Raw genomic sequence first — 52496 nt, 5'->3', positions numbered from 1 at the left:
TGAAGCTCCGGCTTTTTTCTATTCAATAATGTGCTGCACCCGGCCGATTCGTCCGTCTTCAAGGCGGACCTTAATGCCGCGCGGGTGGAAGCTTGAGTTCGTCAAAATATCCTTCACGATTCCTCTTGTCAGCTTTCCTGAACGCTGATCGGCTTTCAGGACGATATCGACTTCAAGTCCTTTTCTGATGCTGCTTCGCTGCTGGCCGTTCATATGACACATCCGTTCTTCATTCTTTTCACTTCATATCTTATCATATCGTGTTTTCGTCTTTTTATGAAGGACAGACAAATCCATCTGAGTGGCAAATAAAAAAAGACCGCTCTGTAAGGAGCAGTCTTTTATGACATAAACGAAAGCAAAATCGGGGCCGCGCACAGCGTCATAATTGCGGCGAGAATCATGGACACGCTTGAGATCGTTCCTGATACGGAGCTGAGCTCAAATGCTTTGGATGTTCCCGCTCCGTGCGCGCTAGTTCCGAGCAGCACGCCCCGGGCAATTTCGTTATCAATGCGGAAATAGCGGATGACCATCGGTCCGATGATCGTTCCCAATAAAGCCGTTAAAATGACGAAAACCGCTGTAACGGCCGGCATCCCGCCGATCATTTCTGAAACGTTCATGGCAATCGGCGTCGTCACGGATCGCGGCACGAGACTGTCGACTAAGCTGCTGCCGAGATGGAACCATTTCGCGATAAAGGCCGTTGACAGAATGGCGATACATGAACCGACCGCTACGTTCAAAATAATTTCCACGGCGTATTTCTTTAAAATCGGGAAATATTTATAAAGCGGGATGGCGAACGCCACTGTTGCCGGCTGAAGCATATCGGTCAGCAGTCCGCCGCCGAGATTGTATGTCTGATACGGGACATTGACAAGAAGCAGCAGTACGACCAAAACAGCGGGCGTAATCAGAAGCGGCGACGTATACACCCGCGGAAAACGAGTGTAGAGTTTTTTCGCGCCCAAATATACTAAGACAGTTAAGAATAAACTTATGATTCCGATGAACACGTTTGTTTTTTCTCCTTTCTTTTTGCTATCAGCTGTGTAAGCGTACCTGTTGAAACCATCACGACAAATGTGCTGATGACGACGACAAGTAAAATGCTTACGCCGAATTTAGACATAATATCTCCGTATTCAATCACTCCGACGGCAGACGGGATGAAAAACAGCAGCAGCTCACCGAGGAGCCATGCTGCGCCAAGCTCAATCCATTCAAGTTTGATAATCTTGAAATGCAATAATGTGAAAAGAATCACAATCCCGATTATACTGCCGGGAATATTTATATGAAGAGCCGCCGTGACCCAATTGATCAGACGCGCAAATATAAACAGCAGAGCGATTTGAATAACGGTAAGCAGCAATTTTTTCATAATGATGCCTCCCTTATATTTATATTGTACAGAAGGTTTTGCTATAGGTAAAATACATATAAAGAATAATGTGTATTCCTTTTGTCTATAGAAAGGATGAAATGTAATGGATATCCGGCACTTAACGTATTTTTTGGAAGTGGCCCGTTTGAAAAGCTTTACGAAGGCTTCACAGTCGCTGTATGTTTCACAGCCGACAATCTCAAAAATGATTAAAAACCTGGAGACGGAGCTCGGCATTAAGCTGTTTTACCGCAATGGCCGGCAAGTTGAACTGACTGACGCCGGGCAGAGCATGTATGTGCAGGCGCAGGAAATCACAAAGTCATTCCAAAACCTGACGTCAGAGCTGAACGATATTATGGAAGTGAAGAAAGGGCACGTCCGCATCGGTCTTCCGCCGATGATCGGGTCCGGCTTTTTCCCGAGAGTGCTCGGTGACTTCCGCGTCACATATCCCGATGTGACGTTTCAGCTTGTTGAGGACGGCTCTATTAAAGTGCAGCAAGGGGTGGAGGACGGCTCGCTTGATATCGGGGTCGTCGTGCTTCCCGCAAATGAAGAGATTTTTCATACGTTCACAATCGTCAAGGAAACCCTTATGCTCGTCGTCCATCCGTCACATCGGCTCGCTGACGAGATAGAATGCAGTCTTCACGAATTAAAAGAAGAGCCGTTCATATTTTTCAGGGAGGATTTTGTCCTTCATAATCGAATTATGACGGAATGCGTGAAAGCCGGATTCAGGCCTCACGTCATTTATGAAACGTCACAGTGGGACTTTATCAGCGAAATGGTATCCGCCAATCTCGGTATCGGCCTCTTGCCGGAAAGAATCTGCCGCGGTCTTGATCCTGACAAAGTCAGAACCATTCCGCTCGTTCATCCGGTCATTCCGTGGCATTTAGCCATCATTTGGCGGAAAGACCGCTATATGTCCTTTGCCGCCAGAGCCTGGCTGGAGCATACGAAATCGTATTTATGGAATCCGAAAAAGAGAAAAAAGGATGATTAAGCATGGACGCACAAACCGCAGCTCAACACTTGAGTAAAGTGCGGGATCAAAACCCGCTCGTTCACAGTATCACCAATAATGTCGTCACGAACTTCACCGCTAACGGACTGCTCGCGCTCGGCGCATCGCCCGTTATGGCTTATGCAATTGAGGAGGCAGCCGACATGGCGAAAATCGCAGGAGCGCTCGTCCTGAATATAGGCACCCTCAGTTCGGCGTCGGTTGAAGCTATGATCGCAGCCGGAAAATCGGCCAATGAAAACGGCGTTCCGGTCATTTTTGATCCGGTAGGCGCCGGCGCCACGCCGTTTCGGACGGCATCAGCCCGCAAGATCATACAGGAGGTCCGCTTGTCCGTCATTCGCGGAAATGCCGCGGAAATCGCCAATATAGCCGGCGCCCCTGATTGGAAGATAAAAGGCGTGGATGCGGGGGAAGCCGGAGGAGATGTGGTTCAGCTCGCTAAGACGGCTGCAAGCGGGCTGAAGACGGTCATTGCGATTACCGGAAAAACCGACGTCATCTCCGACGGCACCGACACATACGCCGTACATAACGGTGATAAACTGCTGACGAAGGTGACGGGGGCGGGATGCCTGCTGACGTCTGTAATCGGAGCCTTCTGCGCAGCGGGGCAGGACGTTCTGCAAGCGGCCGTTTCAGCCGTTTCTGTATACGGAAGCGCTGCTCAGCTTGCCGCTCTGGACACCTCCCATAAGGGGCCGGGCAGCTTCCAGATTGAGCTTTTAAACAAGCTGGCAAGCATCTCAGAACAAGAAGCGGCCGAGCTTGCCGCAATTGAAAGGGTGACAGAAAAATGACGCGTATTTCTCGGGAAATGATGAAGGATATGTTATCGGTTTATTTTATTATGGGATCAAACAATACAAGCGCAGACCCCGTTTCTGTGGTGAAAAAAGCCATTGAGGGCGGCGCTACGCTTTTTCAATTTCGGGAAAAGGGGAGCGGTTCTTTAACAGGGGATGAACGTCTCCTGTTCGCGAAGCAGGTGCAGGATGTCTGCAGGCAGGCCGGGATTCCTTTCATCATTAATGATGATGTCGAATTGGCCTTGCGCCTTAAGGCGGACGGAGTGCATATCGGGCAGGATGACGCAGACGCCGAAAAAACGAGAGCGGCAATCGGCGATATGATACTCGGTGTGTCAGCACATAACGTCTCCGAGGTGAAGCGGGCGGAAGAAGCCGGAGCCGATTACGTCGGAATGGGCCCGGTCTATCCGACCGAAACAAAAAAAGATGCTGAAGCCGTGCAGGGCGTTACATTGATTGAAGAGGTGCGGCGTCAGGGCATCACCATTCCGATTGTAGGAATCGGCGGCATTACGGCTGACAACGCGGCGCCCGTCATTGAAGCGGGTGCAGACGGCGTCAGCATGATCAGCGCCATCAGCCAAGCCGAAGATCCAAAAGCGGCGGCGCGGAAGTTTTCAGAGGAAATTCGGCGCTCCAAAGCAGGGCTGTCCCGATAGGGCGGCCCTTTTTCTGTGTGCGCAAAAAGGCAGTGACGGACTTGGAGAATATAAGCCGTATGTCAAGAACAGGGCAATCAGCTTGCAATATCGACCGAAGTGTTTGACGGCTCTATCGCTTCGCTCAAAGTGATGCCTGAACCAATCACCGCCGGCGCCGAAGGCTTAAAAGCCCTCTACGAAACAGTGAAAAGCTCGCAGGGAGAGACCATTTCGAGATCACGGAAAAACTTGATGCGGAATTCAGCGAATTTGAAGTTTTGATGTCGAAATACAAAACGTGCGATCAATCGTATATGTCTTGTGATACATTAAGTACAGATCAAATCAGAGAGATAAGCACGAAGCTGACGGCTCTTTCTGAAACCATGTCGAAGATTGCCGATGTGCTTTAAAAGGAGTTAAGACGCAGCATGAGCGATGAACAAAACAAGGAAAAACAGATCCACAGACGGGATGTCCTGAAGTGGGGCGCCGTCGCGGGCGCCGCCGTCGCTGTCGGAGCGAGCGGCCTCGGAGGACTCGCGCCGCTCTTCAAACCGGCGGCCACCGCTTCAAAGAAGAATGATGAAAAACGTGATCGTGATCAAATCGTTCCTTTTTACGGAAAGCACCAAGCGGGAATCACAACGGCACATCAGACGTATGTGTATTTTGCGGCGCTTGATGTCATGTCAAGCGACAAAGCCGATGTCATCTCCCTTTTCAAACAATGGACAAGCCTGACGCAGCTGCTGACTTCAGGCGCCGTCCCGTCGGGCGAACAGAAAAATAAATATATGCCTCCGCAGGATACCGGGGAGTCGCAAGATCTGGCCCCGGCGAATTTGACCGTTACCTTCGGCTTCGGCCCCGGGTTTTTCGAGAAAGACGGGAAGGACCGATTCGGACTGAAAGATAAAAAACCGAAGCACCTCGCCGATATTCCGCCGATGCCTAACGACAAGCTCGATAAGAATCAAGGCGGCGGTGATATCGTCATACAAGTCTGCGCGGATAATGAACAAACGGCGTTTCACGCGGTGCGCAACCTGATGAAACAGGCAGCAGGCGTATGCGAAGTCCGTTTTCTCAATAAAGGTTTCTTAAGCGGCGGGAAAAACGGGGAAACGCCGCGCAACCTCTTCGGATTCAAAGACGGCACCGGCAACCAAAGCACAAAGGATGAAAACCTGATGAATTCGATCGTTTGGGTTCAATCAGGAGAGCCGGACTGGATGACGGGCGGCACGTACATGGCGTTTAGGAAAATTAAGATGTTTTTAGATATATGGGACCGTTCATCCTTGAAGGAACAAGAGCACACGTTCGGGCGGGTGAAAAGCTCGGGCGCGCCTTTCGGACAAAAAAAGGAAACCGATCCCGTGAAGCTGAATCAAATTCCCGCCGACTCGCATGTCAGCGTGGCAAAATCAACCGGCAGACAGATTATGCGCCGGGCATTTTCCTATACGGACGGAATTGATCCAAAGACGGGCTATGTTGACGCAGGCCTGCTGTTTATCTGCTTTCAAAAAGACCCGGACCGCCAATTTGTCCCGATGCTGAAGGCTTTGGCGGCAAAGGATGCGCTGAATGAATATACACAAACGATCGGCTCTTCCTTATTCGCCTGTCCCGGCGGCTGTAAAAAAGGAGAATATATCGCCCAAAGGCTGCTGGAATCGTGACACCTTCCATATGGAGGGTGTTTTTAAAAAAACACTTGTAACTATATATGTTACAACTTAAAATGAAAAGGAAAGGAGACTTACAATGACACTGCAGATTAAAGTATATTCTGATTATGTATGTCCGTTTTGCTTTGTCGGCAAAGCGGCGTTTGAAGAAGCAATCAAGGACAAGGACGTACAGGTGGAATGGAAGCCGTTTGAATTGCGTCCGAGCCCCTCGCCGAAACTTGATCCGGTGAATGATCCCGCCAAGCGGCAGATGTGGAAAAACTCCATTGAGCCGATGGCGCAGTCTTTAGGCGTTGAAATCACGTTCCCCCGCGTGTCACCGCATCCTTACACGGATTTGGCATTTGAAGGCTTTCATTTCGCAAAGGAACATGGGAAAGGAAGCGAATACCATACACGCGTTTTTCAGGCGTTCTTTCAGGAAGAGCAAAATATCGGTGACGTTGGCGTGCTGACAAAGCTTGCGGAAGAAGCCGGACTTGACGGCGCTGCCTTCAAAGAGGCGCTTGAGACAAGAGCGTACAGACACGTACAGCGGGAAGCGCTCCGCCATGCTTATGAGGAAGCCGGCATTACGGCAGTGCCGACGTTTATCATCGGCGATGAGAGAATCCCTGGCGCGGCGGGAAAGGAAACCTTTGAACAAATCATTGAGCGGGAACTGAATAAACGTTAACCCGAAAAAAGCCCTCTCGATCAGCGAGAGGGCTTTGCCATATAGTGTTTGACAAATGTTTGTCTGTCCGCTTCATATGCCGCGGCGTCAAATGAGTCGCCGCAAAAATGAAGGCACCAAGGGTCTTTCTGGCAGGCGACGCCGACTTGATAGCCGTGTTTTTGAAATTCAAGCGACTGTGATGTGTCGTAAAAATGAAAGCCGCGAAACAAATCCTCCCGCCACTCCACGTCATATTGAGCCGCCATTAACAAGCCGTCAATGGCGTCAGCGGGCGTAAACAGGCCGTCTTCATCGCCGTGCTCAAAGTCCAGCGGGTGATAAGCATTCCCCCGGTATTCAATCACTTTTCCCATCCGCTCTCCGCTTTCCCACCAAATGCCGTTCGGCGGCAGGGTTTTGCAGCCGGCGACACCGAGAAGGCCGAGCTCCTGATGAGATTGAAAGATATGAAGCATGTCATGAAGGAAATGCTGATGAATGATAAAGGTATCCTGATGCAGATAAATTTTATATTTGGAGGGGTGTCTCAGCGCTTTGTTGTAGGACGAGGCCATGCTTGCTGAATCGTATATCGGCATGATATCAACGGAGTATGCAGGGGGGACGGTAAGCTGCATGATATGGCTTTTGCACCGGGAGTACAGCGGCTCGTCATTCACACAGACGACAAACAGAAATGAATGTGAATCCATTACATGCTCCTCTCGGCCTCAATCACATATTGATACGCCGATGCTTCTGCCATAAAGTCATGCCTTATGCCAAGCTGTACGCATACTTCGTGCAATGATGCGATGGCTTTGTGATAAGAGGGGTGATCAACGCGGATCGCCTCAATGCGTTTCACCTCATAGCCGGCGGATTTAAATAATGAAAGCGTCTCTTCGCGGGTGAAAAAACGCAGGTGGGTCTGATCCATTAATCCGGCGTCACTGTAAGTCCATTTGCCGGCTAAAAGCTCCAGCACCACTGAGATGTGGCCGACATTCGGTATGCATGCAAGCACCGTGCCGTCTTTTTTTACATAAGGACGAAGCTTTTTCAGCACGGACCACGGATCGATAAGATGCTCAAGAACGTCTCCGAACAGCATGCAGTCGAATTGTTCTGATTCGTACGGAAGAATGGCGGATTCAATGTCGCCGCAAAGCACGTGGCTCAATTTGCTTTCCGCCTTTTTTGCGGCTTCGGGATACGCTTCAATGCCGTAAACCGTTATTCCGCGGTCTTCGATCGCCGCTCCTAAATTGCCTGTGCCGCAGCCGACATCAAGCACTGTCCGCCAGTTTTCGTCTATTTTGTTCAATAAATAAGGATTCAGGCCTTCGTAGTAGTTCTGTTGTTTTTCATCATAATAGGGATTCGTATCCATCTGTGTATCACCTCATAAATGGGCATATACACAAGATATGCAGCGGGGGGATCTCATATCACCATGTTTGGCTGTTCAATTGCGGAATGCGGACGGGAATGGTTGTCCGGTATACGGTTTGTTCTCTGATTCCCCTCTTATTGCGGCTGTTCCTTTGAAAACTCGGGTGCGGGCGGACTGTGGCAGGTCATATAGTAAAAGGATCCGCCTGTAATCTTACCGCTGGCGGATGGTGTTTTTCATTGGTGTTTTTTTCTTCACCGCTTTTTCAGTATTTAAGAAGCGCCTCACATCGTCAATGTGCAAACCCATGATTCTAGCCTCTTGAATTAACAATTGCCAATCTTGATCTATATCTTTCATTACATGAGTTTTCATAAGAACCTCCAATTGAAAAATTGATTTGCCCAGCTACAGCAGCCAATGTATAACAAATATCACACATAGTTGGCCGGTAATCCCAAATTGAAGATGAATTCACCTACCTATTCCCTAAGAAAATGACTGAAATAACCAAAATCCTTCAAGAATTCTTACGTATAATAATAAACAAATAAATACTGACTGGATAGTATGCAAATAAAAATAAATCATATGACCTATTAACATTTACCCTCAAAGCGTCGACTAGCATATTCTTTTTGTATAAAAAATACCGCAAAAGAATGATTCGGTGTAAGATAAAGTGAATGATCAAACAGCTGGGGTAAAAAATGAAAAAAAACAAATTTCAAATTAAGAGAGAAGAAACATTTGAAAGTTTTATTGACGCAGGCCTTCATCTCCTGATTGAAAGAGCTTACGATTCAGTCTCAATCGATGACATCAGTAAAGCGGCGGGTTTCAGCAAAGGCGCGTTTTACGTTCATTTTGAAAGCAAGGAAGATTTTCTGAAGCATTTATTAGACAGGCGTCAGATTAAAAAAAGGATCATCACCGGCTATCTCGATGAATTAGAAAAGCAAAAAGCGCGGCCGTTGACGCTTTGTGAAGCTGCGGCAAGCGCGGCCAGCCTGCTGATGCGGTTTGTAAACAGCAAGCCTGCCTGGAATGTTGTGTCTTTTGCCGTTCATATGCCTACTTACAAAGTCGTCAGTGAATATGAAGCTTATATCCGTCTTTATAAGTTATGGATAGAAGAAAGCACCATGTACATAAATTGGCTCAAATCGAGAAATTTAATAGAAGACCATATAGATACCGAGCATACCGCTAACATGATGTGCGCGCTCATCGACGGGATGATTAAGCAATCCAATGTGCTGGGAAGGCCGGTTACTTTCCGCAGCATGTTTGACGCGCTCTATGTTTTTGTCAGCGGCAGAAAATCAGGGTAACGTTCTTCTTGATTTGACAAAAGGTTTAGAAAAGTCTTTCAGAAAGCGAGGAACTGCCATGCGCTACAGAGAAATTATGATGTATATCATTATGGGGATATTCACGACCATCGTGAATATCGCCAGTTTTTACTTTCTGACGTCGGCATTTGAGATGGATTACAAGGCGGCGACTGTCGCTGCTTGGGTTCTGTCCGTTCTATTTGCATATGTCACGAATAAACTGTATGTATTTCAGCAAAAGACCGCGGGGATGCGGAGTCTGATGAAAGAATTGACGGCCTTTTTCAGCGTGCGGGTATTGTCTCTAGCCATCGATCTCGCCATGATGATTCTTCTGGTCAGTCAATTTCATATGAACGAAACGTTGGCGAAAATCGCCGATAACGTCATTATCGTAGTCGTCAACTATGCGGCCAGCAAGTGGATTGTCTTCAGAAAAGCGAAAGAAGAGGGCGTGTCATAACGGTTTCTTTCCGCGCCCCGGGGGAAAGTGTAATAGTGAAAGGGGATGCGTATGAAGCACAAAATAAAGAAAGCGTTTGCTGATGTATTCGGGGAATCGGAGGACCTGCGCATTTTCTTTGCGCCCGGCAGAGTGAATCTCATCGGAGAGCATACGGATTATAACGGGGGCCACGTCTTTCCTTGCGCACTGACGATCGGTACATATGCAGCCGTCCGGGAGAGAGGGGACAGGCTCGTCAGAATGTACTCTCATCATTTTAAAGATGCGGGCATAAAGGAATGCAGTCTCGATAATATCCGTTATCAAAAAGAGGACGGGTGGGCCAATTATCCGAAAGGGGTCATGGCAGAGTGTCTCGGCAGCGGTTTTTCCCTTCCGCACGGCTTCGATATTGTGTTCTGGGGAAATATCCCGAACGGAGCGGGGCTGTCATCTTCGGCTTCGATTGAACTTGTTACGGCGGTCATTCTCAAGGAATGCCATGAGCTTGAGGCGGATATGCTCGACTTGGTGAAGCTCGCTCAGACGGCGGAAAATTCCTTTATCGGCGTCAGCTGCGGAATAATGGATCAATTCGCCATCGGAATGGGAAAGAAACATCATGCGATTCTGCTGAATTGCGGGACGCTCAGCTTTGAATATACAAAACTCGGGCTGTCGGGGCTGTCGATCGTTATTGCAAATACCAATAAAAAACGAACGCTTGCAGACTCAGGCTATAATACGAGGCTCAAGGAGTGCGGGGAAGCGCTTTGTGATCTTCAGAAGCATCTTTCCGTTCAATCACTGGGAGAGCTGACCCCTTCCGCTTTTGACGCCCATGCGGAGCTGATTCAGAATGAAGTGAACAGACGCCGGGCGAAACACGCCGTCTATGAAAATCACCGCACAATAGAGGCCGCCGACATGTTCAGTAACAATCAGCTTCATCATATCGGTGAATTAATGAGGGATTCGCATCTCTCTTTACGCGATGACTACGAGGTGACGAGTCATGAGCTGGATACACTGGCTGAAGCGGCCTGGCGCCACGGCGGGGTGATCGGATCAAGGATGACGGGAGCCGGTTTCGGCGGCTGTACAGTCAGTATCGTCAAGGACGATGCGGTTTCGGATTTTATTGAAACGGCAGGGGCCCGCTATGAGGAGAAGACAGGGAGAAAAGCTGACTTTTACACGGCGGATGTCGGAGCCGGAGCGAGAGAACTAAAGGGGGATGACGATGGCAATTGAGCGGCACGTGGAACGTTTAATCCGGTACGGATTGCAAAAAAAGCTGATTTCATTTCTTGATATTGAATATACGAGAAACCGTTTGTATGAAGCTTTGCATATCACCCATCCGGAGGTTCCAGAACAGAAAGAAAATGTATCGGCGGCATCATTGCCGGACATATTGGCCCCGGTTTATGAATGGGCGGCAGAAACGGGCCGGATTGCAGCCGATACAGACACCTATCGCGACCTGCTGAGTGCGAAGATCATGGGCTGCTTTGCCCCGCAGCCGTCCGAGATTGTCCGTCGTTTTGAAGAAACAAAGGCGGTGCACGGGCCGGAGCAGGCGACAAAGGCGTTTTACCGATTTTCAGAGGATGTGTATTATATCCGTTCGGACAGAATAAAGCGGAATGCCGGGTGGACGGCTGAGACGGCTTACGGAAAGCTGGACATCACGATCAACCTTTCAAAACCGGAAAAAGATCCGAAAGCAATTGCCGCTGCCAAAGAGCAGCCTCAATCCGATTATCCGAGATGTGTTCTTTGTAAAGAAAATGTCGGGTACGAGGGGAGACCGGATCACCCGGCGCGTCAAAACCTTCGTGTCATTCCGGTAATTCTCGGCGATGAGCAGTGGTTTCTGCAATTTTCTCCGTATGTGTATTACCGGGAGCATTGCATCGTTTTGAAAGACCGGCACGAACCGATGAAGATCAGCAAAAAAACGTTTGACCGGCTGCTGTCGTTCGTCAGCCAGTATCCTCATTATTTTCTCGGTTCCAATGCTGATCTGCCGATTGTCGGCGGCAGTATTTTAAGCCACGACCATTTTCAGGGGGGCAATTATGAATTCCCGATGGCGCGGGCGGAGACAGAAAGCCGGTACAGGCTGCCTGACTATCCGAAAACGGTGTTGGGAATTGTGAAGTGGCCGATGTCGGTCATCCGCCTGCAAAGCGAGAGTGCGTCTGAGCTTTCCGGCGCGGCGGATGCCATCATGCGGGCGTGGCGCGGTTATTCCGATGAGGCGGCTGATCTCCTCGCCCATTCAGGAGAAACACCGCACAATACAATTACGCCGATTGCCCGGCGGAGAAACGGTTTATTCGAATTAGATCTCGTCCTCAGAAATAACCGCACCTCTGATGAGCATCCGCTGGGAATTTTTCATCCCCATCAGGAAGTTCATCACCTGAAAAAAGAAAATATCGGACTGATTGAGGTAATGGGGCTTGCGATTCTGCCGGGCCGCCTTGAACAAGAAATGAAATACACGGCTGAAGCGCTGTGCTCACCGGACCCGGAAGCGGTCTTAACGGCAGACCCTTCTGCGGCAGCGCATAAAGATTGGGCGCTCAGTGTGCTGCATAAGCGGAAGGTAACGAAAGAAAACGCGGAACAGATTCTGAAAGAGGAAATCGGCCATGCCTTTGCGCGGATACTGGAGCATGCCGGCGTCTTTAAACAAACAGAAGAAGGCAGAGCGGCTTTCCGGCGGTTTATCCGCCATTTGGGCGCTCTACCGGAAAAAAGCCCCATCCCATAAGGGACGAGGCTTTTTTTTTATCCTCTGCTTCTGGCGATCAGGCTGAATAAGAACACCACGATCGCAGCTCCGATGATTGCCGGAATAATGGCAAAGCCGGCAAGGTGAGGACCCCATGTGCCGAGCAGTCCGTGCCCGATCCATGCGCCGATCAGACCGGCGATCATTGACCCGATGATTCCCCCGGGCATACTGCCTTTTACAAATAAACTTCCGATCCAGCCGATAATAATAGCGACAATCAGAGATACGATAAAACCCATAAATATCACTTCCTATTTTTTATTATTTATGCCTATATGTTTCCTTCGTTTTGTCCATATTAAACATATGAATGTGTTTTTTATAATGAACATATCAAGGCGCGTTCCGGTCTTTTTTTTCACAATGCGTTGCGTTAAAATGGAAACCGTGTGAAAAGGTGTGAACAAAGGAAAAAATATTTCTTTTGTAGAATGTTTAACAAAATGAATCTTTTTGTTGACCAGCGTTTTTTATTATGGTAAACCTTTATTTGGTATTATTCGTTCTCACTATCTTTTTTCTCTATATATGCTAAATGATCTAAAACTTTTTATGTTTGGTTTGCGCAAGTGGAAAAAGTTCATGCATTTTTTGACGATTTTGTGACATTAGGTCGAAAAAAAGATGAACTTTAGAAAAAAATAAAGCTAATAAGGGCAGATTTTGATAGCATAACAAGGTAGATAGAGAAAAGATTTTGAGAAAGTACATTTCAGATTCACTACATCAATAGGAAGGATGGTGATCTTCTTGTTCAGAGCATTTAAACCGTTACTTTTATTAGCGATGTTGGCTGTTGTTTTCGTACTGGGCGGATGCAGCGACATTTCCGTTTTAGATCCGAAAGGACCTGTAGCAGACCAGCAGAAAGATCTGATTCTCTTGTCAATCGGATTTATGCTGTTCATTGTCGGCGTCGTTTTCGTACTATTTACAATCATTTTAGTGAAGTACCGCGACCGCAAAGGCAAAGACAGCGGAAATTACAAGCCCGAGATGCACGGCAACACGTTCTTAGAAGTAGTCTGGACAGTGATCCCAATTTTAATTGTTATTGCACTTTCTGTGCCTACCGTACAGACGATATATTCGTTAGAAAAAGCGCCTGAAGCGACAAAGGATAAAGAGCCTCTTGTTGTTTATGCTACTTCGGTAGACTGGAAATGGGTATTCAGCTACCCAGAGCAGGATATTGAGACGGTTAACTACCTGAACATTCCTGTAGACCGTCCGGTTTTATTTAAAATTTCTTCAGCCGATTCAATGGCATCGCTATGGATTCCTCAGCTTGGGGGGCAAAAATACGCGATGGCGGGAATGCTGATGGATCAATACTTACAGGCTGACAAAGTGGGAACATATGAAGGCCGCAACGCGAACTTCACCGGCGAACACTTTGCCGACCAGAAATTCAACGTAAAAGCTGTTACGCAAAAAGACTTTAACAGCTGGGTGAAAAAAGCCCAAAGCGATTCTCCAAAGCTGACGAAAGAGAAGTATGACGAACTGATGCTTCCGGAGAATGTCGGTAAATTAACGTTCTCTTCTACACACTTAAAATACGTTGACCACGGCCAAGATGCCGAATATGCGATGGAGGCGCGCAAACGCCTTGGCTACAAAGCCGTATCACCGCACTCTAAAACAGATCCGTGGGAAAATGTAAAGAAAAACGAATTTAAAGTATCCGACGATAAACAAGATTGAAATTGAACAAGAAAGGAGGAAGCCCGAATGAAATTGAGATGGGATGAATTTTTTGTAACAGGTGACCCATTAATTCTGGGCGCACAAGTTTCCATTGCGCTTTCCACTATCGCTATCATCGTTGTACTCACATACTTCAAAAAGTGGAAATGGCTCTGGTCTGAATGGCTGACGTCTGTAGACCATAAGAAACTTGGAATCATGTACATTATCTCTGCTGTTATCATGCTGTTCCGCGGCGGGGTCGACGGCTTGATGATGCGCGCCCAGTTAGCGCTTCCTAATAACAGTTTTTTAGACTCAAACCACTATAATGAGATCTTTACGACTCACGGTACGATCATGATTATCTTCATGGCGATGCCGTTTTTAATCGGTCTGATCAACGTTGTCGTACCTTTGCAGATCGGTGCGCGCGACGTAGCATTCCCTTACTTGAACAACCTGAGTTTCTGGACGTTCTTCGTAGGTGCGATGCTTTTCAATATTTCTTTCGTTATCGGAGGTTCTCCGAACGCAGGCTGGACGAGTTACATGCCGCTGGCAAGCAACGACATGAGTCCCGGGCCTGGTGAGAACTTCTACCTGCTCGGTCTTCAGATTGCCGGTATCGGTACGCTGATGACGGGTATCAACTTTATGGTGACGATCCTGAAAATGCGTACGAAAGGCATGACGCTGATGCGTATGCCGATGTTTACATGGACGACGCTGATTACAATGGTTATTATCGTATTCGCCTTCCCTGTTTTGACAGTGGCATTGGCGCTGTTATCATTTGACCGTTTGTTCGGCGCTCACTTTTTCACGCTGGAAGCCGGCGGTATGCCGATGCTTTGGGCTAACTTGTTCTGGATTTGGGGACACCCTGAAGTATATATCGTTATCTTACCGGCATTCGGTATTTTCTCTGAAATTATTTCAGCGTTTGCAAGAAAGCAGTTATTCGGTTACAAAGCGATGGTCGGCTCAATTATCGCCATTTCCGTCCTGAGTTTCCTTGTATGGACTCACCACTTCTTCACAATGGGGAACAGTGCGTCTGTTAACTCTTTCTTCTCGATTACAACGATGGCGATTTCGGTTCCGACCGGGGTTAAAATCTTTAACTGGCTCTTTACGATGTATAAAGGCCGGATCAGTTTTACAACACCGATGCTGTGGGCGCTCGCGTTCATCCCGAACTTCGTTGTCGGCGGGGTAACAGGGGTTATGCTTGCGATGGCTGCAGCGGATTATCAATACCATAATACGTACTTCCTCGTATCTCACTTCCACTATGTGCTGATCGCGGGTACGGTATTTGCATGTTTCGCAGGATTTATTTTCTGGTATCCGAAAATGTTCGGCCACAAGCTGAACGAAAGAATCGGAAAATGGTTCTTCTGGATCTTTATGATCGGATTTAATGTATGTTTCTTCCCTCAATACTTCTTGGGGCTGCAAGGTATGCCTCGCCGTATTTACACTTACGGACCGAATGACGGATGGACTGCATTGAACTTTATTTCAACTGTCGGAGCCTTCATGATGGGTGTCGGATTCTTAATCCTTTGCTACAACATCTACTACAGCTTCCGCTACTCTACTCGCGAGATCAGCGGAGATTCATGGGGCGTGGGACGTACGCTTGAGTGGGCGACTTCATCTGCGATTCCGCCGCATTACAACTTTGCGGTGCTTCCTGAAGTGAAATCTCAAGATGCGTACCTGCAATTGAAAGAAGACAAAACGGATATTCATCCGGAAAGCAAGTTCAAGAAAATCCATATGCCGCACAACTCCGGAAGACCGCTTATTATGTCAGTGGCGTTCGGTATTGCAGGCTTCGGACTTGTATTTGAATGGTTCTGGATGGGCATTGTCGGTTTGATCGGCATTCTGCTTTGCATGGTGCTTCGTTCATTTGAATATGACAATGGCTACTATATACCTGTTGAAGAAATAAAAGAGACGGAAAGAAAGATTTCCGAATAAAGGAGGCGTGATTTATGGAACATGCAGAACACGGCAATTCTAACGCGCCTATGGAATATCAATCTGAAACCGGCAGACTCAATATTCTCGGGTTTTGGATCTTTTTAGGGGCAGAGATTGTGTTGTTCTCAACACTATTTGCAACCTTCTTCGTTCTTCAAAGAAGAACAGCAGGAGGAGTCTTACCGGCTGAATTATTTGAAGTGAAGCTTGTCATGATCATGACATTCCTGCTTCTGATCAGCAGTTTCACCTGCGGGATCGCTGTTCATGAAATGCGTCGCGGAAGTTTAAAAGGCGTCGTCATTTGGACGATCATTACGCTCCTTCTCGGCGCGGGCTTCGTCGGATGTGAGCTTAACGAGTTCATCCACTATGTACATGAAGGAGCATCTCTCGGTACAAGTGCTTTCTGGTCTGGATTCTTCGTCCTTCTGGGAACGCACGGAACGCACGTAACGATCGGTATCTTCTGGATTGCCGGCATCTTACTGCAATTGAAGAAACGCGGATTAACGCCGCAGACGTCTTCAAAAATCTTTATCTCAAGTTTATACTGGCACTTCTTAGACGTTGTTTGGATCTTCATCTTTACAGGCGTCTATCTCATCGGATTGGGGGGACTATAATATGGCAAACAAATCTGCTGAACACAGCCACTTTCCGTGGAAGCATATCGTAGGTTTTGCGTTGTCTATTATTCTGACCCTGCTGGCCCTTTGGGTTGCAGTATATACGGAATTAAGCCCATCAGCAAAACTCTGGATCATTTTCGGATTCGCATTTATCCAAGCCGGTCTTCAGCTTCTCATGTTCATGCACATGACAGAAAGCGAAAACGGCGGAATTCAAGTCGGAAACACGCTCTTCGGATTTTTCGGAGCGATTGTTATCATCCTTGGTTCCATCTGGATCTTTGCGGCGCACTACCATCACGGCGACCATATGGATGGAAACCCTCCTGGCGGTGCGAAGCATCATTCCGAACATCAGGAATAAAAAGAAACCCTCTTCGTTTATGCGAAGAGGGTTTTTTGTGCCTTTATTGGCTTCTTCTCCGGCGCAGGCGCGGAAGGCCGTAAATGATAAAGGCGGCGATATGGGCAACGATGACGTTGACGGCAAACAGGATGATCATAAGTGTGTGGCCGAGAGGGGATAGGCTGCTGGTTGCGTAAAAGTAGAAGAAAACCCACATGAGAATAATTGGCGGTATGGCCGAAAGAGCGACTTTTTTGTTATCCAGCCAGATAAAGAGGGGTGTTGCGCTTGCGACCAGTAAATAAGCAAAAAACATGTCCATCTTACATGTCTCCTTTCATTTTATGGGAGCGTTTCCAAAATGAAATACAGAGAATAAAATGTGTCTGTTTTGTGGTCGTTTTTTGAACATTTTGTTACAATTATTATACCATGTTTTCCAATTTTTGATACCGCTTTTTCGAGAAAAGTATTGCAACTATTGCCTCATTTTTGGATAGGTACAAGAAACCGGAAAGGCCAAATACCCTGTCACATTTCCGGACAATGGAATGGCGCAGGCTGTGAACCTTTGCTATGGTCAAAGAAAATATGCACAGCAAGGGTGGTTTGAAGTGGACGTAAGGAAAGAAGATGTCACAGCGCCGGATGTCTTTGCGCTTTTGCAGGATCATCTGAAGAGCATGACCATGCATTCTCCTCCGGAAAGTATACATGCGCTCAATGCGGACCGGCTGCGTCAGCCTGACGTTACGTTTTGGAGTGCGAGGGAAAACGGCATCCTGCTCGGCTGCGGTGCCTTAAAGGAGCTAAACAGCCGGCACGGTGAGATCAAATCAATGAAAACCTCTCCGCATCATGTCAGAAAAGGCGTTGCCAACCGGATCCTCCGCCATATGCTTGAAGAAGCAAGGCGGCGGGGCTATCAGCGGATCAGCTTAGAAACCGGTTCTATGGAGGCTTTTCTCCCCGCCAGACGCCTGTATGAAAAAGCCGGGTTTCAATATTGTGATCCGTTTGCACATTATAAAGAGGACCCGAACAGCTTGTTTATGACGTTAAACATAGGCTGAAACCCCTTTTCTGACGAGAAGGGGTTTTTTATCGGAAAAGTTTCATCATGACCGAAACATTTCCTTTTCTGACACGTCATATGTCGTGTAGTCCCCAAACCGTAAAAAATAAAAAGGAAGCAACCTCATCATGTTTTCTTGAACGGTGTTCATGTATAATAAACAATAGTGACTTCCGATGAAAATGTAAGGCGGGATAGAATGAGTCGATATAAGAAACAGCAAAATCCCTATTATCAGGGGGATTTGATTTTTATATTTGGTGTGTTTTTAATAATTAGTGTTGCAGCGATTTATGCGGCCGGACAGTTCGGGCAGTACGGAGGCAGTGCCTGGATGAAACAGATTGTCTTCTATGTTATAGGTGCGGGATTCATCGGATTATTGCTGTACTTTGATTTAGAGCAGCTTGAAAAACTGAGTCTGTACGTATTGATTGCCGGCGTGCTGTCGCTGCTCCTTTTGCGTGTGGCGCCGGAATCCATCGCGCCGATTAAAAACGGAGCGAAGAGCTGGTTTCAAATCGGAAACTTTACCCTCCAGCCCTCTGAGTTCACGAAAATAGGAATTATGATGATGGTCGCGTCCATTATATCGAAGGCGGGCCCGAAGGATCAAAGGTCACTTCGGGAAGATGTGAATCTGCTTTTGAAAATTGCGGCATGGACGGTTATTCCGATCGGGATGATCGTTTTGCAGGATGCCGGTACGGGTGCGATCTGTCTGTTTATCGTTATGGTGATGGTGTTTATGTCGGGTGTGAACTGGAAGCTGATCACCATCATCGGCGGTTCGGCCGCGCTTGTGCTTGGCCTTTTCTTAGTGCTGGTGATTGAATTTCCCCATGTGGCGAATTCAATCGGCATTGCGGATTATCAAATTAACCGGATTACATCGTGGATGTCTGACTCCAGTGCGGCAACGACTCAGGCAGAGAGCGATAAAAGCTGGCAGGTGGATCAGGCCGTTATGGCGATCGGATCGGGCGGCATTACCGGAAACGGCGTTCATAATCTGAAGGTGTACGTACCTGAGGGACAGACCGACTTTATCTTTGCGATTTTGGGTGAAAGTTTTGGATTTTTAGGCTGCGCCATTGCGGTTGTCATGTTTTTCTTTTTAATTTACAGGCTTGTGGTGCTGATTGACCGCTTGCATGCGTTTAACCGATTTGGCGCGTTTTTTTGCGTAGGATTTACTGCACTTATCGTGATTCACACCTTCCAGAACATCGGGATGAATATCGGCATTATGCCGGTTACCGGTATTCCGCTGCTGTTTGTCAGCTATGGGGGGAGCTCGGTGCTTTCTACATTAATCAGCTTCGGGATCGTATATAACGCAAGTGTGCAGCTGACGAAATATAAAAGCTACTTGTTCAATTCTTAATGTGAGACGGCTCGTTTTTCGGGCTGTCTTTTTTTGTTTAGAGCATTTCGCTTTTGACATGATTCCCTTTCGGATATGATATAGAAAGAAGGAGGCTTTTATATGAACAATACCATCGAAACCATACTTAATCATCGGTCGATCCGATCATTTACTGACGAGCTTCTGACAGCAGAAGAGATAGATACATTAGTGAAAAGCGCCCAGGCGGCGTCAACGTCCAGTTACGTGCAGGCTTACTCCATCATCGGCGTAACTGATAAGGAGAAAAAGCGGAAGCTGGCGGCACTGGCCGGAAACCAGCCTTACGTCGAGAATAATGGGCACTTGTTTGTGTTTTGCGCTGATTTGTACCGTCATAAAAAACTTGCTGAGGAAAAAGGCGAAAACATTACCGAGCTTCTTGAGAATACAGAAATGTTTATGGTCAGCGTCATTGATGCCGCACTTGCCGCACAAAACGTAAGTGTTGCCGCGGAATCAATGGGACTTGGCATTTGTTATATCGGAGGCATTCGAAATGAACTTGATCAGGTGACGGAAGTGCTTGGTACACCTGACCATGTGCTGCCGCTGTTCGGCTTGGTAGTCGGTCATCCCGCTCATCCGTCCGGTCAAAAGCCGCGCCTGCCGAAACAAGCCGTATATCATGAAAACACGTACGATACGAATGAAGAACACTTCCGCAGTTATATGAAGGAATATGATGAAACCATTGCCGCTTATTATGATAAACGGACAAACGGCAAGCGGGTTGAAACATGGTCTGATCAAATCCTGCAGTTCATGAAACAAAAACCGAGAACCTATTTAAATCAATATGTAAAAGATAAAGGTTTTCAAAAGAATTAAGAAAAAACCTCTCCTGACCGGGAGAGGTTTTTATGTTTCACGTGTAACATATTTCGACAAAATGGAACAAGGTATATAAATGTTTATCATCAGGGATGCTTATAAGCATACAGAAAGAAAAAACGGCTTAGCAGTGGTACGATGTTGATGAGGTGACAGTGATGATTTCATTAAGCATATTAGATCAATCTCCTGTATCAGAAGGGAGTTCCGCGGAAAGCGCGCTGCGGGATACAGTAAGACTGGCGCAGGAGGCAGAAAAGCTTGGATATAAGAGGTTTTGGGTGTCAGAGCATCATTTTTCAGAGCGGTTGGCGGGTTCAAGCCCTGAAGTGCTGATCAGCCATATTGCGGCGAAAACGAATGAGATTCGTGTAGGCTCGGGCGGTGTCATGCTTCCGCATTACAGCGCATATAAGGTGGCGGAGAATTTCCGCGTGCTTGAAGGGTTGACGCCGGGCAGAATCGATCTCGGATTAGGGAGAGCGCCGGGCGGAATGCCGATCGCATCATGGGCGCTGAATGACGGTGGGAAGCGTAACGCTGATCAATATCCGCAGCAGCTTCGTGAGCTGGCGATGTATTTGCATGATGCAGCCGACGACAATCACCGTTTTCCGAATCTGACCGCATCACCCCTTATTAAGACGGCGCCGGAAGTCTGGCTTCTCGGTTCTTCGGGGGAAAGCGCGCTTCTGAGCGCAGAAATGGGAGCAGGCTATATGTTTGCTCACTTTATTAATGGAGAAGGCGGAGAAAGCACGACAGCACAATATAAGCGCAGATTTAAACCTTCTGTATTAGGAAAAGAACCAAAAACAGCCGTGGCGGTGTTTGTGCTGTGCGCGGACACGGAGGAGAAAGCGGAGGAACTCGCGGCCGTCATGGATTATACGCTGCTTGCGGGTGAACAGGGGATTCCGCTTCACGGCGTACCGTCTTACGAAACCGTCCGCGGCAATACGTACACACCGTATGAACAAAGACGAATTGCCGATAATCGGAATCGAATGATCATCGGAACGAAGCAACAAGTGAAAGAACAGATTCTGGCTCTCAGTAAAGCATACGGAACGGAAGAAGTGATGGCTGTGACCATTACTCATCACTTTGAAGATAAACTTCAGTCATACCGGCTGCTTCGTGAAGCTTTTGCCGAATGATCAGAAAGAAACCCTGCTGATGCTCCAGCAGGGTTGTTCGGTTATTCAATGATAAAAGGTTTTTCAGTCAGCACCTGGCTTGATTTCCCTTTGTTCGCGGCATAGGCCAGCATATAATATTCTCCTGCCGGCAGTGCGGTGTCACCATTGACTTTGCCGTTCCAGTCGAAATATTGATAGCCTTTATCCTGCTTTTTGTAGATGCCGGCTTGGCCGACAAAGTCAAGATTGCTGTCATATACAAGGAAGGCAAGCTCTTCGGCTCCCGCCGGAAGATAGGTTTCAATTTGGTAGGTTCCCTGCGTTGTGCCGTCCTGCACGTCGATTGACGTCACGCGCGGATAGTCCGGCTCTTTTACAATCAGCAGCGTCGGCACTTTTGCAACTGTTTTTCCGCCTTCACGCACTGTGACGGTTCCCTCATAGGTGCCTGCCTTTACTTTTTTGGCATTGACCTTTACTTTCGCATTGACCTTTCCGGTTTGATGAGCGGGGATCACGACCCGGTCTGTGCCCGAAACGGTAATGCCCGTGCCGTTGAAAGAGTACTCGAGCTGATATGATTTTCTGATGGACGATTGGTTTTCAATCGTAAAGGTTTCTTTTTTCGTTTCATTGCCTTTGTCTTTCATAAACGTTCCGTAAGAATAACTTCCCGGGGCGACAAGGGAGTCTGCTTTGATCGCCTTCATGATTCTGATGCTTCCGGCGCCTTGCGCATTATGCGGGTATACGTCACCGTCCGCGTCCGTTAAGGTTTCCGCGGTGTTCATGAGAGCTGCTTTTATTTGTTCCGGGCTCCATTTCGGTTTGGCCTGCTTGATGACGGCAGCTGCGCCGGCTACATGCGGGGAAGCCATGCTCGTTCCCTGCTTCGATCCGTAGCCGTACGGGTCGGCCGGATCATGGGTCGGAATGGTGCTGACGATGTTTACGCCGGGAGCGGAGACGTCAGGTTTAATCATCCACGTGTCCATAACCGGACCGCGTGACGAAAAGTCTGCCATTTGTTCAGTGAGCGATTTAGCCACGGATAAATTGAATGTCGCTTTTGTGCCGCCTGCTTTTAATTGGCTGACGAGTTTTTCGCCGTCTTCTGATGAAAGCTTAATCGTCGGTACGGACATGCCCGGTACGTTGGCTTCAATTTCTCCCGGGGCATTGTTATACACAACCATACCGATCGCGCCCGCTTTTTTGGCGTTGTCTGCTTTATCCACAAAGGCGATGCTGCCCCGTTTGACGACAGCGACTTTTCCCTTCAGATCTTTGCCTTCAAAATCCTTTTGCTCGCCGATACCCGCCTCTATGAGCTCTGTTTCTTTTTTATTCAGTGCTTTTATGTCATCTTCTTTGTTGTAGCCCATTACTTTCGCTGAGGAATAGGAACCGAAGGAGACGGCGTACTCGTTCAGCGGCAGCTGGGTCGCTCCGACGGAGATGGCTTCTCTGGACGTTCCCGGAGAGCCGACGGTCCAATTGTTCGGCCCGCTGTTTCCGTTTGATGTAACGGCCGTGACGCCTTCTGACATCGCCCAGTCAAGCGCCGTGCTTGTCGCCCAGTCTGGGTTATTCACAGAATTGCCGAGAGAAAGGTTCATGACATCCGCTCCGTCCTGTACGGCGCGTTCGATGCCGGCGATGACGTTCTCCGTTGTTCCGCTTCCGCCCGGACCGAGCACACGGTAGGCAAGGAGTGTAGCATCCGGCGCGACGCCTTTAATCGTTCCGTTTGCCGCTACCGTGCCCGCGACATGGGTTCCGTGGTCAGTCGACGCGCCTCTCGGATCACCGGACGGCGTTTCTTCAGGATCGTAGTCGTTATCCACAAAATCGTATCCTTTATATTGTCCGAAATTTTTCTTTAAGTCAGGGTGTTTATATTCGACACCAGTGTCAATAATGGCAACCTTGACGCCTTTACCCGTATAGCCAAGCTTCCACGCGTCATTTGCCCCTATATAAGGCGCGCTGTCATCCATCTGCGGAGACACGGCATCCTTAGATAGGGTGATGTCTTTATCTTTGAGCTGATCGGTATGATAGGTGACATTCGGATAAACCGCTTTGACATCCTGATCACTCAGCAGTTTGGGGATTTCATTTGCCGGGAGTTTCATGGAGAAGCCGGAAAACACTTGCTCATATTCCCTGTTGATTTTTCCGTGTTTAATGGTTTTGAGCGCTTTCTTTTTCACTTTTGCGCGTTCGCTTTTCAGCTTGCTTTTTGTCTGTGCTTTGCCGAGTTCCTTTGCTTCCGCCAGTGACTTTTCCTTGAGCTCCACGATGACTGTCGTTTGTTTGCCGGTGGTCATATCAATGTCACCGAACACCTCAGCCTTCTCAAGATCAGGAGTTTGCGGTTTTGAAGCCGGCGCAGCCTGTGAACTTGTGGATAAGGTAAAGGATAAGACAAAAGCCGGAAGCAGATAACGGATGATTCCTTTTTTCAATCGTGTTTCCCCCTTTTTCTTTATCTAAATTAGAAATCTAGTATATATTTCTTGAAAATTCAAAATAATCCTTGTGACATATGACTCATTTATGGAAATTGGTCTGTGAATAAGGAGGGAGTTATACACAGAATCCTGTGTATAACTGAATAAATTTGTGTATATATATTGTTGGGAACGAGTGTTCTTATACAAAATATAGATCGAGTTTGTGGATATGTGGATATACCCTGTGTTTAAGCTGTGCTTAACCAAGGGATAAGGTGTGTATAACTTTTTTTATCGGCTTTTCCATTTTTCAGGTCATTTCCATCAGCTTTCAACAAAACTTCTGAAAACTAGTTTGTTTTTTCACTCATATTGTGACAAACAATTCGCCCGGCCGCGTCTATCATAGAGTCATAGGGTTGCTAGACCCGCTAGTTTTTAGCGGAGAAGGATCGGCCGCCTTTTCCGTTAAAGCGGAGAGAAAAACAGGCCTGCGAACAAGCTGTCTGTCAAAAAGAAGCGGAGGGATGATTTGCAATGAAACGTTTGCTAGTATCTTTACGGGTGTGGATGGTCTTTCTGATGAACTGGATGGCGCCGGGTAACGGAAGATATCCATTAGCTGCCGTGTACGGAAACCAAGCGGCTTATTATAAGAAAGCGAAGCGGACGGCTGGGGCTTTTTCGTTTGTGAGCCGTGTCCGATCGGCGGATTTGACCGATGAAACGAAATCGGCCCGCGGCAGGCTGGATAAAAACCGATGGATGCCTGTCCGCAAAGAATTGCCGAAACGGGAGCGCGCGGGTCCGGCACCTTTACATCATATGAAAAAGAGGGTACAATCCCACTAAACATATGAACGGGAGCGAACCTCTTGAGAATAGACAAAGTATTAAATAACAATGCGGCGTTAATAAAAGAAGACGGACGGGAAAAGATCGTAATGGGTCCCGGAATCGCTTTTCAAAAGAGAAAAAATGATGTGATTCAAAAACATAAAATTGAAAAAATATTTGTCGTGCACGACGAAAATGAAAAGTTCAAACAAGTGTTAGAAACGCTTCCCGAAGAGCATATAGAGGCGGCTGAAGATATCATCAGCCATGCGGAGGGAGAGCTTGCGGCACCTTTGAGCGATCACATCCACATTGCGCTGGCGGACCATTTATCCTTTGCGATCGAAAGGATTCAAAACGGCCTTCAGGTGCATAACCGATTGCTTCATGAAATTAAGGCGCTTTATAAAAAAGAATATGAGATCGGCCGCTGGGCGGTTGAACACGTGAAACAAACCCTCGGTATATCATTGCCTGATGATGAGGCGGGGTATATCGCGCTTCATATCCACACTGCCAAGGCGGATGCCAAAAGCATGTATTCGGCGATGAAGCATACAACCATGATCAAAGAAATGATCGAAAAGATCGAATCCTTTTTCGAACAGAAGGTGGATGAAGACAGTATTTCCTATCAGCGCCTCGTCACGCACTTACGGTATGCGGTCAGCCGGTTGGACTCAAATGAAGCACTCCATTCCATGGACGAGGAGATGCTTTATTTCATCCAAAAAAAGTATCCGTTTGCTTATCGGTGTGCGCTTGAACTGGCGGCGTTTTTAAAAAATGAATATGATTTGGAACTGCCGGAATCCGAGGCCGGCTATATTACGCTGCATGTCCAGCGTCTGCAAAAAAACCCGGAATAACGCGTCTGTTTCGAGAAACAGACTTTTTTTTTGAAAACATATTGACGAAAGCGCTATCATGAAATAGAATGAAAGCGCATTAAAAAAACTGAATCCGGCGGGATTGTGACTGGTAATGCAGGCAAGACCTAAAATTTGCGTACATGAAAAAGGGATCATGCTGACCTTTTTCGTTGGCGAATTTTAGGTCTTTTTTGATTTTAGAAAGGGGGATACATCATGAATTATCAAGAAACGGCAAAACAGCTTATCAAGCATATCGGAGGGGAATCAAATGTCATCAGCGCGACACATTGCGCGACGCGGCTCAGGCTCGTCATTCAAGATGAACAGAAGATCAGCCAGGCCGGCATTGAAGAAATAGAAGGCGTAAAAGGGGCTTTCAGCAGCTCGGGGCAATATCAGATTATATTCGGCACCGGCCTCGTGAATAAAGTGTATGACGCTTTTTCAAAAGAAGCCGATTTGGGGCGGGAAGATCGTGAGACACATCAGGACGCAGCGAAAAAAAAGCTGAATCCGGCCGCAAGATTTGCGAAGACACTGTCTAACATATTCGTTCCCATCATTCCGGCTATCGTGGCAAGCGGACTTTTAATGGGGCTGCTCGGCATGATGAAGGCTTTTCACTGGGTGTCTGAACAATCATCGCTGTTTAAGCTTTTAGACATGTTTTCAAGCGCGGCGTTTATCTTCCTGCCCGTATTCATCGGGTTCAGCGCGGCGAAGGAATTTGGCGGTAATGCCTATCTCGGTGCCGTGCTGGGGGGAATTATGATCCATCCGGCGCTTTTGAATCCGTGGGGGCTTGCGGATGCATCGCCTGATTTTATGCAGCTCTTCGGCTTCGACATTGCGCTGCTCGGCTATCAAGGGACGGTCATCCCCGTACTGTTAGCCGTTTACATTATGAGCAAAGTGGAAAAGGGCACGAGAAAAATTGTGCCTCACGCATTCGATTTATTGGTCACGCCGTTTGTCACGGTGATTGTCACAGGATTTATTACCTTTATCGCAATCGGTCCGCTTGGCAGGGCGATCGGATCAGGCATTACCGTCTCGCTGACATATGTGTATGATCATGCGGGAATTGTTGCCGGACTGCTTTTCGGCGGTCTTTATCCGCTTATTGTGCTTACCGGTGTGCATCACAGCTTTCATGCGATTGAGGCCGGCCTCATCGCTGATTTGGGCAGAAACTATATCCTTCCTATCTGGTCGATGGCGAATGTCGCTCAGGGTGCGGCGGGACTGGCTGTATTTTTCCTGACGAAAAAAGCGAAAATGAAAGAAATCGCTCTGCCGGCCGCATTTTCCGCTTTTCTCGGTGTAACCGAACCAGTCATTTTCGGTGTGAACCTAAGGTACCGTAAGCCGTTTATCGCGGGAATGATTGGCGGAGCGCTGGGAGGAGCCTATGTCGTGGTGACCGGCGTCGCCGCCAATGCCTACGGTCTGACCGGAATTCCGATGATTGCCATCACGGCTCCGCTCGGTTTAGGAAATCTTATAAACTATCTGATCGGAATGGGCATCGCCTCTGTCTCGGCGTTTATTGCCGCTTACATTATGGGAGCTAAAGAAAAGGAGGCCGTCAAATGAGGACACCGGATCAAGAGCTGCGCCTGCAGGCTGAGGAAGCGAAAAAGAAGCGGGGAGAAACAGCCGCGTCAGATCCATACCGCCAGAACTATCATATTATGGCGCCGGTCGGGCTTTTAAATGATCCGAACGGCGTGATCCAATGGAACGGCGTATATCACTTGTTTTTTCAATGGCAGCCATTTCATACGGGGCATGGCGCGAAATTTTGGGCGCATGTGACGACGAAGGATTTCGTTGAGTGGAAAGAGGAAGAAATCGCGCTTGCGCCGGGTGAGTGGTATGACAAAAACGGCTGTTATTCCGGAAGCGCCATCGAAAAAGACGGGCGGCTCTGCCTGATGTACACAGGCAATGTCCGTGACGGAGAAGGCAATCGGGAAACGTATCAATGCCTCGCCGTATCCGAAGACGGGATCGTATTTGAAAAAAAAGGAGTTGTCGCGCGTCTCCCGGCAGGCTATACCGCTCATTTCCGTGATCCGAAGGTTTGGAAGAAAGACGGAGCGTATTACATGGTGCTTGGCGCGCAGACAGAAAAGCTCACCGGAAGCGTTGTGTTGTTCACATCAGAGAACTTGACGGATTGGACGTTTCTCGGTGCGATTGCGGGGGCGGACTCCGGCGGTCTCGGGTCATTCGGCTATATGTGGGAATGTCCCGACCTGTTTTCCCTTGACGGAACCGACGTGCTGCTCGTATGTCCGCAGGGGCTTGAAGCCGACGGGATAGAATATCATAACAGCCACCAGGCGGGCTATTTCCTCGGCAGGCTGCATACAGAGCCGCCAGAATTTAAGCACGGTGAATTTACGGAGCTTGACAGAGGATTTGATTTTTACGCGGCGCAGACGCTGGAAGATGATAAGGGACGGAGAATTCTGTTCGCGTGGATGGGCGTTCCGGATCAGCATGAGGACAAACATCCGACCCATGCGTATCACTGGATTCACTGCTTAACGATGCCGAGACAGCTGTCACTGTCCAACGGCAGAATCATACAGCGCCCGCTTTCGGAAATGAAATCACGCCGCACGGATGAACAAAAGCACCGTCTTCAATTGAATTGCTCGTCTGTAAGCCTGCCGGTGAAAGATGCGTCCCGGGCTGAAGTGCTGCTGGAGGACATCACTTGCGAATCCGGTTTTGAAATCTCAATTCGGGGGGCGGCCCGGTTTATATTTCATCAGGAAGAGGGGCTGGCTGTGCTGGAGCGCACCGCTTTCAGCGGAGAAGAAAAAGAAAAGAGAAGCTGCGCCATCAGCGAGGTGCATTCCGTGCAGCTCTTTCTGGATGCATCCTCGATTGAATTGTTTTTGAATGATGGAGAAGAGGTATTCAGCGCCAGATATTTTCCTTTCCCGGGAAATGATGACGTAACCGTCACTTCGGCAGGAAAAACGGAAATAAATGGCTCAATTTGGACACTTTTGTAGAAAATCGTTCTTTTTTCTTATGTGAAACCTATGCCATCTGTGCTATTCTTCAAACGAAAGCCTATGATTCCAGGAATAAAAGGAGTTGTTTTCTCAGTTTTGAAAAATCAGAAGATGACGCCGAAATGTTTACTTGTCAAAGCCGCAGAGCAAGTGGAAGATAAGCGGGAAGAATATAAAGAAGTATTGCTTCAGCTGAATCGCATGCTCAAGAGAGCTGAGCCGCACAATGAATGGAGTGATCGGCTGATGCATACATATGAACAGATGAAGGAATATGCGCTGTTTGTGCAGTCTATTGAGATGTTTTTGCGGTCATCCGCGAAAAAAATGAAATAATCCCCCTCGGGTAATGAGGGGGATATTTATTTTATTTTCCGCTAAGACGCATCGCCGAATGTTTAGTCGGTCCGATGTATTGGTTCAGCGGGAAGGATTCTTTGATTGCCGCGGTGATAAATTCTTTTGCCGCATAGATGGCTTCCTTCACTTCAGCGCCTTTGGCCAGTTCTGCCGTCACGGCGGCGGAGAATGTGCATCCGGCTCCGTGCGTGTAAGGTGTATCAATCATTTCGCTTTCTAATACTTCCGCGGTTTCTCCGTCATACAGCACGTCGATCGCTTTTTCATGTTTCAATTTGCCTCCGCCTGTAATCAATACATATTTCGCGCCGAGTTCGTGAATTTTCTTGGCCGCTTCTGTCATGTCTTCCACCGTTTTTAATTCATCCATACCGCTCAGCTGGCTTGCTTCAAACAGGTTTGGCGTGATGACGGTTGCCAGAGGCGCCAATTGGGTGCGAAGCGCTTCGGCATGCTCCGGATACAGCACTTCGTTCGCTCCTTTGCAGACCATGACAGGATCGATAACGACATTCTTCAGCTGTTTTTCTTTAATCGTTTTCGCCGCAAGCTCTATGATCTCCACGGTAGGGAGCATTCCCGTTTTCATGGCGTCTACGCCGATTCCGTCAACAATCGTCGCCAGCTGTGCGCGAATCGTATCGGCATCGATCGGAAATACTTGATGATCCCAGCTGTTCTCCGGGTCCATCGCTACGATCACGGTCAAAGCCGTCATTCCGTATACGTTTTTTTCTTGAAATGTTTTTAAATCGGCCTGAATTCCCGCGCCGCCGCTGGAATCAGAACCGGCAATAGTAAGTGCTTTGTGCATTGACATATCAATGGCCTCCATCAGTGTTTTATATCTCATTATAGTTAGATTTTCTTCCGATCACAATACGGAAGGCTTAGAGGAATGATTTGACAGCCGCGGGGGATGTGCGTACAATACCTACATAAGATTACTAGGTAAGGGTGAGAAAATAAATGCTCAACAGGGAGCTTGTAAAGGGAAGCACGGTCATTCTGGTGCTGACGCTGCTGAATGAACGGCCCATGTACGGGTATGAACTTGTGAAAGAAATGGAGAAAAGAAGCGGGAATGAACTGCAAATGAAGGAAGGCACGCTGTACCCATCGCTTCATAAGCTTGAACGCCAAAGCTATATTTCTTCTTACTGGGAAAAGCAGACCAAAGGGCCGGACCGAAAATATTACCGGATCACCGATGAAGGAAAAAACATTCTAGCCGAACGGACGAAGGAATGGAATCTGTTCTCTGCTCTGATGGACCGGATGCTGAAGCGGGGCGGGCAGAATGGATAAAGACCTTTATGTGCAGGAAATCAGAAAAGGGCTGGAAGGCAAGTCCGGAAGCCGTGAATTATTAAAAGAAATCGAAAGCCATATTCATCATGCCATTTGTGATCATCTGGAAAAAGGCAAAACCGAAAGCGAAGCGATGGCGCTTATTCTGCGGGAAGTGGGGACTCCGTCTGAGATTATCTCTGCTTTTCAAAAAGCTTCGGCGGTGCCCGCGCGGACTTTTATGCTCTTTTATCTGTTCTGCAACTGCGGTCTTTTTGTGATGGGGGCGATGATTACGATGATGCACGCGTGGAGGATTCATCCCGCTGTTGACGCGCTGTGGAAAGGGATTTCCGTGTCAGTATGGCTGATTATGATCGGTTATGTGCTGTATTGGTTCCAAATCGGCTATCAAGCTGGCAAAGAGTTCGGGGCTGGCGGCAAAAAGCTTGCTGAGCGGACGGTATGGGCTTCAATGGCGCCGAATCTATGTTTTATGTTTGTCTTTTTGTTCAATCTGGTTCCGGCTGGGCTGTTTCCTTCGGCGGTCACACCGAGTTTTGCGGCAGTATGCGCCGTTGTGACGGTATGTTTTCCGTTTTGCGGCAAAATAGGTTTTTACGCAGGCAGGCAGAGGCTTGCCTGATCTTTTTCACTATGTACATAGGGAATCTATATAGGGGTGTTAAAATGAGATTAGGTTCGTGGATGTACGGCGCGTGCGCCCAAATAGCCGTTACCGTATTTACCGTCTGCGGCTTGGTTCTTGCATTGCCCGTTGTAAGTCTTTTTATTATGGTTCTGAATGGGATGCAAGACGCTATTTTTGTTGTTTTCAGTATTTTGCTTCTTCTATTGTTTTATGCGCTGGGATGGATTTGGGCCGTTTCGTTTGCGCGTGAGTGGAAGGTGGAACTTTTCGAGCTGCAGATCAGTTCGCTCATTCCGCTGGCGGGTATATTATACTTGTACATTGACAGCGGGGTGAGTATACCGGAACTTATTCATGATTGGAATGAGGATGGATGTGCGCTTGTCCCGCCGGCTTTTGTCTGCTTGTGCACATGCTATGCGATGGTGTTGGTGCCTGTTTATCAATCAAAACTTTGGAACGCCATGGAGGCGGGCAGACTTAATGCCAAGGCGGTCTGCACTGTTTGGGGAGACCTTCTGATCATTCTCGTTTTGCTGGCGGGCATGACCTGGATTTGTTTCTGAATGGGCCGAAATCAAAAATCCCCCCTGATCTCTCCGCCGCTTTATGTTTTAATAGAACATGAGAAAAAGCAGAAGGAGCGGATCATGAATATATCAATTGTCATAGTCACGTATAATCGGATTCCGGCTTTGTGTGAGCTGCTGGAGTCGATTTCCATGCAGACCATAAAGCCTTATGAAGTGATCATTGTAAATGATGCCGGAGAATCGGTCGAACAAGCGAAGCAGCTGTACAGCGATCTGCCGATTCAGATTATTGATTTAGAACAGAATGCCGGACATGTGGAAGCTCGGAACGCAGGTGTGAAAAAAGCGTCGGGTGATTGTATCATGCTGTGCGATGATGATGATTTCATTACGCCGGGCCATTTGGAAAGAATGGCGGCTGCACTTGCTGATGCGGATTTTGTCCATTCTGACGCGGAAATTGTGTCATTTGAAGAACGGGGCGGCACGAGATACCCGGTGTCACGAAAGCCTTTCGCCTATACGGCGGATTATGCGGATATGCGGGTATTTTCCACGTACGTTCCGTCAGGCAGCATGTACAGGCGTTCTCTGCATGACACGTTAGGGTATTTTGATCCGGATGTCCATAATTATTGGGACTGGGACTTTTATTTGCGCGCCGCAAAACAGCACCGTGTGAAGCGTGTTCCTTGCGCGAGCGTCATATATGCGTTTTTTGAGGGAGGCGGCAATCAGTCCGCGGATCTCGGCGGCAAACGGAAGAGGTACTTAGACCGGTTAAGCGAAAAGCACGGGCTTGGGGAGCTCCCGACGAAAAACTTCGCGGTTCTTCTTGAAGAGCCGGACATGAAGAGGCGGGAGGCGCCGACTGACATTGTGTGGGACGGAAAGCCCGTCCATTCAAGACTGCACAGTTCATAAGGGGGACGGACAGTTTGAAGCAGCTTTTAAAAGACAGCTGGTGGAATCAGCTGAAAGATGAATTTGACAAACCGTATTATCAAGAGCTGAGAGAAATGCTGAAACAAGAATACAGCAGCCAAACGATTTATCCTGACAGCCATGATATTTTTAACGCCTTGCATTATACGCCCTATGAGGATGTAAAAGCGGTCATTCTCGGACAGGACCCGTATCACGGGCCAGGACAGGCGCACGGGCTTAGTTTTTCCGTTCAGCCCGGGGTCAGGCAGCCGCCGTCTTTGAAAAATATTTTCATAGAGCTTCAGGACGATATCGGCTGCTCCGTACCGAACCACGGATCGCTCGTCAGCTGGGCGAAGCAGGGAGTGCTTTTGTTAAACACAGTGCTTACGGTTCGCCGCGGTCAGGCCAATTCCCACAAAGGCAAGGGATGGGAGCGGCTCACTGACCGCATCATTGATGTGGTGAATGAAAGAGAGAAGCCGATTGTCTTTATCCTATGGGGGCGTCACGCGCAGATGAAAAAAGAGCGCATTGACACATCGAAACACATTATTATTGAATCGACTCATCCGAGCCCGTTTTCGGCAAGGAACGGTTTTTTCGGGAGCAGACCGTTTTCCCGTACAAACGCCGCCCTTGAAAAAATGGGGGAGCAGCCGATCGATTGGTGCATCCCCGACCTGCCGCAATAAACGGTTTTTTTGAGGCGCTTCCGCCCGGCGGAAAGCGCCTTTTTTGGCGTTCCGGGCGGTATGCCGTCAGAAAAAATAACAAACTCAATTCTGCGATTCGCTCAGAAATTTGATAAAATGCAGGAAGAAGACAAATTACCGCTGGAGGATTTACTCATGAACATACATATCTCTGCTTTGATTCAGAAGATGGAAGAAGAACTGAGGCAGGCGAAAACGGCGACCCGCACCGAGGAGGTCAAAATGCACGCGGCCGCCATCCGCTCTCTGTGTGATGTCGTGCTCGGCACTCAGACGCACACCGCTCCGGCGCCTGTGCAGAATCCGATTCCGAAAGCGGCGCCGAAACCTTCCGCGTCTCCTTCGACAGACCCGCTGCTGCTTGAAAAAATGATGGGCAGCGCCGGGCTGAACCAATATCAGAAAAAAGCGAAAGACGAACGTGAGGAAGACGGAAACGGGGATTCCATTTTCGATTTTTAACAGGAGAGGTTGATTGACTTGAAACTGATACTCGGGGGTTTGCAATGGACGGCATTTATGATTGCAGCTGCGATTGTAGTTCCTGTCGCCATCGCACAATCATTTCACTTGAACCATGCCGATTCTGCCGCATTGATTCAGAGCACATTTTTTGTGCTTGGCGTCGCCGCGGTCATCCAATGTCTCCAGGGACATCGTCTGCCGATTAATGAAAGCCCGGCAGGCTTATGGTGGGGCGTATACACGATTTACGGCGGACTGACTGGCACGGTGTTCGCGACATTCGGCGAGACGCTGCGGGCGCTGCAGGGGGCGCTGTTATTAAGCGCTGTCTTTTTCTTTTTGTTCAGCCTTTTTAAAGTGATTGAACGGCTGGCCGTGCTGTTTACGCCGGTTGTGACCGGTGTGTATCTGCTGCTGTTGGTCATGCAGCTGAGTCAGCCGATTGTGAAAGGCCTTTTGGGCATTGGCTATTTAAAAAACAGCGTCGACGGCCTTGTATTCGGGCTCGCCATGGTTGTGACGGCGGCGATGTTCATCATGTCCCGATCGAATGTTACGTTCTTAAGACAGTATGCGATTCTCCTTTCGCTTGCCGGCGGATGGATCTTATTCGTCGTCTTCGGCGCTGCCAAACCGATTCAAATACCGGACCGCGTGATTCAGCTGCCGGCTCTTTTTCCGTTTGGAAAACCCGTGTTTGACAGCGGCCTGATTATTACATCACTCTTCATTACCGTGCTTTTGATTGTCAACATGCTCGCGAGCATCCGGGTTGTAGAAGCGGCGGTGAAAAAATTCGGCGGCACCGTCGGGAAGCGGCGTGAGCGTCCGGCTGGGTTTGCGGCTTCGATCAGCCACCTTTTGAGCGGACTGTCAGGGGGCATTGCGCCTGTGCCGATTTCAGGGGCGGCCGGTTTTATTGAGACGACGAAGCTTCCTTCGAAAAAGCCGTTTCTTTTGGGAAGTGTATTTGTCGTGATCATCAGTATGATCCCGCTATTTATGAATGCGTTTGCGAGTCTGCCCTCACCGGTCGGCTTTGCGGTAAACTTCGTCGTTTTCTCCACGATGGCCGGTCTCGCCTTTACGGAGTTTGACTCTTATGAGAAAGCGGAGCAAAAACGAATCCGCTCCATTATCGGTCTGGCGCTCCTGACGGGGGTCGGCGTAATGTTTGTGCCGGAGAGCGCGTTATCGGGGATGCATCCGATCCTGATTTCGCTCTTAAGCAACGGTCTTGTGCTCGGGACGCTGCTGGCGATAGCGATTGACCGAATCCAACTTATCAAAAAGAAAAAATCCGACAATCTCGTGTCATCGGACGGCGGACGTTGAATTTTGCCGATGTTGGGTTATGATTGAATTGGAAACTTTAACGAAAAGGCGGGAGAAAAATAGATGAAAGTGTTTATTATTCTTGGTGCGATTAACGCTTTATTGGCCGTGGCGCTGGGCGCTTTCGGCGCGCATGGGCTTGAAGGGAAAATCCCCGATAAATATTTGCAGGTGTGGCACACAGGCGTGCAATATCATATGTATCACGCGCTCGGTCTTCTGGCTGTCGCGTTTTTGGCCGAAAAGCTTTCTGGCGCAGGCAGTGTTTCTGTTGCGGGCTGGCTGATGTTTGCGGGCATCGTTCTGTTTTCGGGAAGCCTGTACGTATTGAGCGTGACGCAGATTTCCGTTCTCGGCGCGATTACACCGCTCGGCGGCGTGGCGTTTATCATCTCTTGGATTATGATTATCGTCGAGGCCGTCAAATATTTATAAAGAAAAAAAGCCAATCCTCTGTCAAGTGAGCGATTGGCTTTTTGATTTATCTCGGGGAATAAGAAGACATGGAGTACGGATAAGTATAAGCGATTTCCTCATCAAACGTGATGTAATCAAGGTAAATGGTCAGAAGCAGATAGCGGGTGCCCGTTTTCGGATCGCTGATGATGATATGGTCACGTCCCGCCGCCTGAATCACACCGCGGAAAATCTTTGAATTCCATTCTTTGCTGTTTTCAAATGTCATATAAATCGTCGCCGTTTTGCCCCGGTTCAACCGCAGAATATTTTCAATGTATGACTCTTCAATCGGCAGCATGCCGGGAACGTTTTGTGACGATGATGGACCTGACGGGATCTGAAAGCTGCCGCCGCCCTGCTGCTGCGGCTGGCCGGGGAACCCCCCGCCGAAGCTCTGCTGGCCTTGCTGCATCGGCATTGTCATTTGCTGCTGCATCGGCATCATTTGTGATCCTTGGCCCTGAGGCTGCGGATAAGGATTAGGCCCGAGCTGCGGCTGGTATCCTTGCATATCCATTCCCATTCCCATCCCCTGCATTTGCTGATATTGATTCTTTTTCGGTTTCATATTGTTCCTCCTTTGATGAAAACCTCTTGATGCTGAAACCTCCTGACAAGTATCAGACAGCCGACAGAGCGGCTGCTGTTTTTATCTATTCCACCATATGAGCCCAAAGAAAGATTTATGCGAAAAAAGAAAATACGCTCCAATGAGTCCGGGCATCAGAGCCGGCTTTTTTTGTGATCGCAATGCTGACTTTTCACATAATAGTCTGTATTCCTAGCGCATCTTCCGCATAAGGAACATATGATAGCGGTAGTTTCAGGTGCGAAAAGGGGGTGACGAGTTGCCTAAAGTGTCAGTGATCATGACGAGCTATAACAAAAGTGACTATGTGGCCCGCTCTATTAAAAGTATTCTGTCTCAGACGTTTACGGACTTTGAGCTGTTCATTATGGATGACAACTCAAATGAAGCGACATTGGCGGAAATACGTCCTTTTCTCACGGATGACCGCATCCGGTTTTATCAAAGCGATGTATCGGGCGTCAAAGAAAGAACGGAAAAAACACGCTACGCCGCCTTGATTAATCAGGCAATAGAAATGGCGGAGGGCGAGTACGTGACGTATGCGACCGACGACAACACGTATGTGCCGGAACGGCTTGAGAAAATGGTGAAAGAGCTTGATGAAGACCCGGAAAAAGCCGTCGTGTATTCAAGTTCCAAAACCTATCATCTGAATCAGCGGAAAGAGACGGTGAAGGAGACGGCCAGGCCCGCCGAACGGATCGTGTGGAACGCGCCGTGCGCCATTGACCATTGTTCGGTCATGCACCGGTTTTCCGTGCTGGAACAGGTCAAATCGGCATTCGGTTCCTATTGGGATGAAAGCCCCGCGTTTTACCGGATCGGTGACGCCCGTTTCTTCTGGAGAGTAAATCATTTTTATCCGTTTTACCCGATTTCTGAGGAGCTTGATATCAATTATATTACCGATCAATCCATCCATTATCAGCTTTTCGCGGCGGAGAAAAACGAGTTTGTGAACAGCCTTCCGCAGCAGACCACGTGCCGGGAGCTGAGGGAATCATTAAAAAAGCTTGGAAAGGGGTGAGGGCTTGTCGGCATACTTAGCGAACTATTGGGTGCTGTACCGGCAGTATATTGACCTTTTTCAGTCACTTCGCTACAAAGACATCCCGCTCGCATTGATCAGTAATTTTTATCAATATATCAGTCCGGCGCTTCGGGAGAGCATGGAGCAGAACCCAGAGCTTTTCGGTCCGGCTGATCAGCATATTCCTGAAGCCGGTATACAGCCATATTATGATCAAAAAAGGCAAAACATTAAGAAAACAGATGAGAAACCGGTAAACGGAAAAGTCATTCTGCATTTCGATCATCTTCGGTTCACCGAGGGAAACTACCGGCAGTTTGATCCGGCAAAAACAGCGGTACTGGCCAGATGGAGTCTGCCTGACCATTACGGGCTGCCCGTTATCTGCAAATTGGAGCTGACGGGAATGGGGAAAAAAGGGAACCCCGTCCCTTATATTGAAAAAGCCCATTCCATTCTGAAAGAGCTTCACAGCCATCCCGCTTTCGGAAACAGAGAATTTCAGGAACGTTTGTATAAAGACATTCCATTATTTATTGAAGCGATTGACGCTATTGATATTTTGTTTACGGCCGAAAAGATTTCCGCTGTTGTAGTCGGCACGACGGAGGATATTTACAGCCGTGTGCTGGCGCTGATGTCCGCGAAAAAAAACGCCGTCAGCATCTGTCTTCAGCACGGAGCGCTCATGGGAGATGAAGCGTTTCTGCCCGTGTTTACGGACTATCAGGCCGTATTCGGGGCTTATGAAGCGGAGTGGTATAAAGCAAAAGGCTGCAGGGATGAACAAATCATCATCACGGGGCATCCCCGTTTCGACGAGATTTTCTCAAGAGAGCCGATAGATCAGGACACGTTTTACCGCAAACTTTCTTTTCTCCCGTCACAGCGGACGGTGCTGATCGCCACGCAGCCGTTTTCTGATGAATTTTATACGGGAGTGCTTGAAGAGCTTGCCGGCCAAAAGAACATGCAGCTCATTATTAAACCGCATCCGTGGGAAATCGGCAAAAACAAGCTGGATGCTTACAATCAGGTGCTGCGGAAATATAAAGCAGGCAAAATCATCAAAAAAGAGATGGAGCTGTATGATATTCTCCCGTATGTTGACGCTGCGGTGACACAGACATCAACGGTCGGTCTTGAAGCGATGCTGTTTCAAAAGCCCGTGCTGATCGGAAAATCAGCGGGAACCCGCAGATACCCTTATTATCACTCACTTGGAGAATTTGTCTTTGAGGACCCGCAGGCACTCGCTCAGGAATTAATCCGGATATGCGAAAGCCCCGCAGAATATCAAAAAGCGGAACAGGCGCGCCGTGCTTTTGTCGCCGCGAACTACCCGGTTCAGGATTCGCTTGCCGCTTTATGCCAAGTGCTTCAGGAAAAAACCGGAGTCAGCTTCAGACGGGTTGACCCTTCATAAAAAAGATAGGAGCGCAAAGAAAATGGTGCAAAAAAGATCAGCTTTTCTTCCCTATTCATTGCCCATGATCGGGAAGGACGAAATTCAGGAGGTTATTGATACGCTTGAATCGGGCTGGCTTTCAAAGGGACCGAAAGTAGAGGCGTTTGAAAAAGCCTTTGCCGCCTGGACGGGGGCAAAGCACGCGATCGCGCTGAACTCATGTACCGCCGCTTTGTTTTTGGCCCTGAAGGCGAAAGGGATCGGTCCCGGCGACGAGGTCATCACGTCTGCCGTGACGTTCAGTTCAACAGCCAATACAATCGTGCACACAGGCGCCGTTCCGGTGTTTGTTGACATCGATCCGCTTACGCTGAATGCAGACCCTGAAAAAATTGAGGCGGCCGTCACCCCGCGGACAAAGGCGATTGTACCCGTTCATTTCGCCGGCCAGTCGTGTGATATGGATCAGATTCTGGCCATTGCCGAAAAGCATCAGTTATTTGTCTTAGAGGATGCCGCACATGCCGTGTATACCACTTACAAACAGAAAATGATCGGATCAATCGGTGATGCGACGGCATTCAGCTTCTACGCGACAAAAAACCTGGCAACCGGTGAAGGCGGCATGCTGACGACGGACGATGACGGGCTTGCCGATCAGATCAGGGTGCTCAGCCTTCACGGCATGAGCAAAGGCGCGTGGAACCGCTATTCTTCAAACGGAAGCTGGTACTACGAGGTCGAAACGCCCGGCTATAAAATGAATATGTTTGATCTTCAGGCAGCGCTTGGGCTTCATCAGCTGAAACGGATTGACAGCATGCAGCAAAGAAGAGCCGACATTGCGAGCCGCTACCAGGACGCCTTCAGACACATGAAAGGGCTGACCATCCCGCATGTCAGTGATGACGGGCGGCATGCATGGCATCTGTATGTTCTTCAAATAGAGGAGCAGGAGGCCGGGGTCAGCCGGAACGATCTGATTTCCGCTTTAAAAGACCAATATAATATCGGCACAAGTGTTCATTTTATTCCGGTTCCGTTCCATCCGTATTATCAAAAAACGTACGGGTATAAGGAAACTGACTTTCCGGCCGCGGCCGCGTATTATCACCGCACCGTGTCACTCCCTCTTTATCCGTCAATGACAGATGACGACGTTGAATACGTCATTGCAGCCGTTACGGATATCGTCAAAGGGGCTGATTAGGTGTACAGACTGAGGGAAAATCTTGCGCAGGACATGATTCATACCTTCCTGCATCAGAAGGGCATCCAGCCGGAAGCCTATGAATCGTCGCTCTGTTTATTGGAAGAAAACAGCCTTCAAGGCGTGATTTTATATGAAAACTCTTCGTGGGAAAGTCAATTGTTCCGAAAAAATATCATCAATGTGAAGCTTGCAGCCGCAAACAGCGCCGGACAGCTCAAAAGGCTGTTTCAGGAATTTTACGCGGCAAGGCGGGCGGCAGGCACTGATTTTATATTTATTAAAATACCGGCTGAAGATATCGGCGCGATGCAGGTCGTTCAGCAGCTTCCGAACGCTTATTTTGTAGGGAGTCTTCTCAAGCTCGTCAGTCCGGTGCGTGTATATAACAGCACGCCGCCATTTGAGATTACAGAAGCCGGACCCGGCGACACGGAAGCGATCAGCCGGCTGGCCCGCGACGCCTTTACAAAAAGCAGGTATTACCAAGACCCCCATCTCAGCTATGAAAGTGCAAACCGCCTGTTTGAAGAGTGGGCGCGGAATAATGCGGAAGGCAGAGCTTCGTTACAATTCGCCGCCACATATAAGGGAGAGACTGTGGGCTTTGTTCAGGGGCTGTCTAAAGGCGATGAATTCGTCCTTGATCTGATGGCGGTAAAGCCGGGATTTGAAGGAAAGGGAGCGGGATTCCATTTAGCGGCGCACGTGATTGAACAATCATTGCGCTTTCAGCATAAGACTGTATCAGCGGGAACGCAGCTCCACAATGTAAGAGCCATCCGCCTGTATGAAAGAATGGGATTTAAAGCGGATGCGTCCTATTACTACTATCATGTGTGGCCCGGGAAGGAGGCGGACTGATGGCATCATGCCAAATCGGAACGAAGTCAATCGGCGAAGGTTCGCCCGTATTCATCATCGCCGAAGCCGGAATTAATCATGACGGAAAACTGAGCCAGGCGTTTGAATTGATAGGTGCGGCCAGTGAGGCCGGCGCGGACGCGGTCAAGTTCCAAATGTTTCAGGCTGACAAAATGTATCAGAAAGACCCCGGCTTGTACAAAACCGCTGCGGGAAAAAACGTCTCTATTTTTTCTTTGGTGCAATCAATGGAAATGCCCGCCGAATGGATCGAACCGCTGCTTGAATATTGTAAGAAAAAAGGCGTGCTGTTTTTAAGCACGGTCTGTGACGAAGGCTCTGCCGACTTACTGTATGCGACTTCCCCTTCAGCCTTTAAAATCGCCTCCTACGAGCTGAATCATCTGCCGTTATTGAAATATGTTGCGGGACTGAAGACACCGATTATCTTTTCCACCGCGGGTGCTGATATTTCAGATATTCAGGAGGCTTATCAAACCATTACCGGCGAGGGGAACACAGAAATTGCGATCATGCATTGTGTAGCGAAATATCCCGCGCCGCCTGAATACAGCAATCTGAGCGTCATTCCCATGCTTGCCGCCGCATTCCCGGATGCAGTGATCGGTTTCTCCGATCACAGCGCCCATCCGTATGATGTGCCGTGCGCGGCTGTCAGGCTCGGAGCGAAACTGATTGAAAAGCATTTTACGATCGATAAAAACCTGCCCGGTGCTGATCACTCCTTCGCCCTCAATCCGGATGAATTAAAAGAAATGGTTGCGGCGATCCGCTCAGTTGAAGCGGAACTGCGGCGGGGGCATCACGCTCCGGTGCCGGAAGTGCTGTCGGGAAGCTCCCATAAAACCACGACACCGATTGAAGGGGATATCAGAAGGTTCGCTTACAGAGGCATTTTTTCAACGGCGCCGATTCAAAAAGGCGAATGTTTTACGGCGGAAAACCTTGCCGTCCTTCGTCCCGGCCAAAAACCGCAGGGGCTTCACCCGAGATATTTTGAGCTTTTAACTGACGGCGCGCGTGCGGTCAGGGATATCCCCGCCGACACGGGCATCACTTGGGATGACCTTTTGACGAAAGGCAGCCCATATGATGACTGACATTTTGTTTATCATTCAGGCGCGGATGGGAAGCGGGCGTCTTCCCGGCAAAGTGCTGAAACCGATCGGCGGGTATACGATCCTCGATATGATTGTCAAAAGGGTTCGGCAAAGCGCGTATTATGATCAATCGCGGGATAATCTGATCGTCGCCTCGTCTGACAGCAAGACCGACGACATTCTGTCTGCGCACTGCATCAGCAAGAACTACCGTGTGCACCGCGGCAGCGAGCAGCGCGTGCTTGACCGGTTTGCACAAGTCATCGAACAAGTTAAACCGGACATCACAGTCAGACTGACGGGGGATAACCCGTTTGTCGACCCTTCGCTGCTTGATTTTCTGATTCAATCGCATTTAGATCAGCACGCAGACTACACGTATATTTGCGGTACACCGCTCGGCATCGGCGGCGAGGCGGTAAACGCGCGACTTTTAACGGAGATCAATGCCGACAAAACGCTGGCGGACAAATACCAGGAGCATGTCACGCTTTTAATAAGAGAATCTCCTGAGAAGTACCTGCTTCTCTTTCCTGAGCCTCCGCAGGAACTCCGGGCTCCTCACTTGCGGATGACCGTCGATACAGAAGAGGACTACAGGCTGGCCCGCGAGCTGTACGTAAAAGCGGGCTCGCGTCCTGATATTCCGGCAAAAGAATTGATCCATCTGCTGAATCGTGATCCGGAGCTCAGGGCCATTAATCAAATGATCCGGCAAAAAGAGGCTGATTAGCATGCGGGTTTTGATTTTCGCGGACGGAGGCCGTGACATCGGCATGGGGCACGCGGTCCGGATGAAGCTGCTTGCCGGTGCCATTAAGAACAATTGCTCAATAACGTTCTACACAAATAAAGAGGCTTCTTCTTATCTGTCTTCTGATCAATGGGAAGTGATCATCAAGCCTGACAAGGAACAGAAGGAATTTATTGTCCGGGAAATAAACAGGCAGGCTCCTGACCTTCTCATATTCGATCTGCTCGATATGCCGTGTGACTGGTTAGAGGAAGTCAAAAAGCATTCATCGGCACGCATCGTCTTATTTGAAGAAAAACGGGAACATGTCATTCATTTATGCGATGCCGTTATAAACGGCATTTACGGAGGGCTGAAAAGCCGGACGGTTCAAATGGGCAGCGCCGCGGTATATGAAGGCCCGGAATATATGATTCTTCATCCGGGTTTTGAAAAAGCCAAACAGCTTTATCAGCTGAGAAAAGAATGCCGGACCATATTGGTCTCGTTAGGAGGAAGCGACCCGAAGAAGCTTGTCTTTAAAGTGATGGAAGCATGCCGCCGCATCCCCGACATTCATCGAAAACGAGTGATCATCGTCATGGGCGGCGCCACGGCTCATGCTGATGACGTGCGCGCGCATCTTACACAAATGCCTTATGCCGAGATGGTAAGGCAGACAAATGACATGGCCGCGCTTCTTTCGAGGGCTGATATGGCCGTCGTGTCCGGCGGGATCACTTTATATGAAACCATTTGTACAGGTGTGCCCTGCATCGTACTTTCTCAAGTGGAGCATCAAACTGAGACGGCGGAAAAATTCGCCGCACGGGGGGCCGCCGTTCATCTCGGCCTTGGTGAATGCATATCACCGGACGTTCTCGCACGGCATATGTCTGACATGGCCGCTGATTATCCGCTGCGGACCGGGCTTCATCAAAACGGAAAGCCGCTGGTTGACGGCAGGGGCATCAAACGGGCTGCGGCGATTCTTTATGATTTGTGATAAAACCACACGTAAGGAAGTGTTCATGTGAAAGGTGTTATCTTAGCCGGAGGCACCGGCTCACGCCTTATGCCGCTGACAAAAGCGGTCAATAAGCATTTACTCCCTGTCGGTCCATATCCGATGATTTACTGGTCGGTCATGAAGCTGGAAGAAGCGGGGATTACGGATATCTTGCTGATTACGCAAAAAGAATACATTCCGCAATTTCATAAACTTCTCGAAACCGGAGAAGAGCTCGGCGTCTCAATCACATATCAGGTTCAGCCCGCCGCATCCGGCATATCCGACGGTTTATCATACGCAAAGCGGTTTACCGGGCGCGATCCGTTCGTTCTGCTTTTGGGAGATAATATTTTTGAAGATTCATTAAAACCTTATACGGAGCGTTTCGCAAAGCAGGGAAAAGGAGCGAAAGTGCTGCTGAAAGAAGTGGACGATCCGGAGCGCTTCGGCATCGCCGAGATTGATGAGAAAAACAAACGGATCAAGTCGATCATTGAAAAGCCGGAGCAGCCGCCGACCAGACTATGCGTCACAGGGATCTACATGTACGACGCAGAAGTGTTTTCTTATATTGAACAAATTTCCCCTTCAAAACGCGGCGAACTGGAAATTACGGATGTCAATAATTTATACATTGAACACAGTGAGCTGACGTATGATGTGTTAACGGGCTGGTGGGTGGATGCGGGCACGCATGAATCGCTCTACCTCGCCGGAAGCCTGGCGCATCAGGCATTACAGAAAGGACAGGAGCATTAATCATGCCAAAATCATATTTAATTACAGGGGGCGCCGGATTTATCGGCCTTACCTTTACAAAGATGATGCTGAAAGAAACAGATGCGCAGATTACCGTCCTGGATAATCTCACGTATGCAAGCAGGCCGCTTGAAATAGAAGCCTTAAAAAAGAACGGCCGTTTTCGTTTTATCAAAGGTGACATTTCGGAAAAAGAGGACATTGACAAAGTTTTTTCCCAAATGTATGACGCTGTCATTCATTTTGCGGCTGAATCCCATGTGGACAGAAGCATAAATCAGGCAGAGCCGTTCATCACAACAAATGTAATGGGCACATACCGACTGGCGGACGCGGTGTTACAGGGAAAAGCCGGCAGGCTGATTCACATTTCCACAGATGAGGTGTACGGAGATTTGGCGCCGGATGATCCCGCTTTTACAGAGACGACGCCGCTTTCTCCGAACAATCCGTATTCGGCCAGCAAGGCAAGCTCAGACCTGCTCGTCATGTCTTATGTGAGAACCCATAAGCTTCCTGCCATCATTACAAGGTGCAGCAACAATTACGGGCCGTACCAGCATCACGAGAAAATGATTCCGACCATTATCAGGCATGCCGTAAACGGCACGCCGGTTCCGCTGTACGGCGACGGGATGCAGATCAGAGACTGGCTGTTTGCCGAAGATCATTGCCGCGCCATTAAGCTCGTGCTGGAAAAAGGAACACTCGGTGACATTTACAATATCGGCGGAGGAAATGAACGGACGAATAAAGAGCTTGCGTCATTTATCATGAAGGAGCTCGGTGTCGAGGAACGGTTTGCTCATGTCGAAGACAGAAAAGGGCATGACCGCCGTTACGCCATCAATGCTTCAAAGCTGAAAAATGAGCTGGGATGGCGGCAGGACGTCACATTTGAAGAAGGAATGAGAAGAACCATTCGCTGGTATACAGACAGCCAAGACTAATCGGAAAGAAGGGGATCCGATTGACGAAGGTATTAGTAACCGGAGCGGCCGGCCAGCTGGGGCGGGAGTTATGCCGCCAGCTGAAGCGGGAAGGGTATGAAGTGATCGCCTTGACAAAAGCGATGATGAACATATCCGACCAGCGTTCGGTGCGGCACTCGTTCAGCCATTACAAGCCGGATATCGTCGTCAATACGGCGGCATACACCTCCGTTGACAAATGTGAAACGGAGCTCGACAAAGCGTATTTAATAAACGGAATCGGCGCTTATTATGCCGCGCTTGAGGCTGAAAACACCGGCGCGAAATTCATTCACATCAGCACCGATTACGTCTTCAGCGGCAAAGGAACACGGCCATACCAGACCGATGATCCCGCAGATCCGGGCACGATTTATGGAAAAAGCAAAAAACTCGGCGAAGAACTGATCCGGTTGACGGGAAAAAACCACACCATTATCAGAACATCGTGGGTGTACGGCAGCGGCGGGCACAACTTTGTCAATACGATGCTGAAGCTTGCGGATACACATGATCAGGTGCGTGTCGTTAACGATCAAGTCGGAGCGCCGACGTATACAAAAGATTTAGCCGAAACGGTGATCGGTCTGTTTGACAGGCCGCCGGGCTTATACCATGCCGCAAACAGCGGAGTGTGCAGCTGGTATGAATTTGCCAAGGCTATTTTTGAAGAAAGCGGCAGAACCGCCGCCGTGCTGCCCGTCACGACGGAGGAATACGGAAATGAGACGCCGCGCCCCGCTTACTCGGTGTTGAGTCTTGAGTCGATTGAACGGCAGGGGCTCGGGATGAGGCATTGGCGGGAAGCGCTGCATGATTATTTACAAAGGGAGGGACAGTGCAAGTGATCGAAGGCGTAAAAATCAAAAAGCTGATCAAACACAGCGATGACCGGGGTTTTTTCTCAGAACTCGTCCGTGACGATGAACATCTCTTAGAGCGTTTCGGGCAGGCTTCCTGGTCCAAAAGCTATCCCGGCGTCATTAAAGCGTTTCACTATCATGAGAAACAGGATGACCTATGGTTTTTTCCGACGGGCCACGCCCAGGTCGTGCTGCATGACCTTCGCGAAGAGTCGGCAACCAAGGGAGAAACGGATGTCTACTACATGGGAGAAGACAATCCGATGCTCCTTCTCATTCCCAAAGGCGTCGCACACGGGTACAGAGTGCTGGGCGAAACCCCGCTGACCATTATTTATTTCACGACAATGTCCTACAATCCGGATCAGCCTGACGAAAAAAGAATCCCGTGGAATGATGACACCATCGGATTTGACTGGCAGACGGCTCACCGATAGCGCACAAGACGAAGACAGCGGATGTCTTCGTTTTTGTGTTTTTATTGACTTTGATATGAGTGGAGCCAGTGAATAAGATACGACCGCCCACTATATCATGATTGCTGGCCTGAAGAGCAATTTCATCAAAAATGTCTTGGAAGATGGCGGTCAGTTAGGGACCTGAAATTTAAGAGATCCTCCCTTTCTTCTCCTACGGACATCATGCATCCTAAAAAAATAAAAAATGATTTATAGAATGGGGATAGGATTTAATTAGAAAAATCTTAAGAAAAAAGTAATATTTGCTTAAGAGAAAAGAGAACTTTCCTTTATATAGTAGGAGTATATATGGAAAGGGGAAAGCGAATGACATACATCTTAAAAACGAGTCAGCTTACAAAAACATTTAAAGGAAAAGAAGTTGTTTCCGGGGTTAATATGCACGTGAAAAAAGGGGAGATTTATGGATTCTTGGGTCCCAATGGTGCAGGTAAAACAACCATTATGAAAATGATTACAAATTTAATCAAGCCAACAAGTGGGGAAATAGAAATTTTCGGTGAGAAATTAACAGATACGTCATTTGAAGTTTTAAAAAGAATGGGCACCATTATTGAATATCCCATTTTCTATGACAACCTCACTGCTAAAGAAAATTTAGATTTCCATTGTGAATATATGGGCTATTACGATAAAAAATCCATTGACCACGCCATCGAGCTTGTAAAGTTACATAATATTGATAATAAAAAAGTGAAAGAGTTTTCTTTAGGAATGAAACAAAGGTTAGGAATAGCCAGAGCTATTTCTACAAGACCAGAACTTCTCATTTTAGACGAGCCGATTAATGGCCTGGATCCAATAGGTATAAAAGAGTTGAGGGATCTCTTTAAATTACTTTGCAGAGAATATGGAATTACATTATTAGTCTCCAGTCACATTTTAGCCGAAATGGAACAAATGTCAGATACTGTTGGTATCATACAGAATGGCAAGTTAATAAAAGAAGTTTCTATGAAGAGTATAAACGGAAAACAAACAGAGTATATAGAGGTAAAAGTCCAAAATATAAAAAAAGCGTTATATATTTTAGAGCAAAATCTGGGGATAAGAAATTTTAAAATGATTGATCAACAATTAATTCGTATCTATGAAACAGCAGTTACACAACAAGAAATCTCTAAAGCACTTATTCTGAATGACATTGGTATAGAAAGTATAAATAAAAAACACAGTTCTTTAGAAGAATACTTCTTAAATTCTATGAATGGGGAGGGAATACACATTAGATAGATTGCCCGTCTGTGTTATGCACCTATTTGCATTGTCTTAAATTCTTCTGCTGGAGGCTATTAGCATGTTAAAACTTATGAAATTAGAGTACAAAAAACATCACTTATCACAGTATTTTAAATGGGTGGCACTTTGGATATTCATCATCTTTGCCTTAGCGGCTTTTATGGGATGGGAATCTAAAAATGAAAATGAACTTATGTTTCGTGATTATGCAGATTTTATATCTCTAACTAATATTTTAATTAGAATTGTGTTTATTAGTTTTTCTGCTGTGATTTTATCCCGTTTAGTTATTGATGAATATAAAAATAAAACAATACAATTGCTGTTTACTTATCCTTTACAAAGAAAAAAATTAATGCAAGCTAAACTATCTATTGTCTTCCTATTCTGCTTTGTAAGTATTGTTATTGCTACGTTTGTTATTAACTTGTTAATTCTCTTCGTGAGTCCGCACTTATATTTATTCGAGAAGCCTGTTGAAATGAGTGAAGTTATTTCCGCTATGCCATCGACTCTTCTCACCGCTTTTATGATGGGAGGAGTGAGTCTGATTCCTTTATTTTTCGGCATGAGAAAAAAATCAACTTCTGCTACAATCACTTGGGCTGTCATAATCGGGGTCCTTATCAATGCAACAGTTTCCGACGGAGGAGAAACAGTCAGTTTAAGCCAATTTATTATCATTCCAATTATACTTTGTTTATTTGGTTTTTTAGTGGGTTATCTTTCTTACCGTAAGGTGGATCAGAAAGATTTATTGTAGATAAAAGGAGAAATTCTACAATGAAGAAAATTATAGCATCTTGTGCAGTGTTAATCGTAATCGGCGGAATTGTTTTAAGCCTTTATAAGACAGATACAAAAAACTTTAAAAAGAACGTGTCCTACAATGTTGAAAAAATTGATACTTTAAAAGTATATATTGACTCATGGGATGTGAAGTTTAAAAAGAGTAATTCAAATAAGGCAACAATATCTGCTGAGGGGAAGAAGAAAGATAAGGCTCCAGTTACATTTCAAGAAAATGGGAGGGGTTTGGTCGTTACTCAAAAAGAACAAAAGAATGGCGGCTTTTTGGATGGATTTACTTTTGGGAAGCAGGGCGGCACAATCTATATTAATGTTCCCGAGTCAGGTATGAACAATATTGAAATAACCAATAAAGATGGGACTATACATTTAAGTGAAATTTCAGCTGAAAATATTGTCGTTGAAAATCATTCCGGTGAGGAAAAAATCAATAATGTTTCGGCTGATAATGGAAAATTTGCATCCAGGGATGGATCGTTAAGTATGGAAAATAGTTCTTTTGAGGAATTAAATATAACATCAGCAAGCGGCGATACCGAGATGAAGGAAATAGATAGTTCCAATGTAAAGATTACCTCTAAAGATGGGACGGTTTCAATCAAGGACATAACAGAGGGAAAATCTTTATCAGTAAATACGAAATCAGGAGATATAGGTGTATCTTATAAAAAAGCGCCAACTTCACTTGCTGTTTTTGCTCAGAGTAATTCTGATGTAACGTTTGATCTAGATGGGCTTAATAAGAGCCATGATGGCGTAAAACTGAAAAAAGGTGAAATTGGCGCGGGAAGTAATAAAGTAAGTCTATCTAGTGAAGATGGTTCGATAAAGGTGAGATAAAAAGAGAAAAACACAAGACAACAATTCCCCCTATTGAAGAATGGTTGTCTTATTTGTTTGTATTTAAAATGTTTTGGAATATTTATCTCCTTTTGTATAAAAAATAATTATAATGAGATTAATTATCTGTATAATGATTGAAATAAACAGTGAATTAAGAATATCAGTTTTATATTTAAGGAGCGGAAAGCTTGGGTTACAAAATATTAATTGTAGAAGACGACCAATTCATAAGCGATATGGTAAGCGAAAGCTTAACGAAAGAAGGGTTTGAAGTAACAGCAGCTTTTAATGGTGAAGAAGCTTTAGACATATTGAACACCCAAAAGTTTGAGGTTATATTGTTGGATTTAATGCTTCCGAAGATAGATGGGATGGAATGTTTAAGAATGATTCGTTCCAAAAGTATGGTTCCCGTTCTTATCATGTCTGCAAAAGATGAAGATGTAGATAAGGCACTTGGTCTCGGCCTCGGGGCTGATGATTATATTTCTAAACCTTTTTCTATGCTGGAGGTAATAGCCAGAATTAAAGCAACCATTAGAAGAGAAAGACACTATAAGAGCTCCCTGTCTTCAAAGGAAGAAAAAATCATTAAAATAGGTGATTTAAGTGTTGACCTGCATGGCTTTTCTGTTAAAAAATTCAATGAAAAGATTAATCTCACGGCAAAAGAATTTAATATTTTAAAACTCTTTATTTCTAATCCTTCACAAGTATATACTAAGTCTCAACTTTATAAATCCGTATGGGAAGATGAGTATCATGGAGATGAGAATGTAATTAATGTTCATATTAGACGGCTTAGAGAGAAAATTGAGGACGATCCATCTCATCCAATGTACATAAAAACTTTGTGGGGAATCGGTTATAAGTTGGGAGATTTTTAAATTGTTTTATATGTTGGTTATTTTATTCATATGCTCTGCAGCAGTAAATATATTTCTTTTCCGAAGCCGATTAAATCTAAGGACTGAGATTAAATATATAAGAAATAAACTTCGAAAAGTTGTTAATGAAGAGACAGGCGAAAGATTATTGCTTAACACGGAAGATAAATATATAAAATCCTTGTTAATTCAAATAAACCGTCTTTTAGACCATAATCAAAAGATCAAAGGGAACTGCAATAGTATTGAACTGTCCATGCGAAAAATGTTATCAAATATTTCACACGATTTAAAGACGCCTTTAACAGTTATACTAGGTTATATTGAAATTATAAATAACGATAAAAGTCTGACTTCGGAAAAGGTTATGAGTTTACTAAAAACAGTTAATTTAAAAACGGTCGAGGTATTAGCGTTAATAAACCGTTTTTTTGAACTTGTAAAATTAGAGTCAGGAGATAAAAAATTAAATTCTTCACGAATTGACATATGTGAAGTCAGCCGAAAAATAATTTTGGATTACTACGAAATTTTAATTAGCAAAGAATTTGAAGTAGTGATTGATATACCCGATGATTCTGTCTTTGTTAGCGGAGATGAAGATGCAATTGAGAGGGTTCTGAATAATTTAATTACGAATGCAATTCAATATGGTTCCGATGGTAAGATGGTGGGTTTAAAGATCAGAATAACTGATAATGATGTTTTTGTAGAAATATCAGATAAAGGAAAAGGAATAAAAGAAATGCATAAAGACCGTGTCTTTGAACGAATGTACACATTGGAGGACTCGAGAAATACCAATTATCAGGGAAGCGGATTGGGGCTGACGATTACTAAGAGATTAGTAGAGCAAATGGGAGGAGGTATATCTCTAAATAGTGTCCCCTTCAAAGAAACAACGTTTTCTGTACGTTTAAGACGTATTAAATTTTAATAAAAGCAGTAAGGTTTCTTCTGTATACGTCTTCAAATCCCCTTTCTCTTTAATCTGAGAGGCTGACAACAGTCTCTTTTTTTTATAAGCAAAAACCTGGCATGAATCTTGCATATAAAAAGGGGCGTAACGACAATGTGAAAGGGATTGATGGGTTTTGGTGTAAAAGCGCTTACATTTTGTTCTGCCGGTAATTGAAGCTTACACGTAAAATACGATGAGGTGATAAAACATGTCAGCCAACCCGATTTCTAAAAGCAATCAGAAAGATGAAGAAAAAGAAGTTCTTAATTTGTTCTTGTCAACACAATCGATCATAAAAGAGGCCCTGCGAAAACTGGGATACCCTGACAATATGTATGAACTGATGAAAGAGCCGATGCGGCTTTTAACCGTCCGCATCCCTGTCAAAATGGACAATGGCTCAGTACAGGTTTTCACGGGCTACCGCTCACAGCATAATGACGCAGTCGGCCCGACAAAAGGGGGCGTGCGGTTTCATCCGGAAGTCAGTGAAGAAGAGGTTAAGGCGCTTTCCATCTGGATGACTTTAAAATGCGGCATCACAAATCTTCCTTACGGGGGCGGAAAAGGCGGCATCATCTGTGATCCGCGGACGATGTCATTCGGAGAGCTGGAACGGCTGAGCCGCGGATATGTGCGTGCGATCAGCCAGATCGTCGGTCCGACAAAGGATATTCCGGCTCCCGACGTATATACCAACTCGCAGATTATGGCATGGATGATGGACGAATACAGCCGCCTGAGAGAATTTGATTCACCGGGATTCATTACGGGCAAACCGATCGTTCTCGGCGGTTCACAGGGGCGGGAGACGGCGACCGCGCAAGGCGTCACGATTTGTATTGAGGAAGCCGTTAAGAAAAAAGGGATTCCATTGGAAAATGCGCGGATCATCATTCAGGGGTTCGGAAATGCGGGGAGCTTTCTCGCTAAATTTATGCATGACGCCGGCGCCAAGGTGATCGGCATCTCAGACGCCCACGGCGCTTTGTATGACCCTGACGGCCTTGACATTGATTACTTGCTGGATAAGCGGGACAGCTTCGGCACGGTGACGAATCTCTTCTCGGATGTCATAACGAACAGGGAGCTGCTGGAAAAGGACTGTGATATTCTCGTGCCCGCCGCAATCTCCAATCAGATTACGGCTGAAAACGCCCATCACATTAAAGCCTCAATCATTGTGGAGGCGGCAAACGGCCCGACAACGATAGATGCCACGAAAATTCTGAATGAAAGAGGCGTGCTTCTCGTGCCGGATATTTTGGCAAGCGCCGGCGGCGTGACGGTGTCTTATTTTGAATGGGTGCAAAATAATCAAGGCTTTTACTGGTCTGAGGAGGAAGTCGCCGGAAAACTGCGCAGCGTCATGGTGAATTCGTTTGAATCCATTTATCAGACAGCGCATACCCACAAAGTCGAT

General features: G+C 47.3%; 58 protein-coding genes and 1 pseudogene (1 of these 59 cut by a window edge). 48 read left to right on the top strand and 11 right to left on the bottom strand.

All coding sequences use genetic code 11. The annotated features are described in order from the left end of the window. Window positions 1-18: 18 nt before the first annotated feature. The 3 genes from V7728_RS03830 to V7728_RS03820 form a co-directional block, all read right to left on the bottom strand. Window positions 19-213 carry a YwbE family protein gene (locus V7728_RS03830; RefSeq protein WP_003150901.1) on the bottom strand — a complete coding sequence of 65 codons (195 nt, stop codon included), beginning with the start codon at window positions 211-213 and terminating at the stop codon, window positions 19-21. A 128-nt stretch (window positions 214-341) separates the two neighbouring features. After that, the gene (locus V7728_RS03825) at window positions 342-1022 is read right to left on the bottom strand and encodes a CidB/LrgB family autolysis modulator (protein WP_007407726.1); all 681 of its coding nucleotides are present in this window, start codon (window positions 1020-1022) and stop codon (window positions 342-344) included. Further along, window positions 1004-1390 (bottom strand): CidA/LrgA family holin-like protein, encoded by a 387-nt coding sequence (locus V7728_RS03820; RefSeq protein ID WP_007407725.1) that lies wholly within the window; start codon window positions 1388-1390, stop codon window positions 1004-1006. Before V7728_RS03820 ends, V7728_RS03825 begins: the two co-directional genes overlap by 19 nt. Window positions 1391-1496: 106 nt before the next feature. On the opposite strand from V7728_RS03820, the gene cidR reads away from it, so the two are divergent. The 6 genes and pseudogenes from cidR (at window position 1497) to V7728_RS03790 (ending at window position 6255) form a co-directional block, all read left to right on the top strand. Further along, window positions 1497-2405 carry a cidABC operon transcriptional activator CidR gene (cidR, locus tag V7728_RS03815; protein WP_099567191.1) on the top strand — a complete coding sequence of 303 codons (909 nt, stop codon included), beginning with the start codon at window positions 1497-1499 and terminating at the stop codon, window positions 2403-2405. A 2-nt stretch (window positions 2406-2407) separates the two neighbouring features. Beyond that, window positions 2408-3226, top strand: a complete 819-nt coding sequence (gene thiM, locus V7728_RS03810) for a hydroxyethylthiazole kinase (RefSeq protein ID WP_003150909.1) — start codon at window positions 2408-2410, stop codon at window positions 3224-3226. Beyond that, window positions 3223-3897 (top strand): thiamine phosphate synthase, encoded by a 675-nt coding sequence (gene thiE / locus V7728_RS03805; RefSeq protein ID WP_099567190.1) that lies wholly within the window; start codon window positions 3223-3225, stop codon window positions 3895-3897. The genes thiM and thiE overlap by 4 nt, the downstream gene beginning before the upstream one ends. 75 nt (window positions 3898-3972) lie before the next feature. Beyond that, window positions 3973-4292: pseudogene (locus V7728_RS03800) on the top strand (Efem/EfeO family lipoprotein); the annotation flags it as partial. Between the two features lie 18 nt (window positions 4293-4310). Then, the gene (gene efeB / locus V7728_RS03795; RefSeq protein WP_099567189.1) at window positions 4311-5567 is read left to right on the top strand and encodes an iron uptake transporter deferrochelatase/peroxidase subunit; all 1257 of its coding nucleotides are present in this window, start codon (window positions 4311-4313) and stop codon (window positions 5565-5567) included. A gap of 85 nt (window positions 5568-5652) precedes the next feature. Beyond that, the gene (locus V7728_RS03790) at window positions 5653-6255 is read left to right on the top strand and encodes a DsbA family oxidoreductase (RefSeq protein WP_099567188.1); all 603 of its coding nucleotides are present in this window, start codon (window positions 5653-5655) and stop codon (window positions 6253-6255) included. 20 nt (window positions 6256-6275) lie between these two features. Here V7728_RS03790 and V7728_RS03785 read toward each other — a convergent pair whose 3' ends face one another. From V7728_RS03785 to V7728_RS03775, 3 genes are all read right to left on the bottom strand, one after another. After that, complete coding sequence (locus V7728_RS03785) at window positions 6276-6950, bottom strand: glycosyltransferase family protein (RefSeq protein WP_099567187.1); 675 nt, start codon at window positions 6948-6950, stop codon at window positions 6276-6278. Then, window positions 6950-7630: a class I SAM-dependent methyltransferase gene (locus V7728_RS03780; RefSeq protein ID WP_099567186.1), complete on the bottom strand. Its 681-nt coding sequence runs from the start codon at window positions 7628-7630 to the stop codon at window positions 6950-6952. The genes V7728_RS03785 and V7728_RS03780 overlap by 1 nt, the downstream gene beginning before the upstream one ends. A 216-nt stretch (window positions 7631-7846) precedes the next feature. After that, window positions 7847-8008 carry an anti-repressor SinI family protein gene (locus tag V7728_RS03775; protein WP_003150917.1) on the bottom strand — a complete coding sequence of 54 codons (162 nt, stop codon included), beginning with the start codon at window positions 8006-8008 and terminating at the stop codon, window positions 7847-7849. 335 nt (window positions 8009-8343) lie between these two features. Here V7728_RS03775 and V7728_RS03770 point away from each other — a divergent pair, with 335 nt between their 5' ends. The 4 genes from V7728_RS03770 (at window position 8344) to galT (ending at window position 12200) form a co-directional block, all read left to right on the top strand. Next, window positions 8344-8967, top strand: a complete 624-nt coding sequence (locus tag V7728_RS03770) for a TetR/AcrR family transcriptional regulator (RefSeq protein ID WP_059367558.1) — start codon at window positions 8344-8346, stop codon at window positions 8965-8967. Window positions 8968-9046: 79 nt separating this feature from the next. Next, complete coding sequence (locus V7728_RS03765) at window positions 9047-9433, top strand: GtrA family protein (RefSeq protein ID WP_032869853.1); 387 nt, start codon at window positions 9047-9049, stop codon at window positions 9431-9433. 51 nt (window positions 9434-9484) lie between these two features. Next, a complete protein-coding gene (locus tag V7728_RS03760) occupies window positions 9485-10669 on the top strand; it encodes a galactokinase (RefSeq protein WP_007407714.1) in 1185 nt (394 codons plus the stop codon). Then, complete coding sequence (gene galT, locus V7728_RS03755; RefSeq protein WP_099567185.1) at window positions 10659-12200, top strand: UDP-glucose--hexose-1-phosphate uridylyltransferase; 1542 nt, start codon at window positions 10659-10661, stop codon at window positions 12198-12200. The genes V7728_RS03760 and galT overlap by 11 nt, the downstream gene beginning before the upstream one ends. Before the next feature lie 17 nt (window positions 12201-12217). Here the strand turns inward: galT and V7728_RS03750 are convergent, their stop codons facing one another. Further along, entirely contained in the window at window positions 12218-12463 is a 246-nt protein-coding gene (locus V7728_RS03750; RefSeq protein ID WP_003150926.1) for a GlsB/YeaQ/YmgE family stress response membrane protein, read from the bottom strand. Window positions 12464-12965: 502 nt separating this feature from the next. Between V7728_RS03750 and qoxA the strand changes: the two genes are divergently transcribed. The 4 genes from qoxA to qoxD are packed head-to-tail and all read left to right on the top strand — an operon-like array spanning window position 12966 to window position 16907. Then, on the top strand, window positions 12966-13931 hold the full coding sequence (gene qoxA, locus V7728_RS03745; protein WP_012118744.1) for a cytochrome aa3 quinol oxidase subunit II: 966 nt from the start codon (window positions 12966-12968) through the stop codon (window positions 13929-13931). Between the two features lie 27 nt (window positions 13932-13958). Continuing rightward, window positions 13959-15908 (top strand): cytochrome aa3 quinol oxidase subunit I, encoded by a 1950-nt coding sequence (gene qoxB / locus V7728_RS03740; protein WP_012118743.1) that lies wholly within the window; start codon window positions 13959-13961, stop codon window positions 15906-15908. A 14-nt stretch (window positions 15909-15922) separates the two neighbouring features. After that, the gene (gene qoxC, locus V7728_RS03735; protein ID WP_003150930.1) at window positions 15923-16537 is read left to right on the top strand and encodes a cytochrome aa3 quinol oxidase subunit III; all 615 of its coding nucleotides are present in this window, start codon (window positions 15923-15925) and stop codon (window positions 16535-16537) included. A gap of 1 nt (window position 16538) precedes the next feature. Then, entirely contained in the window at window positions 16539-16907 is a 369-nt protein-coding gene (gene qoxD / locus V7728_RS03730; RefSeq protein ID WP_007407711.1) for a cytochrome aa3 quinol oxidase subunit IV, read from the top strand. Window positions 16908-16950: 43 nt separating this feature from the next. Here the strand turns inward: qoxD and ywcE are convergent, their stop codons facing one another. Next, the gene (ywcE, locus tag V7728_RS03725) at window positions 16951-17211 is read right to left on the bottom strand and encodes a spore morphogenesis/germination protein YwcE (RefSeq protein WP_003150937.1); all 261 of its coding nucleotides are present in this window, start codon (window positions 17209-17211) and stop codon (window positions 16951-16953) included. A 292-nt stretch (window positions 17212-17503) separates the two neighbouring features. On the opposite strand from ywcE, the gene V7728_RS03720 reads away from it, so the two are divergent. The 4 genes from V7728_RS03720 to V7728_RS03705 all read left to right on the top strand — a co-directional run bounded on the left by V7728_RS03720 (window position 17504) and on the right by V7728_RS03705 (window position 21366). Beyond that, complete coding sequence (locus V7728_RS03720) at window positions 17504-17962, top strand: GNAT family N-acetyltransferase (RefSeq protein WP_015240818.1); 459 nt, start codon at window positions 17504-17506, stop codon at window positions 17960-17962. Between the two features lie 201 nt (window positions 17963-18163). After that, window positions 18164-19351 (top strand): FtsW/RodA/SpoVE family cell cycle protein, encoded by a 1188-nt coding sequence (locus V7728_RS03715; RefSeq protein ID WP_007407709.1) that lies wholly within the window; start codon window positions 18164-18166, stop codon window positions 19349-19351. 102 nt (window positions 19352-19453) lie between these two features. Then, window positions 19454-20203: an oxygen-insensitive NADPH nitroreductase gene (gene nfsA, locus V7728_RS03710; protein WP_064108105.1), complete on the top strand. Its 750-nt coding sequence runs from the start codon at window positions 19454-19456 to the stop codon at window positions 20201-20203. 161 nt (window positions 20204-20364) lie between these two features. After that, window positions 20365-21366, top strand: coding sequence for an LLM class flavin-dependent oxidoreductase (locus V7728_RS03705; protein WP_032868201.1), 1002 nt, complete (start codon window positions 20365-20367; stop codon window positions 21364-21366). A 41-nt stretch (window positions 21367-21407) separates the two neighbouring features. Here the strand turns inward: V7728_RS03705 and V7728_RS03700 are convergent, their stop codons facing one another. Then, window positions 21408-23819 (bottom strand): S8 family peptidase, encoded by a 2412-nt coding sequence (locus V7728_RS03700; protein ID WP_015240814.1) that lies wholly within the window; start codon window positions 23817-23819, stop codon window positions 21408-21410. 525 nt (window positions 23820-24344) lie between these two features. Between V7728_RS03700 and V7728_RS03695 the strand changes: the two genes are divergently transcribed. The 5 genes from V7728_RS03695 to V7728_RS03675 all read left to right on the top strand — a co-directional run bounded on the left by V7728_RS03695 (window position 24345) and on the right by V7728_RS03675 (window position 28890). Then, the gene (locus V7728_RS03695) at window positions 24345-24659 is read left to right on the top strand and encodes a hypothetical protein (protein WP_025285458.1); all 315 of its coding nucleotides are present in this window, start codon (window positions 24345-24347) and stop codon (window positions 24657-24659) included. Between the two features lie 23 nt (window positions 24660-24682). After that, on the top strand, window positions 24683-25513 hold the full coding sequence (locus tag V7728_RS03690; protein ID WP_012118737.1) for a PRD domain-containing protein: 831 nt from the start codon (window positions 24683-24685) through the stop codon (window positions 25511-25513). Between the two features lie 219 nt (window positions 25514-25732). Continuing rightward, complete coding sequence (locus tag V7728_RS03685) at window positions 25733-27115, top strand: sucrose-specific PTS transporter subunit IIBC (RefSeq protein ID WP_020958006.1); 1383 nt, start codon at window positions 25733-25735, stop codon at window positions 27113-27115. Beyond that, on the top strand, window positions 27112-28551 hold the full coding sequence (locus tag V7728_RS03680) for a sucrose-6-phosphate hydrolase (RefSeq protein WP_099567184.1): 1440 nt from the start codon (window positions 27112-27114) through the stop codon (window positions 28549-28551). Before V7728_RS03685 ends, V7728_RS03680 begins: the two co-directional genes overlap by 4 nt. Window positions 28552-28614: 63 nt before the next feature. Beyond that, window positions 28615-28890 carry a hypothetical protein gene (locus V7728_RS03675; RefSeq protein WP_042635591.1) on the top strand — a complete coding sequence of 92 codons (276 nt, stop codon included), beginning with the start codon at window positions 28615-28617 and terminating at the stop codon, window positions 28888-28890. 31 nt (window positions 28891-28921) lie between these two features. Here V7728_RS03675 and V7728_RS03670 read toward each other — a convergent pair whose 3' ends face one another. Further along, window positions 28922-29734: a bifunctional hydroxymethylpyrimidine kinase/phosphomethylpyrimidine kinase gene (locus V7728_RS03670; protein ID WP_099567183.1), complete on the bottom strand. Its 813-nt coding sequence runs from the start codon at window positions 29732-29734 to the stop codon at window positions 28922-28924. Window positions 29735-29883: 149 nt separating this feature from the next. Between V7728_RS03670 and V7728_RS03665 the strand changes: the two genes are divergently transcribed. The 8 genes from V7728_RS03665 (at window position 29884) to V7728_RS03630 (ending at window position 35267) form a co-directional block, all read left to right on the top strand. Further along, window positions 29884-30222, top strand: coding sequence for a PadR family transcriptional regulator (locus V7728_RS03665; protein WP_003150960.1), 339 nt, complete (start codon window positions 29884-29886; stop codon window positions 30220-30222). Then, the gene (locus V7728_RS03660; RefSeq protein ID WP_060562392.1) at window positions 30215-30850 is read left to right on the top strand and encodes a permease prefix domain 1-containing protein; all 636 of its coding nucleotides are present in this window, start codon (window positions 30215-30217) and stop codon (window positions 30848-30850) included. Before V7728_RS03665 ends, V7728_RS03660 begins: the two co-directional genes overlap by 8 nt. Before the next feature lie 44 nt (window positions 30851-30894). Next, window positions 30895-31422 (top strand): hypothetical protein, encoded by a 528-nt coding sequence (locus tag V7728_RS03655; protein WP_060562393.1) that lies wholly within the window; start codon window positions 30895-30897, stop codon window positions 31420-31422. A gap of 84 nt (window positions 31423-31506) precedes the next feature. Continuing rightward, window positions 31507-32313 (top strand): glycosyltransferase family 2 protein, encoded by an 807-nt coding sequence (locus tag V7728_RS03650; protein ID WP_007407698.1) that lies wholly within the window; start codon window positions 31507-31509, stop codon window positions 32311-32313. A gap of 14 nt (window positions 32314-32327) precedes the next feature. Further along, entirely contained in the window at window positions 32328-33011 is a 684-nt protein-coding gene (locus tag V7728_RS03645; RefSeq protein ID WP_012118732.1) for a uracil-DNA glycosylase, read from the top strand. Window positions 33012-33071: 60 nt separating this feature from the next. After that, complete coding sequence (locus V7728_RS03640) at window positions 33072-33494, top strand: YwdI family protein (protein ID WP_099567292.1); 423 nt, start codon at window positions 33072-33074, stop codon at window positions 33492-33494. A gap of 18 nt (window positions 33495-33512) precedes the next feature. Then, window positions 33513-34832 (top strand): purine/pyrimidine permease, encoded by a 1320-nt coding sequence (locus V7728_RS03635; protein ID WP_099567182.1) that lies wholly within the window; start codon window positions 33513-33515, stop codon window positions 34830-34832. 63 nt (window positions 34833-34895) lie between these two features. Then, window positions 34896-35267 (top strand): DUF423 domain-containing protein, encoded by a 372-nt coding sequence (locus V7728_RS03630; protein ID WP_099567181.1) that lies wholly within the window; start codon window positions 34896-34898, stop codon window positions 35265-35267. 46 nt (window positions 35268-35313) lie between these two features. Here V7728_RS03630 and gerQ read toward each other — a convergent pair whose 3' ends face one another. Continuing rightward, complete coding sequence (gene gerQ, locus V7728_RS03625; protein WP_007614539.1) at window positions 35314-35859, bottom strand: spore coat protein GerQ; 546 nt, start codon at window positions 35857-35859, stop codon at window positions 35314-35316. Between the two features lie 280 nt (window positions 35860-36139). Between gerQ and V7728_RS03620 the strand changes: the two genes are divergently transcribed. The 17 genes from V7728_RS03620 to V7728_RS03540 all read left to right on the top strand — a co-directional run. Next, window positions 36140-36910, top strand: a complete 771-nt coding sequence (locus V7728_RS03620) for a glycosyltransferase family 2 protein (protein ID WP_015240806.1) — start codon at window positions 36140-36142, stop codon at window positions 36908-36910. A gap of 4 nt (window positions 36911-36914) precedes the next feature. Continuing rightward, window positions 36915-38339: a capsular polysaccharide export protein, LipB/KpsS family gene (locus V7728_RS03615; RefSeq protein ID WP_099567180.1), complete on the top strand. Its 1425-nt coding sequence runs from the start codon at window positions 36915-36917 to the stop codon at window positions 38337-38339. Between the two features lie 22 nt (window positions 38340-38361). Continuing rightward, complete coding sequence (locus V7728_RS03610) at window positions 38362-39531, top strand: DegT/DnrJ/EryC1/StrS family aminotransferase (RefSeq protein WP_012118727.1); 1170 nt, start codon at window positions 38362-38364, stop codon at window positions 39529-39531. Beyond that, entirely contained in the window at window positions 39532-40395 is an 864-nt protein-coding gene (locus V7728_RS03605) for a GNAT family N-acetyltransferase (protein WP_032868197.1), read from the top strand. Next, on the top strand, window positions 40395-41516 hold the full coding sequence (locus V7728_RS03600) for an N-acetylneuraminate synthase family protein (protein ID WP_099567179.1): 1122 nt from the start codon (window positions 40395-40397) through the stop codon (window positions 41514-41516). Before V7728_RS03605 ends, V7728_RS03600 begins: the two co-directional genes overlap by 1 nt. Further along, window positions 41509-42249: a cytidylyltransferase domain-containing protein gene (locus tag V7728_RS03595; RefSeq protein ID WP_189318605.1), complete on the top strand. Its 741-nt coding sequence runs from the start codon at window positions 41509-41511 to the stop codon at window positions 42247-42249. The genes V7728_RS03600 and V7728_RS03595 overlap by 8 nt, the downstream gene beginning before the upstream one ends. Before the next feature lies 1 nt (window position 42250). Continuing rightward, window positions 42251-43255 carry a PseG/SpsG family protein gene (locus V7728_RS03590; protein WP_099567177.1) on the top strand — a complete coding sequence of 335 codons (1005 nt, stop codon included), beginning with the start codon at window positions 42251-42253 and terminating at the stop codon, window positions 43253-43255. Window positions 43256-43282: 27 nt separating this feature from the next. Next, complete coding sequence (locus V7728_RS03585; RefSeq protein WP_012118722.1) at window positions 43283-44020, top strand: sugar phosphate nucleotidyltransferase; 738 nt, start codon at window positions 43283-43285, stop codon at window positions 44018-44020. Window positions 44021-44022: 2 nt separating this feature from the next. Continuing rightward, window positions 44023-44970, top strand: a complete 948-nt coding sequence (gene rfbB / locus V7728_RS03580; protein ID WP_007407684.1) for a dTDP-glucose 4,6-dehydratase — start codon at window positions 44023-44025, stop codon at window positions 44968-44970. A 20-nt stretch (window positions 44971-44990) separates the two neighbouring features. Continuing rightward, window positions 44991-45839, top strand: a complete 849-nt coding sequence (gene rfbD / locus V7728_RS03575; RefSeq protein ID WP_015418465.1) for a dTDP-4-dehydrorhamnose reductase — start codon at window positions 44991-44993, stop codon at window positions 45837-45839. Continuing rightward, window positions 45836-46291 (top strand): dTDP-4-dehydrorhamnose 3,5-epimerase family protein, encoded by a 456-nt coding sequence (locus tag V7728_RS03570; RefSeq protein ID WP_003150986.1) that lies wholly within the window; start codon window positions 45836-45838, stop codon window positions 46289-46291. The genes rfbD and V7728_RS03570 overlap by 4 nt, the downstream gene beginning before the upstream one ends. Before the next feature lie 348 nt (window positions 46292-46639). Further along, window positions 46640-47566 carry an ABC transporter ATP-binding protein gene (locus V7728_RS03565; RefSeq protein ID WP_025285446.1) on the top strand — a complete coding sequence of 309 codons (927 nt, stop codon included), beginning with the start codon at window positions 46640-46642 and terminating at the stop codon, window positions 47564-47566. Window positions 47567-47630: 64 nt separating this feature from the next. Continuing rightward, window positions 47631-48335 carry an ABC transporter permease gene (locus tag V7728_RS03560; RefSeq protein ID WP_025285445.1) on the top strand — a complete coding sequence of 235 codons (705 nt, stop codon included), beginning with the start codon at window positions 47631-47633 and terminating at the stop codon, window positions 48333-48335. Between the two features lie 20 nt (window positions 48336-48355). Continuing rightward, window positions 48356-49222, top strand: coding sequence for a DUF4097 family beta strand repeat-containing protein (locus tag V7728_RS03555; protein ID WP_072589687.1), 867 nt, complete (start codon window positions 48356-48358; stop codon window positions 49220-49222). Window positions 49223-49413: 191 nt separating this feature from the next. After that, window positions 49414-50112 carry a response regulator transcription factor gene (locus V7728_RS03550; protein ID WP_012118715.1) on the top strand — a complete coding sequence of 233 codons (699 nt, stop codon included), beginning with the start codon at window positions 49414-49416 and terminating at the stop codon, window positions 50110-50112. A 1-nt stretch (window position 50113) separates the two neighbouring features. Beyond that, a complete protein-coding gene (locus V7728_RS03545; protein WP_076424692.1) occupies window positions 50114-51049 on the top strand; it encodes a sensor histidine kinase in 936 nt (311 codons plus the stop codon). 232 nt (window positions 51050-51281) lie between these two features. Next, a protein-coding gene (locus tag V7728_RS03540; protein WP_007407680.1) for a Glu/Leu/Phe/Val family dehydrogenase crosses the window boundary here: on the top strand, window positions 51282-52496 show its 5' portion. Its footprint extends 72 nt past the window's final position; 1215 of the gene's 1287 nt are visible here — the first part of the coding sequence; its start codon is at window positions 51282-51284; its stop codon lies off the right edge, out of view.

This window comes from Bacillus sp. JHAA (genome assembly GCF_036961585.1).
GTDB classification, from domain to species: Bacteria; Bacillota; Bacilli; order Bacillales; family Bacillaceae; genus Bacillus; species Bacillus velezensis.
Note: the sequence above shows the minus strand (reverse complement) of the source record. Positions and strands in the feature narration are given on the sequence as shown.

What these genes read in the sequence shown, in the direction of transcription:
- V7728_RS03650 (WP_007407698.1), top strand. Translation starts at nt 31,507, where the DNA reads ATGAATATATCAATTGTCATAGTCACGTATAATCGGATTCCGGCTTTG.
- V7728_RS03705 (WP_032868201.1), top strand. Translation starts at nt 20,365, where the DNA reads ATGATTTCATTAAGCATATTAGATCAATCTCCTGTATCAGAAGGGAGT.
- thiE (WP_099567190.1), top strand. Translation starts at nt 3,223, where the DNA reads ATGACGCGTATTTCTCGGGAAATGATGAAGGATATGTTATCGGTTTAT.
- V7728_RS03715 (WP_007407709.1), top strand. Translation starts at nt 18,164, where the DNA reads ATGAGTCGATATAAGAAACAGCAAAATCCCTATTATCAGGGGGATTTG.
- V7728_RS03565 (WP_025285446.1), top strand. Translation starts at nt 46,640, where the DNA reads ATGACATACATCTTAAAAACGAGTCAGCTTACAAAAACATTTAAAGGA.
- V7728_RS03590 (WP_099567177.1), top strand. Translation starts at nt 42,251, where the DNA reads ATGCGGGTTTTGATTTTCGCGGACGGAGGCCGTGACATCGGCATGGGG.
- cidR (WP_099567191.1), top strand. Translation starts at nt 1,497, where the DNA reads ATGGATATCCGGCACTTAACGTATTTTTTGGAAGTGGCCCGTTTGAAA.
- V7728_RS03595 (WP_189318605.1), top strand. Translation starts at nt 41,509, where the DNA reads ATGACTGACATTTTGTTTATCATTCAGGCGCGGATGGGAAGCGGGCGT.
- V7728_RS03785 (WP_099567187.1), bottom strand. Translation starts at nt 6,950, where the DNA reads ATGGATTCACATTCATTTCTGTTTGTCGTCTGTGTGAATGACGAGCCG.
- V7728_RS03640 (WP_099567292.1), top strand. Translation starts at nt 33,072, where the DNA reads ATGCCGTCAGAAAAAATAACAAACTCAATTCTGCGATTCGCTCAGAAA.
- gerQ (WP_007614539.1), bottom strand. Translation starts at nt 35,859, where the DNA reads ATGAAACCGAAAAAGAATCAATATCAGCAAATGCAGGGGATGGGAATG.
- V7728_RS03780 (WP_099567186.1), bottom strand. Translation starts at nt 7,630, where the DNA reads ATGGATACGAATCCCTATTATGATGAAAAACAACAGAACTACTACGAA.
- V7728_RS03665 (WP_003150960.1), top strand. Translation starts at nt 29,884, where the DNA reads ATGCTCAACAGGGAGCTTGTAAAGGGAAGCACGGTCATTCTGGTGCTG.
- V7728_RS03680 (WP_099567184.1), top strand. Translation starts at nt 27,112, where the DNA reads ATGAGGACACCGGATCAAGAGCTGCGCCTGCAGGCTGAGGAAGCGAAA.
- V7728_RS03660 (WP_060562392.1), top strand. Translation starts at nt 30,215, where the DNA reads ATGGATAAAGACCTTTATGTGCAGGAAATCAGAAAAGGGCTGGAAGGC.
- V7728_RS03685 (WP_020958006.1), top strand. Translation starts at nt 25,733, where the DNA reads ATGAATTATCAAGAAACGGCAAAACAGCTTATCAAGCATATCGGAGGG.
- V7728_RS03790 (WP_099567188.1), top strand. Translation starts at nt 5,653, where the DNA reads ATGACACTGCAGATTAAAGTATATTCTGATTATGTATGTCCGTTTTGC.
- V7728_RS03695 (WP_025285458.1), top strand. Translation starts at nt 24,345, where the DNA reads ATGAAACGTTTGCTAGTATCTTTACGGGTGTGGATGGTCTTTCTGATG.
- ywcE (WP_003150937.1), bottom strand. Translation starts at nt 17,211, where the DNA reads ATGGACATGTTTTTTGCTTATTTACTGGTCGCAAGCGCAACACCCCTC.
- V7728_RS03770 (WP_059367558.1), top strand. Translation starts at nt 8,344, where the DNA reads ATGAAAAAAAACAAATTTCAAATTAAGAGAGAAGAAACATTTGAAAGT.
- V7728_RS03560 (WP_025285445.1), top strand. Translation starts at nt 47,631, where the DNA reads ATGTTAAAACTTATGAAATTAGAGTACAAAAAACATCACTTATCACAG.
- nfsA (WP_064108105.1), top strand. Translation starts at nt 19,454, where the DNA reads ATGAACAATACCATCGAAACCATACTTAATCATCGGTCGATCCGATCA.
- qoxB (WP_012118743.1), top strand. Translation starts at nt 13,959, where the DNA reads ATGAAATTGAGATGGGATGAATTTTTTGTAACAGGTGACCCATTAATT.
- V7728_RS03760 (WP_007407714.1), top strand. Translation starts at nt 9,485, where the DNA reads ATGAAGCACAAAATAAAGAAAGCGTTTGCTGATGTATTCGGGGAATCG.
- V7728_RS03820 (WP_007407725.1), bottom strand. Translation starts at nt 1,390, where the DNA reads ATGAAAAAATTGCTGCTTACCGTTATTCAAATCGCTCTGCTGTTTATA.
- V7728_RS03600 (WP_099567179.1), top strand. Translation starts at nt 40,395, where the DNA reads ATGGCATCATGCCAAATCGGAACGAAGTCAATCGGCGAAGGTTCGCCC.
- qoxD (WP_007407711.1), top strand. Translation starts at nt 16,539, where the DNA reads ATGGCAAACAAATCTGCTGAACACAGCCACTTTCCGTGGAAGCATATC.
- efeB (WP_099567189.1), top strand. Translation starts at nt 4,311, where the DNA reads ATGAGCGATGAACAAAACAAGGAAAAACAGATCCACAGACGGGATGTC.
- rfbB (WP_007407684.1), top strand. Translation starts at nt 44,023, where the DNA reads ATGCCAAAATCATATTTAATTACAGGGGGCGCCGGATTTATCGGCCTT.
- V7728_RS03750 (WP_003150926.1), bottom strand. Translation starts at nt 12,463, where the DNA reads ATGGGTTTTATCGTATCTCTGATTGTCGCTATTATTATCGGCTGGATC.
- V7728_RS03555 (WP_072589687.1), top strand. Translation starts at nt 48,356, where the DNA reads ATGAAGAAAATTATAGCATCTTGTGCAGTGTTAATCGTAATCGGCGGA.
- V7728_RS03670 (WP_099567183.1), bottom strand. Translation starts at nt 29,734, where the DNA reads ATGTCAATGCACAAAGCACTTACTATTGCCGGTTCTGATTCCAGCGGC.
- qoxC (WP_003150930.1), top strand. Translation starts at nt 15,923, where the DNA reads ATGGAACATGCAGAACACGGCAATTCTAACGCGCCTATGGAATATCAA.
- V7728_RS03610 (WP_012118727.1), top strand. Translation starts at nt 38,362, where the DNA reads ATGGTGCAAAAAAGATCAGCTTTTCTTCCCTATTCATTGCCCATGATC.
- V7728_RS03630 (WP_099567181.1), top strand. Translation starts at nt 34,896, where the DNA reads ATGAAAGTGTTTATTATTCTTGGTGCGATTAACGCTTTATTGGCCGTG.
- galT (WP_099567185.1), top strand. Translation starts at nt 10,659, where the DNA reads ATGGCAATTGAGCGGCACGTGGAACGTTTAATCCGGTACGGATTGCAA.
- V7728_RS03675 (WP_042635591.1), top strand. Translation starts at nt 28,615, where the DNA reads ATGATTCCAGGAATAAAAGGAGTTGTTTTCTCAGTTTTGAAAAATCAG.
- V7728_RS03830 (WP_003150901.1), bottom strand. Translation starts at nt 213, where the DNA reads ATGAACGGCCAGCAGCGAAGCAGCATCAGAAAAGGACTTGAAGTCGAT.
- V7728_RS03775 (WP_003150917.1), bottom strand. Translation starts at nt 8,008, where the DNA reads ATGAAAACTCATGTAATGAAAGATATAGATCAAGATTGGCAATTGTTA.
- V7728_RS03655 (WP_060562393.1), top strand. Translation starts at nt 30,895, where the DNA reads ATGAGATTAGGTTCGTGGATGTACGGCGCGTGCGCCCAAATAGCCGTT.
- thiM (WP_003150909.1), top strand. Translation starts at nt 2,408, where the DNA reads ATGGACGCACAAACCGCAGCTCAACACTTGAGTAAAGTGCGGGATCAA.
- V7728_RS03765 (WP_032869853.1), top strand. Translation starts at nt 9,047, where the DNA reads ATGTATATCATTATGGGGATATTCACGACCATCGTGAATATCGCCAGT.